Annotated in this window: 51 protein-coding genes and 13 tRNA genes (1 of these 64 cut by a window edge); 54 read left to right on the forward strand and 10 right to left on the reverse strand. The window is 69.3% G+C overall.

The features are described 5' to 3' along the window. From FJ694_RS10275 to FJ694_RS10365, 19 genes are all read left to right on the forward strand, one after another. Positions 1 to 597, forward strand: a 597-nt coding sequence (locus FJ694_RS10275) for an SPOR domain-containing protein (RefSeq protein ID WP_157266668.1), incomplete at its 5' end; no start/stop codon positions are given. Beyond that, complete coding sequence (locus FJ694_RS10280) at positions 597 to 1,109, forward strand: CvpA family protein (protein WP_232539975.1); 513 nt, start codon at positions 597 to 599, stop codon at positions 1,107 to 1,109. The genes FJ694_RS10275 and FJ694_RS10280, both read left to right, overlap by 1 nt. Positions 1,110 to 1,139: 30 nt before the next feature. After that, on the forward strand, positions 1,140 to 2,663 hold the full coding sequence (gene purF / locus FJ694_RS10285; RefSeq protein ID WP_157266670.1) for an amidophosphoribosyltransferase: 1,524 nt from the start codon (positions 1,140 to 1,142) through the stop codon (positions 2,661 to 2,663). 28 nt (positions 2,664 to 2,691) lie between these two features. Beyond that, positions 2,692 to 3,924, forward strand: coding sequence for an O-succinylhomoserine sulfhydrylase (locus FJ694_RS10290; RefSeq protein ID WP_157266672.1), 1,233 nt, complete (start codon positions 2,692 to 2,694; stop codon positions 3,922 to 3,924). A gap of 16 nt (positions 3,925 to 3,940) precedes the next feature. Then, positions 3,941 to 5,359 (forward strand): glutamate--tRNA ligase, encoded by a 1,419-nt coding sequence (gene gltX, locus FJ694_RS10295; RefSeq protein ID WP_157266674.1) that lies wholly within the window; start codon positions 3,941 to 3,943, stop codon positions 5,357 to 5,359. A gap of 95 nt (positions 5,360 to 5,454) precedes the next feature. Beyond that, positions 5,455 to 5,530, forward strand: a tRNA-Ala gene (locus FJ694_RS10300). A gap of 53 nt (positions 5,531 to 5,583) precedes the next feature. Next, positions 5,584 to 5,659 (forward strand) — tRNA-Glu (locus tag FJ694_RS10305). Positions 5,660 to 5,706: 47 nt separating this feature from the next. Beyond that, positions 5,707 to 5,783: transfer RNA gene (locus FJ694_RS10310), tRNA-Asp, on the forward strand. Positions 5,784 to 5,867: 84 nt separating this feature from the next. Then, positions 5,868 to 5,943 (forward strand) — tRNA-Glu (locus FJ694_RS10315). A gap of 57 nt (positions 5,944 to 6,000) precedes the next feature. Continuing rightward, positions 6,001 to 6,077, forward strand: a tRNA-Asp gene (locus FJ694_RS10320). Positions 6,078 to 6,113: 36 nt separating this feature from the next. After that, positions 6,114 to 6,189: transfer RNA gene (locus tag FJ694_RS10325), tRNA-Ala, on the forward strand. Between the two features lie 48 nt (positions 6,190 to 6,237). After that, positions 6,238 to 6,313: transfer RNA gene (locus FJ694_RS10330), tRNA-Glu, on the forward strand. A gap of 57 nt (positions 6,314 to 6,370) precedes the next feature. Further along, positions 6,371 to 6,447: transfer RNA gene (locus FJ694_RS10335), tRNA-Asp, on the forward strand. 43 nt (positions 6,448 to 6,490) lie between these two features. Beyond that, positions 6,491 to 6,566 (forward strand) — tRNA-Ala (locus tag FJ694_RS10340). Positions 6,567 to 7,406: 840 nt separating this feature from the next. Continuing rightward, the gene (locus FJ694_RS10345; protein WP_157266676.1) at positions 7,407 to 8,180 is read left to right on the forward strand and encodes an N-acyl amino acid synthase FeeM domain-containing protein; all 774 of its coding nucleotides are present in this window, start codon (positions 7,407 to 7,409) and stop codon (positions 8,178 to 8,180) included. Between the two features lie 184 nt (positions 8,181 to 8,364). Beyond that, positions 8,365 to 8,958, forward strand: coding sequence for a polyhydroxyalkanoate synthesis repressor PhaR (gene phaR, locus FJ694_RS10350; RefSeq protein WP_157266678.1), 594 nt, complete (start codon positions 8,365 to 8,367; stop codon positions 8,956 to 8,958). A 21-nt stretch (positions 8,959 to 8,979) separates the two neighbouring features. Next, positions 8,980 to 10,383: a 30S ribosomal protein S12 methylthiotransferase RimO gene (gene rimO / locus FJ694_RS10355; RefSeq protein WP_157266680.1), complete on the forward strand. Its 1,404-nt coding sequence runs from the start codon at positions 8,980 to 8,982 to the stop codon at positions 10,381 to 10,383. Beyond that, the gene (locus FJ694_RS10360; RefSeq protein ID WP_157266682.1) at positions 10,380 to 11,561 is read left to right on the forward strand and encodes a PLP-dependent transferase; all 1,182 of its coding nucleotides are present in this window, start codon (positions 10,380 to 10,382) and stop codon (positions 11,559 to 11,561) included. The genes rimO and FJ694_RS10360 overlap by 4 nt, the downstream gene beginning before the upstream one ends. Further along, positions 11,558 to 12,667: an acyltransferase family protein gene (locus tag FJ694_RS10365; protein WP_157266684.1), complete on the forward strand. Its 1,110-nt coding sequence runs from the start codon at positions 11,558 to 11,560 to the stop codon at positions 12,665 to 12,667. Before FJ694_RS10360 ends, FJ694_RS10365 begins: the two co-directional genes overlap by 4 nt. A gap of 43 nt (positions 12,668 to 12,710) precedes the next feature. On the opposite strand, the gene smpB is transcribed toward FJ694_RS10365, so the two are convergent. Continuing rightward, positions 12,711 to 13,187 (reverse strand): SsrA-binding protein SmpB, encoded by a 477-nt coding sequence (smpB, locus tag FJ694_RS10370; RefSeq protein WP_157266686.1) that lies wholly within the window; start codon positions 13,185 to 13,187, stop codon positions 12,711 to 12,713. A 52-nt stretch (positions 13,188 to 13,239) separates the two neighbouring features. On the opposite strand from smpB, the gene FJ694_RS10375 reads away from it, so the two are divergent. The 7 genes from FJ694_RS10375 to FJ694_RS10405 all read left to right on the forward strand — a co-directional run bounded on the left by FJ694_RS10375 (position 13,240) and on the right by FJ694_RS10405 (position 19,578). Beyond that, the gene (locus tag FJ694_RS10375) at positions 13,240 to 13,692 is read left to right on the forward strand and encodes a type II toxin-antitoxin system RatA family toxin (protein ID WP_157266688.1); all 453 of its coding nucleotides are present in this window, start codon (positions 13,240 to 13,242) and stop codon (positions 13,690 to 13,692) included. 12 nt (positions 13,693 to 13,704) lie between these two features. Further along, entirely contained in the window at positions 13,705 to 14,001 is a 297-nt protein-coding gene (locus tag FJ694_RS10380) for an RnfH family protein (RefSeq protein ID WP_157266690.1), read from the forward strand. An 87-nt stretch (positions 14,002 to 14,088) separates the two neighbouring features. Beyond that, positions 14,089 to 15,561, forward strand: a complete 1,473-nt coding sequence (guaB, locus tag FJ694_RS10385) for an IMP dehydrogenase (RefSeq protein WP_157266692.1) — start codon at positions 14,089 to 14,091, stop codon at positions 15,559 to 15,561. 11 nt (positions 15,562 to 15,572) lie between these two features. After that, positions 15,573 to 16,862 (forward strand): MFS transporter, encoded by a 1,290-nt coding sequence (locus tag FJ694_RS10390; protein ID WP_232539976.1) that lies wholly within the window; start codon positions 15,573 to 15,575, stop codon positions 16,860 to 16,862. A gap of 10 nt (positions 16,863 to 16,872) precedes the next feature. Next, a complete protein-coding gene (guaA, locus tag FJ694_RS10395; protein WP_157266694.1) occupies positions 16,873 to 18,456 on the forward strand; it encodes a glutamine-hydrolyzing GMP synthase in 1,584 nt (527 codons plus the stop codon). A gap of 517 nt (positions 18,457 to 18,973) precedes the next feature. Further along, positions 18,974 to 19,186, forward strand: coding sequence for an AbrB/MazE/SpoVT family DNA-binding domain-containing protein (locus FJ694_RS10400; protein WP_157266696.1), 213 nt, complete (start codon positions 18,974 to 18,976; stop codon positions 19,184 to 19,186). Between the two features lie 14 nt (positions 19,187 to 19,200). Beyond that, positions 19,201 to 19,578, forward strand: a complete 378-nt coding sequence (locus tag FJ694_RS10405; RefSeq protein WP_232539977.1) for a type II toxin-antitoxin system VapC family toxin — start codon at positions 19,201 to 19,203, stop codon at positions 19,576 to 19,578. Positions 19,579 to 20,323: 745 nt separating this feature from the next. Here the strand turns inward: FJ694_RS10405 and FJ694_RS10410 are convergent. Further along, a complete protein-coding gene (locus tag FJ694_RS10410) occupies positions 20,324 to 20,938 on the reverse strand; it encodes a discoidin domain-containing protein (protein ID WP_157266700.1) in 615 nt (204 codons plus the stop codon). Positions 20,939 to 21,174: 236 nt separating this feature from the next. Here FJ694_RS10410 and tadA point away from each other — a divergent pair, with 236 nt between their 5' ends. From tadA to FJ694_RS10450, 8 genes are all read left to right on the forward strand, one after another. After that, complete coding sequence (gene tadA, locus FJ694_RS10415; RefSeq protein ID WP_157266702.1) at positions 21,175 to 21,717, forward strand: tRNA adenosine(34) deaminase TadA; 543 nt, start codon at positions 21,175 to 21,177, stop codon at positions 21,715 to 21,717. 226 nt (positions 21,718 to 21,943) lie between these two features. Then, positions 21,944 to 22,594: a nucleotidyltransferase domain-containing protein gene (locus FJ694_RS10420; RefSeq protein ID WP_157266704.1), complete on the forward strand. Its 651-nt coding sequence runs from the start codon at positions 21,944 to 21,946 to the stop codon at positions 22,592 to 22,594. Next, complete coding sequence (locus FJ694_RS10425; protein ID WP_157266706.1) at positions 22,591 to 22,998, forward strand: hypothetical protein; 408 nt, start codon at positions 22,591 to 22,593, stop codon at positions 22,996 to 22,998. Before FJ694_RS10420 ends, FJ694_RS10425 begins: the two co-directional genes overlap by 4 nt. Positions 22,999 to 23,046: 48 nt before the next feature. Further along, entirely contained in the window at positions 23,047 to 23,976 is a 930-nt protein-coding gene (locus FJ694_RS10430) for an LD-carboxypeptidase (protein ID WP_157266708.1), read from the forward strand. After that, on the forward strand, positions 23,943 to 26,273 hold the full coding sequence (locus tag FJ694_RS10435; RefSeq protein WP_157266710.1) for an ABC transporter substrate-binding protein: 2,331 nt from the start codon (positions 23,943 to 23,945) through the stop codon (positions 26,271 to 26,273). The genes FJ694_RS10430 and FJ694_RS10435 overlap by 34 nt, the downstream gene beginning before the upstream one ends. After that, entirely contained in the window at positions 26,270 to 27,253 is a 984-nt protein-coding gene (locus FJ694_RS10440; RefSeq protein ID WP_157266712.1) for an ABC transporter permease, read from the forward strand. Before FJ694_RS10435 ends, FJ694_RS10440 begins: the two co-directional genes overlap by 4 nt. 19 nt (positions 27,254 to 27,272) lie before the next feature. Continuing rightward, the gene (locus FJ694_RS10445; protein ID WP_157266894.1) at positions 27,273 to 28,703 is read left to right on the forward strand and encodes an ABC transporter permease; all 1,431 of its coding nucleotides are present in this window, start codon (positions 27,273 to 27,275) and stop codon (positions 28,701 to 28,703) included. 301 nt (positions 28,704 to 29,004) lie between these two features. Then, positions 29,005 to 30,924: an ABC transporter ATP-binding protein gene (locus FJ694_RS10450; RefSeq protein ID WP_157266714.1), complete on the forward strand. Its 1,920-nt coding sequence runs from the start codon at positions 29,005 to 29,007 to the stop codon at positions 30,922 to 30,924. 517 nt (positions 30,925 to 31,441) lie between these two features. On the opposite strand, the gene adk is transcribed toward FJ694_RS10450, so the two are convergent. The 6 genes from adk to FJ694_RS10480 all read right to left on the reverse strand — a co-directional run bounded on the left by adk (position 31,442) and on the right by FJ694_RS10480 (position 35,586). Beyond that, complete coding sequence (gene adk / locus FJ694_RS10455) at positions 31,442 to 32,095, reverse strand: adenylate kinase (protein WP_157266716.1); 654 nt, start codon at positions 32,093 to 32,095, stop codon at positions 31,442 to 31,444. Between the two features lie 240 nt (positions 32,096 to 32,335). Then, the gene (gene kdsB / locus FJ694_RS10460) at positions 32,336 to 33,115 is read right to left on the reverse strand and encodes a 3-deoxy-manno-octulosonate cytidylyltransferase (RefSeq protein ID WP_157266718.1); all 780 of its coding nucleotides are present in this window, start codon (positions 33,113 to 33,115) and stop codon (positions 32,336 to 32,338) included. Positions 33,116 to 33,191: 76 nt separating this feature from the next. Beyond that, the gene (locus FJ694_RS10465) at positions 33,192 to 33,419 is read right to left on the reverse strand and encodes a Trm112 family protein (protein ID WP_157266720.1); all 228 of its coding nucleotides are present in this window, start codon (positions 33,417 to 33,419) and stop codon (positions 33,192 to 33,194) included. Next, a complete protein-coding gene (gene lpxK / locus FJ694_RS10470; protein ID WP_232539978.1) occupies positions 33,416 to 34,495 on the reverse strand; it encodes a tetraacyldisaccharide 4'-kinase in 1,080 nt (359 codons plus the stop codon). Before lpxK ends, FJ694_RS10465 begins: the two co-directional genes overlap by 4 nt. After that, positions 34,482 to 34,901, reverse strand: coding sequence for an ExbD/TolR family protein (locus tag FJ694_RS10475; protein WP_157266722.1), 420 nt, complete (start codon positions 34,899 to 34,901; stop codon positions 34,482 to 34,484). The genes lpxK and FJ694_RS10475 overlap by 14 nt, the downstream gene beginning before the upstream one ends. Before the next feature lie 40 nt (positions 34,902 to 34,941). Then, positions 34,942 to 35,586 (reverse strand): MotA/TolQ/ExbB proton channel family protein, encoded by a 645-nt coding sequence (locus tag FJ694_RS10480; RefSeq protein WP_157266724.1) that lies wholly within the window; start codon positions 35,584 to 35,586, stop codon positions 34,942 to 34,944. A 286-nt stretch (positions 35,587 to 35,872) separates the two neighbouring features. Between FJ694_RS10480 and xseA the strand changes: the two genes are divergently transcribed. After that, positions 35,873 to 37,234 carry an exodeoxyribonuclease VII large subunit gene (gene xseA, locus FJ694_RS10485; protein ID WP_157266726.1) on the forward strand — a complete coding sequence of 454 codons (1,362 nt, stop codon included), beginning with the start codon at positions 35,873 to 35,875 and terminating at the stop codon, positions 37,232 to 37,234. Between the two features lie 144 nt (positions 37,235 to 37,378). After that, entirely contained in the window at positions 37,379 to 37,963 is a 585-nt protein-coding gene (locus FJ694_RS10490) for a superoxide dismutase (protein ID WP_157266728.1), read from the forward strand. 81 nt (positions 37,964 to 38,044) lie between these two features. Here the strand turns inward: FJ694_RS10490 and FJ694_RS10495 are convergent, their stop codons facing one another. Beyond that, positions 38,045 to 38,512 (reverse strand): DUF192 domain-containing protein, encoded by a 468-nt coding sequence (locus FJ694_RS10495; RefSeq protein ID WP_157266730.1) that lies wholly within the window; start codon positions 38,510 to 38,512, stop codon positions 38,045 to 38,047. Positions 38,513 to 38,584: 72 nt separating this feature from the next. Between FJ694_RS10495 and FJ694_RS10500 the strand changes: the two genes are divergently transcribed. The 8 genes from FJ694_RS10500 (at position 38,585) to FJ694_RS10535 (ending at position 45,211) form a co-directional block, all read left to right on the forward strand. Beyond that, positions 38,585 to 40,921, forward strand: coding sequence for a heavy metal translocating P-type ATPase (locus tag FJ694_RS10500; protein WP_157266732.1), 2,337 nt, complete (start codon positions 38,585 to 38,587; stop codon positions 40,919 to 40,921). A 6-nt stretch (positions 40,922 to 40,927) separates the two neighbouring features. Then, the gene (ccoS, locus tag FJ694_RS10505) at positions 40,928 to 41,137 is read left to right on the forward strand and encodes a cbb3-type cytochrome oxidase assembly protein CcoS (protein ID WP_157266734.1); all 210 of its coding nucleotides are present in this window, start codon (positions 40,928 to 40,930) and stop codon (positions 41,135 to 41,137) included. Between the two features lie 14 nt (positions 41,138 to 41,151). Next, positions 41,152 to 42,594: a cytochrome-c oxidase, cbb3-type subunit I gene (gene ccoN / locus FJ694_RS10510; protein ID WP_157266736.1), complete on the forward strand. Its 1,443-nt coding sequence runs from the start codon at positions 41,152 to 41,154 to the stop codon at positions 42,592 to 42,594. Positions 42,595 to 42,616: 22 nt separating this feature from the next. Continuing rightward, on the forward strand, positions 42,617 to 43,234 hold the full coding sequence (ccoO, locus tag FJ694_RS10515; RefSeq protein ID WP_157266738.1) for a cytochrome-c oxidase, cbb3-type subunit II: 618 nt from the start codon (positions 42,617 to 42,619) through the stop codon (positions 43,232 to 43,234). Positions 43,235 to 43,258: 24 nt separating this feature from the next. Beyond that, complete coding sequence (locus tag FJ694_RS10520; RefSeq protein ID WP_232539979.1) at positions 43,259 to 43,456, forward strand: cbb3-type cytochrome oxidase subunit 3; 198 nt, start codon at positions 43,259 to 43,261, stop codon at positions 43,454 to 43,456. Next, positions 43,453 to 44,370, forward strand: coding sequence for a cytochrome-c oxidase, cbb3-type subunit III (gene ccoP / locus FJ694_RS10525; protein ID WP_157266740.1), 918 nt, complete (start codon positions 43,453 to 43,455; stop codon positions 44,368 to 44,370). Before FJ694_RS10520 ends, ccoP begins: the two co-directional genes overlap by 4 nt. A 225-nt stretch (positions 44,371 to 44,595) precedes the next feature. Continuing rightward, the gene (locus FJ694_RS10530; protein ID WP_157266742.1) at positions 44,596 to 44,895 is read left to right on the forward strand and encodes a nitrogen fixation protein FixH; all 300 of its coding nucleotides are present in this window, start codon (positions 44,596 to 44,598) and stop codon (positions 44,893 to 44,895) included. 52 nt (positions 44,896 to 44,947) lie between these two features. Continuing rightward, positions 44,948 to 45,211, forward strand: coding sequence for a hypothetical protein (locus FJ694_RS10535; protein ID WP_157266744.1), 264 nt, complete (start codon positions 44,948 to 44,950; stop codon positions 45,209 to 45,211). Between the two features lie 76 nt (positions 45,212 to 45,287). Here FJ694_RS10535 and fnr read toward each other — a convergent pair whose 3' ends face one another. Further along, positions 45,288 to 46,025: a fumarate/nitrate reduction transcriptional regulator Fnr gene (gene fnr / locus FJ694_RS10540; protein ID WP_157266746.1), complete on the reverse strand. Its 738-nt coding sequence runs from the start codon at positions 46,023 to 46,025 to the stop codon at positions 45,288 to 45,290. Between the two features lie 179 nt (positions 46,026 to 46,204). On the opposite strand from fnr, the gene hemN reads away from it, so the two are divergent. The 10 genes from hemN to FJ694_RS10590 form a co-directional block, all read left to right on the forward strand. Next, positions 46,205 to 47,614: an oxygen-independent coproporphyrinogen III oxidase gene (gene hemN / locus FJ694_RS10545; RefSeq protein WP_157266748.1), complete on the forward strand. Its 1,410-nt coding sequence runs from the start codon at positions 46,205 to 46,207 to the stop codon at positions 47,612 to 47,614. 50 nt (positions 47,615 to 47,664) lie between these two features. Further along, the gene (locus tag FJ694_RS10550) at positions 47,665 to 48,390 is read left to right on the forward strand and encodes a sulfite exporter TauE/SafE family protein (protein WP_157266750.1); all 726 of its coding nucleotides are present in this window, start codon (positions 47,665 to 47,667) and stop codon (positions 48,388 to 48,390) included. Between the two features lie 203 nt (positions 48,391 to 48,593). Then, on the forward strand, positions 48,594 to 49,847 hold the full coding sequence (icd, locus tag FJ694_RS10555) for an NADP-dependent isocitrate dehydrogenase (RefSeq protein WP_157266752.1): 1,254 nt from the start codon (positions 48,594 to 48,596) through the stop codon (positions 49,845 to 49,847). Positions 49,848 to 50,002: 155 nt separating this feature from the next. Then, positions 50,003 to 50,078 (forward strand) — tRNA-Asn (locus tag FJ694_RS10560). 87 nt (positions 50,079 to 50,165) lie between these two features. Then, positions 50,166 to 50,241 (forward strand) — tRNA-Asn (locus FJ694_RS10565). Positions 50,242 to 50,400: 159 nt separating this feature from the next. Then, positions 50,401 to 50,476: transfer RNA gene (locus FJ694_RS10570), tRNA-Val, on the forward strand. A 132-nt stretch (positions 50,477 to 50,608) separates the two neighbouring features. Next, on the forward strand, positions 50,609 to 52,537 hold the full coding sequence (locus FJ694_RS10575; RefSeq protein WP_157266754.1) for a SurA N-terminal domain-containing protein: 1,929 nt from the start codon (positions 50,609 to 50,611) through the stop codon (positions 52,535 to 52,537). Positions 52,538 to 52,596: 59 nt separating this feature from the next. Then, positions 52,597 to 52,672: transfer RNA gene (locus tag FJ694_RS10580), tRNA-His, on the forward strand. Positions 52,673 to 52,905: 233 nt separating this feature from the next. Beyond that, complete coding sequence (locus FJ694_RS10585; RefSeq protein ID WP_157266756.1) at positions 52,906 to 54,885, forward strand: hypothetical protein; 1,980 nt, start codon at positions 52,906 to 52,908, stop codon at positions 54,883 to 54,885. A 2-nt stretch (positions 54,886 to 54,887) separates the two neighbouring features. Next, positions 54,888 to 55,090: the 5' end (the start) of a DUF8741 domain-containing protein gene (locus FJ694_RS10590; protein ID WP_198320788.1), read on the forward strand. 2,698 nt of this gene lie beyond the right edge of the window; the window shows 203 of its 2,901 coding nt (coding positions 1-203); the start codon lies at positions 54,888 to 54,890; the stop codon falls past the right edge of the window.

A 55,090-nucleotide genomic window follows, 5' to 3' on the forward strand; every position in this document is an offset into this window, starting at 1 on the left:
TCGCAGGCCGCCGACGCCGCCGCCCCCGCGCGGCTGCCGCCGCCGATCAAGGTCCTGCCCGACCCGGCCGCGGCCGAGCGCCGTCCCGCCGCCACCGTGGCCCGGGAGACGCCACCGCCCGTTCGGGAGCCGCAGCGCGAGGCGCCGCGCGACAAGCCGCCGGCCAGGGAAGCGACGAAGGAGGCAACCAGGGAGTCGCCCCGGGAAACGAGCCGGGAAACGGGCCGGGACAAGGAGCCCGCGCGCGAAGTCGCCAAGGACAAGCCTGCGGTCAAGGAAGCGGCCAAGGAGCCCGCGCGGGACAAGGACCCGATCCGCGAACTGGTCAAGGACAAGGAAAAGGAGCGCGCCGAGCCGGCGGCGGAGAAGCGCTACATCGTGCAGGTGGGGGCCTTCGCCGATACCGCGTCGGCCAGCGAGGCCCAGGCGCGCGTGGAAAAGCTCGGCATCCGCAGCTACACGCAGGAGATCCAGACCGACGCCGGGCGCCGCATCCGGGTGCGCGTGGGGCCATTTTCCAGCCGCGAGGAAGCCGACAAGGCGCTTGGCAAACTCCGCGCTGCCGGGCTGGCCACGGCGCTGCTGCCGCAGCCGTGATGTCCGGTGCGGTGGCCGGGCTGGGCTGGGTCGATGTAGCGATGCTGGGCCTGCTGCTGCTGTCCCTGCTGGCGGGACTGTGGCGCGGGCTGGTGTTCGAGCTGCTGTCGCTGGCCGGCTACGTGGCGGCCTGGTTCGCGGCGCAGCGGTGGGCGCCGGCGGTGGCGGAGTGGCTGCCGTGGCAGGGCGCGCTGCCGGCCTGGCGCACGGCGGCGGCTTACGTGCTGGTGTTCATGGGCGCGCTGCTGGGCTGCGGGCTGGCGGCGCGGCTGCTGCGCTTCCTGGTGCAGGCCTCGCCGCTGGGGCCGCTGGACCGGCTGCTGGGCGGCGGCTTCGGGCTGCTGCGCGGGCTGCTGGCGCTGCTGGTGGTGAGCACGCTGGTGGCGCTGACGCCGCTCGTGCACGCGCCGGCGTGGCAGCAGTCGGGCGGGGCGGCCTGGCTGCAGATGCTGCGACAAGAGATTCAACCCGTGCTGCCGTCCGCGGTGGCACGGCACCTGCCGGCCCGTTGAGGGCGCGGCATCACTGAAGGACGCAAGACCATGTGTGGGATCGTCGGTGTCATTTCCCAGACGCCCGTCAACCAGCTGATCTACGACGCGCTGCTGCTGCTGCAGCACCGCGGCCAGGATGCCGCGGGCATCGTCACCATGCAGGGCACCAAGTGCTTCATGCACAAGGCGCGCGGCATGGTGCGCGACGTGTTCCGCACCCGCAACATGCGCGCGCTCCCCGGGCAGGTCGGCCTGGGCCAGGTGCGCTACCCGACCGCGGGCAACGCCTACAGCGAGGAAGAGGCGCAGCCCTTCTACGTCAACGCGCCCTTCGGCATCGTGCTGGTGCACAACGGCAACCTGACCAACGCCTACGCGCTGAAGAAGGAGCTGTTCGACATCGACCGCCGCCACATCAACACCGAGAGCGACACCGAGGTGCTGATCAACGTGCTGGCGCACGAGCTCGAGCGCACCGCGCGCGACCTGCCGCTCACCCCTGACAAGGTCTTCGACGCCGTCGCCGCCGTGCACAAGCGCATCAAGGGCTCCTACGCCGTGATCGCGCTCATCGCCGGACACGGGCTGCTGGCCTTCCGCGACCCCTACGGCATCCGGCCGCTGGTGTTCGGCGAGGCCGACCTGCCCGAAGGCAAGGAAGTCATCGTCGCCAGCGAGAGCGTGGTGCTCGAAGGCACCAGCCACCGCGTGGTGCGCGACGTGGCGCCGGGCGAGGCGATCTTCATCGACCTGGCCGGCGAGGTGCACGCGCGCCAGTGCGCGGAGAGCCCGTCGCTGCAGCCGTGCATGTTCGAGTACGTGTACCTGGCGCGGCCGGACTCGGTGATGGACGGCGTGTCGGTGTACCAGGCACGGCTGAACATGGGCGAGACGCTGGCGCAGCGCGTGATCTCGACCATGCCGCCCAGCGAGATCGACGTGGTGATCCCGATTCCCGAGTCGAGCCGGCCGTCGGCCATGCAGCTGGCGCAGAAGCTGGGCAAGCCCTACCGCGAGGGCTTCGTCAAGAACCGCTACGTGGGCCGCACCTTCATCATGCCGGGGCAGGGCCAGCGCAAGAAGTCGGTGCGCCAGAAGCTCAACGCCATCGCCAGCGAGTTCCGCGGCCGCAACGTGCTGCTGGTGGACGACTCCATCGTGCGCGGCACGACCAGCAAGGAGATCGTGCAGATGGCGCGCGAGGCCGGGGCGCGCAAGGTGTACATGGCCTCGGCGGCGCCGCCGGTGCGCTTCCCCAACGTCTACGGCATCGACATGCCGACCAAGGAGGAGCTCATCGCCCATGGCCGCAGCATCGAGGAGGTGCGCGAGTTCATCGGCGCCGACGCGCTGATCTACCAGGACGTCGAGGCGATGAAGCGGGTGGTGGCGGCGCTGAACCCGGCGCTGCAGGGCTTCGAGGCCTCGTGCTTCGACGGCCGCTACATCACCGGCGACGTCTCGGCCGAGGACTTCGAGACGCTGCGCGAGCAGCGCAAGAAGCAGCCCGAGGAAGAGGAGGGCGCGGGGCGCTCGCGCCTGGCGCTGCAGAACGCGGCCGAGCAGGCCTGACCGTCACGTCCACACCCATCGCCACGCCATGAGTGACAACAACAAGAAGCTGCCCCGCGTCGAGCTGCCCGCCGATGCCCGCATCGACACCATCGCCGTGCGCGAGGGGCTGCCCGCCACGCCCTGGGGCGAGCACAGCGAGGCGCTGTTCCTGACCAGCAGCTTCGTGCACCCGGATGCCGCCACCGCCGCGCGGCGCTTCGCCAACGAGGAGGAGGCCTTCGTCTACAGCCGCTTCTCGAACCCGACCGTCACGATGATGGAACGGCGCCTGGCGGCGATGGAGGGCACCGAGGCGTGCATCGGCACCTCCAGCGGCATGGCGGCGATCATGCTGCTGTTCATGGGGCTGCTGAAGGCCGGCGACCACGTGGTGTGCTCGCAGAGCGTGTTCGGCTCGACCATCAAGCTGCTGCAGGGCGAGTTCGGCAAGTTCGGCGTGGAGAGCAGCTTCGTGTCGCAGACCGACGTGGCGGCCTGGCGCGCGGCCATGAAGCCCAACACCCGGCTGCTGCTCGCCGAGACGCCCAGCAACCCGCTGACCGAGGTCTGCGACATCGCGGCGCTGGCGGAAGTGGCGCACGGCGGCGGCGCGCTGCTGGCGGTGGACAACTGCTTCTGCTCGCCGGCGCTGCAGCGGCCGGCGAAGCTCGGGGCGGACCTGATCATCCACTCCGGCACCAAGTACCTCGACGGCCAGGGCCGCGTCATCGCCGGCGCGCTGTGCGCGAGCGAGAAGCTGGTCAACGACAAGTTCGTGCCGGTGATGCGCAGCGCCGGCATGAGCCTGTCGCCCTTCAACGCCTGGGTGGTGCTCAAGGGGCTGGAGACGCTGTCCATCCGCATGCGCGCGCAAAGCGAGAAGGCGCTGGCGCTGGCGCGCTGGCTCGAAGCCCAGCCGCAGGTCGCGACGCTGTACTACCCCGGCCTGCCGTCGCATCCGCAGCACGCGCTGGCCATGCGCCAGCAGTCCGGGCTGGGCGGCGCGGTGGTGAGCTTCATCGTGAAGGGCGACACGCCGGAAGAGGCGCGCGCCAACGCCTTTGCCGTGATCGACGCCACGCGCGTCTGCTCCATCACCACCAACGTGGGCGACACCAAGACCACCATCACGCACCCGGCCAGCACCTCGCACGGCCGGCTGACCGAGGCGCAGCGCCTGGCCGCGGGCATCACGCAGGGCATGATCCGCGTGGCCGTGGGCCTGGAAGACGTCGAGGACCTCCAGGCCGACCTCGCGCGCGGCCTGCATTCCCTGTGATCCCTCGTGTGACCGCATGACCACCGACCGCACTCCCGTCCGCACCCGCTTTGCCCCGTCGCCCACGGGCTTCATCCACCTGGGCAACATCCGCTCGGCGCTCTATCCCTGGGCCTTCGCGCGCGCGAACCAGGGCACCTTCATCCTGCGCATCGAGGACACCGACCTGGAGCGCAGCTCGCAGGCCGCGGTGGACGTGATCCTCGAAGGCATGAAGTGGCTGGGGCTGGACCACGACGAGGGCCCGTACTACCAGATGCAGCGCATGGAGCGCTACAAGGAAGTGCTGGCACAGATGCTGGAGCAGGGCCTGGCCTACCGCTGCTACATGAGCAGCGCCGAGCTCGACGCGCTGCGCGAGCGGCAGATGGCGGCCAAGCAAAAGCCCCGCTACGACGGCACCTGGCGGCCCGAGCCCGGCAAGACGCTGCCGCCGGTGCCCGAAGGCGTGCAGCCGGTGATCCGCTTCAAGGGCCCCGTGGGCGGCAGCGTCGCCTGGGACGACAAGGTCAAGGGCCGCATCGAGTTCAGCAACGACGAGCTCGACGACCTCGTCATCGCCCGCCCCGACGGCACGCCGACCTACAACTTCTGCGTGGTGGTGGACGACATCGACATGGGCATCACCCACGTCATCCGCGGTGACGACCACGTCAACAACACGCCGCGCCAGATCCACATCTTCCGCGCCCTGGGCCAGGAGCCGCCGGTGTACGCGCACCTGCCCACCGTGCTCAACGAGCAGGGCGAGAAGATGAGCAAGCGCAACGGCGCCAAGCCGGTGACGCAGTACCGCGACGAGGGCTTCCTAGCCGAGGCGATGGTGAACTACCTGGCGCGCCTGGGCTGGAGCCACGGCGACGAGGAGATCTTCACGCGCGAGCAGTTCCTGCAGTGGTTCAACCTGGACCACCTGGGCAAGAGCGCGGGCCAGTACGACGAAGTCAAGCTGCGCTGGGTCAACGCGCAGCACCTCAAGCGCACGGCCGACGCGGCGCTGGCGCCGCTGGTGCGCGAGCAGCTCGCCAAGCGCGGCATCGAGGTTCCGGCCGGCTTCGCGCTGGAGGCGGCGGTCGGCCTGTTCAAGGACCGCTGCGCCACCACGGTGGAGCTGACCGACTGGCTGTCCATGTACTTCGTGGAGGCCGCGCCGGCGGCCGAGGAGCTGGCGCAGCACCTCACGCCTGCGGTGCAGCCGGCGCTGGCCACGCTGCGCGAGCGGTTGCTGGCGCTGGAAGGCTGGGACAAGGCCGGCATTGCCGGTGCGCTCAAGGCCACGCTGGCCGAGCACGGCCTGAAGATGCCGCAACTGGCCGTGCCGGTGCGGCTTCTGGTGTGCGGCCGTGCCCAGACGCCGTCGGTGGACGCGGTGCTCGAACTTTTTTCCAAAGAAAAAGTTGCGAAGCGCTTGCAATCCCCCCAAGGAGTGATCTAGAATCTCATTCTCGCTTGATGAACAGCGCGAAACACAAAAGCAGCGGCGAAAGCCGGGGCCGATGTGACCCGAAGGGAAACCGAAAGGGAACTCGAGGGGGTATAGCTCAGCTGGGAGAGCGCTTGCATGGCATGCAAGAGGTCAGCGGTTCGATCCCGCTTACCTCCACCACCCAGGCCAAAAGCTCGGGTGAGGGCGCGAGGTTCGTCAGGGAAGAAGGATCAGTCCCCTTCGTCTAGAGGCCTAGGACACGACCCTTTCACGGTTGTAACAGGGGTTCGAATCCCCTAGGGGACGCCAAGTTTGACGGCGCTTGCAGGGCAACCTGGCAAAGTCGTTACCGACGCGGAGTGGTAGTTCAGTTGGTTAGAATACCGGCCTGTCACGCCGGGGGTCGCGGGTTCGAGTCCCGTCCACTCCGCCAAAGTTTTTGAGAAGTTTTTGGTATTTTCCGAAAACGCCCACCCAAACAGTGGGCGTTTTTCGTGAGATAATGAGTTTGAGTTTGGTCCCCTTCGTCTAGAGGCCTAGGACACGACCCTTTCACGGTTGTAACAGGGGTTCGAATCCCCTAGGGGACGCCAAGTTTGGCCGCGCTTGCGGAGAGTCGCTTGATTCTTCGATAATGCGGCTACCGACGCGGAGTGGTAGTTCAGTCGGTTAGAATACCGGCCTGTCACGCCGGGGGTCGCGGGTTCGAGTCCCGTCCACTCCGCCAAAGTATTTGAGTTGTTTTCGGGCAGCGTGTTTCCTCGGGGGTATAGCTCAGCTGGGAGAGCGCTTGCATGGCATGCAAGAGGTCAGCGGTTCGATCCCGCTTACCTCCACCACCATCGGTTTCGATGCGGGGCGCGCGGTCCGGGAATATGAAAGGTTTGGTCCCCTTCGTCTAGAGGCCTAGGACACGACCCTTTCACGGTTGTAACAGGGGTTCGAATCCCCTAGGGGACGCCAAGTTTGGCTGCGCTTGTGGAGTATGGCAACATATTCCGGTAAAGCAGCTACCGACGCGGAGTGGTAGTTCAGTCGGTTAGAATACCGGCCTGTCACGCCGGGGGTCGCGGGTTCGAGTCCCGTCCACTCCGCCAAAGTATCTTGTAGTTTGTGCTGAACGGCGCGCGAATATCCGATGGGGGTATAGCTCAGCTGGGAGAGCGCTTGCATGGCATGCAAGAGGTCAGCGGTTCGATCCCGCTTACCTCCACCACCGGCACACCGCGGTGGATGGCGCGACCGTTCGGTGCCGATATGACGTTCCTGCCGCGCCGCCCTGGCCCGGCAGCCTTGCGCAAGACGCAACCTGAAGGCCCCTCCTGGAGCGGCCTTTTCGTCGTTGGGCTTCGCCTGCCCGGGGTTCGGGCTACCTCGGTCTGGCCTGGCCCGTCTTTCTGCCGCCGGCGGCCGCTGTCTTGCATGCCGGGGCCTGCCGCCCTGGCAGGCACTGCCTTGGCTGCGGCTGCAGGCGCCGTCCCGGCAGGGCCGCGCCGTCACCGCCCGGTGCCGGGTTCGTGCCTCTTCTTGCGCGTCCATTTCTGTCATCCCGCAATTGCGGGGTTTCCGCGCCGTGCGGTATATATTCTGTACCCGCAATTGCGTGGTTTTTCTCCGATTCAGTCCTGCGGCAGGGCCTGGCCTGCTGGAAATCCCGGGCGCCCGTCGTGCGATCTCGCACAATGACGCCCCGGCAAATCTCTGCGCATGGGCACCTCCATCTGTCGCCCAAAAGCCCCCTCGGCAACTTGTCCGCAGGAGAATTGTCCCGGTTCAGGACCCTTTTCAGGGGGGAACCGGGCAACCTTGCGCGTAGTACCAAACTCCCGGTCCATCGAGACAAAACACTGCTTCCCCAGACGCCGGTGCGGCCCGTATCCTGCACCTGGGAGCAGATATATTCAGCGCGCAGGACAGGGGAAAAAGGAGGGCAGGCCGGAAGCGACCGGACCATCTGGACTGAAATCGGGAAAACATGCGACGCCCTTGAATCCATTCATGAACGCGGCGCGCGGAATTCCTATGAATTCGGAAATGATTTGGAGGGAGATTCCATATGTCGGAACAAATGCTGATGACCTTGCCCGCCGAGGCCAGGTCGGTTGCCCCCGCGGCCCTGTTGCATGGCCTGGACGGCCTGGTGTCGCGTCGGTTGACGGGGCTGCCCTGTGACGGGGAAGCCATCCATCCGTACAGGGTGCAACTGGCGCAGTCGGCGGCGCAGCACCGCACGGCCAGCCTGTTGGTTCAGCGCATGTACGCGTGGCGCGGATACCAGGGCGTCGGTGGTCCGCTGCAGGACAGCCCGCAGCGAACGCTGGTGGTGAGCGAGGGCGACAGCATTTTGGGAACCCTTTCCGTTGCCGCCGACAAACCCGGCTACAGCTTGTCGGTGGAGCAGTCATTTCCGCAGCAGGTGGCTGAATTGCGCCGCGCCGGCCACCGGTTGTGCGAATTCACCAAGCTGGCCGTCGATGGCGAAGCGCGCTCGAAGGAACTGCTGGGATCGCTGTTCCACGCGGCCTATCGCTATGCCGACAACGTGCATCGCGCCGAGACGGTCCTGGTGGAAGTCAACCCGCGGCACGTGCGTTTCTACGCCCGGCTCCTGGGTTTCGAGGTGGTGTCCGGCGTGCAGCAGAACGACCGGGTCAATGCGCCGGCGGTACTGTTGACGCTGAACCTGGCCTATGGCTTGAGCGAGATTGCGCGCCTGGGCGGCAAGCCGCACCTGGCGGCGGTCGAGAAATCGTTTTATCCCTATTTCCTGGCACCGGAGGGGGAGGTGCAGGTCTTCATCGGGAACTGGGCCCGAAGCCGCAGCGCCTGAGCGGGTGGGGGCCGGGTCCGGCGGGCCGGCGCGGCCGCGGGGCGGGGGGTGGCGCCGTGGCGCTGTCGCGGTCCCGCGCCGGTGGCCGGGCGCGACCGTGGCGCGACTGTGCTTTCCCCGACGCGCTGCGGCGGGGCCCGTGACGTAGCGCCTAGAATTGCCCGATTGTTACGGGAGTCTGTTTATGCCCTTGAAGCGACCTGGTGGTGCCGCGAGCGATGAGGCCACCGCCCAGGACGGCGGTCCGCGCATCCTCAAGAAGTACCCCAACCGTCGCCTCTACGACACCCAGACCAGCGCGTACATCACGCTGGCCGACGTGAAGACGATGGTGCTCGATGGCCAGGATTTCGAGGTGCGCGATGCCAAGACCGGCGAGGACCTCACGCGCAGCATCCTGCTGCAGATCATCCTGGAAGAGGAAACCGGCGGCGTGCCGATGTTCTCCACGCAGATGCTGGCGCACCTGATCCGTTTCTACGGGCATGCCATGCAGGGCCTCATGGGCTCGTACCTGGAGAAGAACCTGCAGACCTTCGTGGAGCTGCAGTCGCGGCTGGCCGAGCAGGGCCGCGAGCTCTACGGCGTGCAGAAGTTCACGCCCGAGATGTGGACGCAGTTCCTCAGCGGCCAGGCGCCGCTGATGCAGAGCCTGGTCGGCAATTACATGGAGCAGTCCAAGAAGCTGTTCACGCAGATGCAGGAGCAGATGCAGAAGCAGGCCGAAACGCTGTTCCCGAACATCCCCGGCTTTCCCGGTTCGAAACGCCAGCCTTGAGGAATGCGGGAAAATACCCGCATGACCGACCGCATTACCCCCGCCGCGCCGTCAGGCGCGGCGCCCACCATCGGCTTCGTCTCGCTGGGCTGCCCCAAGGCGCTGACCGATTCCGAGCTGATCCTCACCCAGCTGCGCGCTGAAGGGTACGAGACCAGCAAGACCTACGCCGGCGCCGACCTCGTCATCGTCAACACCTGCGGCTTCATTGACGACGCCGTCAAGGAAAGCCTGGACACCATCGGCGAGGCGCTGGCCGAGAACGGCAAGGTCATCGTCACCGGCTGCCTGGGCGCGCGCGCGGGGCAGGGCAGCGACAACCTCGTGCGCGAGGTGCACCCCAAGGTGCTGGCCGTCACCGGCCCGCACGCCACGCAGGAGGTCATGGAGGCGGTCCACCTGCACGTGCCCAAGCCGCACGATCCCTTCATCGACCTGGTGCCCGAAGCGCGCGGCGCCGCCGGCATCAAGCTCACCCCGAAGCACTACGCCTACCTGAAGATCAGCGAGGGCTGCAACCACCGCTGCAGCTTCTGCATCATCCCGTCGATGCGCGGCGACCTGGTGTCGCGCCCCATCGGCGACGTGCTGGGCGAGGCCCGCGCGCTGTTCGAATCCGGCGTCAAGGAGCTGCTGGTCGTTTCCCAGGACACCAGCGCCTACGGCGTGGACGTGAAGTACCGCACCGGCTTCTGGGATGGCAAGCCCGTGCGCACGCGCATGTTCGAGCTCTGCGAGCAGCTCGGGAACCTGGCCGAGCAGCACGGCGCCTGGGTGCGGCTGCACTACGTCTACCCGTACCCGCACGTCGACGAGGTCCTGCCGCTGATGGCCTCCGGGCGCATCCTGCCGTACCTGGATATCCCGCTGCAGCACGCGCACCCCGACGTGCTCAAGCGCATGAAGCGCCCGGCCAGCGGCGAGCGCCACCTGGAGCGCATCGCCCAGTGGCGCCAGGCCTGCCCCGAGATCGTCATCCGCAGCACCTTCATCGCCGGCTTCCCCGGCGAGACCGAGGCCGAGTTCGACTACCTGCTGCAGTTCCTGCGCGAGGCGCAGATCGACCGCGCCGGCTGCTTCGCCTACTCGCCCGTGGCCGGCGCCACCGCCAACGATCTGCCCGGCGCACTGCCGGACGCGCTGCGCGAGGAGCGCCGCGCGCGCTTCATGGCCGAGGCCGAGCGCATCTCCGTGGACAAGCTGCGCCGGCGCGTCGGCGCCACCATGCAGGTGCTGGTGGACAGCGCCCCGGCGCTGGGCCGCAAGGGCGGCGTGGGCCGCAGCTATGCCGACGCGCCCGAGATCGACGGCACCGTGCGCATCCTGCCGCCGGAGAAGGCCTCGCGCACGCTGAAGGTGGGCGAGTTCACGCGCGTGCGCATCGTCGCCGCCGAAGGGCATGACCTGGTGGGCATGCCGGTATGACGCGAGAGCGCAGCACCTCCCTGATCCACCACGACTACGTTCCCCCGGCCGGCTTCGAGTCGCCGGTGGTCGCCGTGCACAAGGCCTCCACCGTGTTCTTCCCGAACACGGCGGCGCTGCGCACGCACAGCTGGCTCGACAAGTCGGCCTACACCTACGGCCTGCACGGCACGCCCACCACCTTCACGCTGGAGGCGCGCATCGCCTCGCTCGAAGGCGGCCGGCACGCGCTGCTGGCCCCGAGCGGCCTGGCGGCCATTGCGCTGGTGGACATGGCGCTGCTGGCGCAGGGCGACGAGGTGCTGCTGCCCGACAACGCCTATGGCCCCGGCAAGACCTTCGCGCGGCACGAGCTGAAGTCGTGGGGCGTCGCGCACCGCGTCTATGACGCGATGGACGCGGCCTCGCTGGCCGGGTCGTTGAGCGCGCAAACGAAGCTGGTGTGGCTGGAGGCCGCGGGCTCGGTGACCATGGAGTTCCCGGACCTGCGCGCGCTCATCACGACGGTGCGCGAGCGCGCGCCGCAGGCCGTGATCGCGCTGGACAACACCTGGGGCGCGGGCATCGCCTTCGACGCCTTCGCCCTCGGCGTGGACCTGACGGTGCATGCGCTGACCAAGTACCCCTCCGGCGGCGGCGACGTGCTCATGGGCTCGGTCGTCACGGCCGACGAGGGGCTGTACCGGCGCCTGGCGCTGGCGCACAGCCGGCTCGGGCTGGGCGTGGGCCTCAACGACGTGGAGGCGGTGCTGCGCGCGCTGCCCTCGCTGGAGCTGCGCTACGCGGCGCAGGACGCCGCCGGGCGCGAGCTGGCGCGCTGGTGCGCGCGGCGGCCGGAGTTCGTGCGCGTGCTGCATCCGGCGCTGCCAGGCTCGCCCGGCCACGCGCACTGGGCCGACACCTGCTCGGCCGCCGCCGGGCTGTTCACGGTCGAGTTGGATGCGCGCTACACCCCGGCGCAGGCCGACGCGGTGGTGGACGCGCTGAAGCTGTTTCGCATCGGCTGGTCCTGGGGCGGGCCGGTGAGCCTGGCCGTGCCCTACGACGCGGCCAGCCTGCGCAGCCGCCCGGTGCCGTACCGCGGCACGCTGATCCGCTTCAGCCTGGGGCTGGAGGCGGTGTCGGACCTGCAGGCCGACATCGAGCAGGCGCTGCGCGTCCTGGCCGACGCCGCATGACGGCCGCGGCCTCGCGCTGGGCGCATGTGGATGCGCTCAAGGCGGTCGCGTGCCAGTTGATCGTGCTGCACCACCTGGCCTTCTACGGGCCGATGTCGGACGTGGTCGAGCCCTGGGTGCCGGCGCTGGAGCAATGGCTGTCGCAGCACGCGCGCGTGGCGGTGCAGGTGTTCCTGGTGCTGGGCGGCTTCCTGGCCGCGCGCAGCCTGGCGCCGCAGGCGCGGCTGAAGCCCGGCCGCGCCGCCTGGGACCTGATTGGCGAGCGCTACGCGCGCCTGGTGCTGCCCTTCGCGGCGATGCTGCTGATCTCGATCGCGGCCTCGGCGCTGGCGCGCGAGTGGATGGACCACGACAGCATCTCCGGCCCGCCAAGCGTGGGCCAGTTGCTTGCGCATCTTCTACTGCTGCACGACCTGCTGGGCGTGGAGGCGCTCTCGGCCGGCGTCTGGTACGTGGCCATCGACTTCCAGCTCTACGCGCTGCTGGTGGCGCTGCTGGTGCTGGCCGGGTGCGTGGAAAGCGCCGTGGGCTGGCGCGGCGGCAGCGTGGCGCCGCTGCTGGCGCTGCTGGGCGTGGCCGCCTCGCTGCTGTGGTTCAACCTGCAGCCAGGCTGGGACGTGGCGGCGCCGTACTTCTTCGGTGCCTACGGCCTGGGCGTGCTGGCGGCGTGGTGGAGCGGCCCGAAGCCGCGCCGGGCGGCGCTGGCGCTGCTGGCCGTGCTGGTGACGGTGGCGCTGGTGCTGGAGTGGCGCACGCGCATCGCGGTGGCGGCGCTGGTGGCGGCCTTCCTGGCGCTGGCGCAGTGGCGTCCGCAATGGGTGCCGGCGGCGCGCGGCCGCGTCGGGCGCTGGACGGCGGCGGTCTCGCGCAGCAGCTACGGCGTGTTCCTGGTGCACTTCCCGGTGTGCCTGGTGGTGAATGCCTTCTTCACGCGCTTCGTGCCGCTGGAGCCGGCACCGCAGGCGCTGGGACTGCTGCTGGCCTGGGCCGGCAGCCTGTGGGCGGGCGCGCTGTTCCACCGGCACGTCGAGCAGCGGGCGATGGCCTACATCGCCGCACGGCGGGCGCGGCAGCCGGGGCACAGCGGCAGCTTCGGGCTGCGCTGAAGGCAAAACGCCGCGGAGGGCGACTTCCGCGGCGTTCGTCGTTTCAGGCCTTGGTGGACACCTTGTGCCGCATCAGCCGCCCCTTCTCGCGTTCCCAGTCGCGCGCCTTTTCGGTTTCGCGCTTGTCGTGCTGGGCCTTGCCCTTGGCCAGGGCGATCTGGGCCTTCACCAGGCCGTTCTTGTAGTGAAGGTTGAGCGGCACGAGCGTGAAGCCGCGCTGCTCGACCTTGCCGATGAGGCGGCGGATCTCCTCCTTCTTCATCAGCAGCTTCTTGGTCCGGTCCGCCTCGGGCACGACATGCGTGGAGGCGCTGCGCAGCGCGTTGATGCGGCAGCCGATGAGGAACAGCTCGCCGTCGCGGATGACGACGTAGCCGTCGGTGAGCTGGATCTGGCCGGCGCGGATGGCTTTCACCTCCCAGCCGGCGAGCACCATGCCGGCCTCGAACTGCTCCTCGATGTGGTACTCGAAGCGGGCGCGGCGGTTTTCGGCAATGAGGGCAGGGGCTGATGGCGGCATGGGTTGCGAAAAAAAGAGGGCCGAACGCCGGCCCCTACAATCCCCCCATTGTATGAAGCACGTGAAGAAGTCGGTCCTGCTGTGGTACACGCCGCGCGAGATCTATGACCTGGTGACGGCAGTCGAGGACTACCCCTCCTTCCTGCCGTGGTGCGACCGCGCCGAGGTGCTGGAACGCACCGAGGACGCCATGACCGCCCGGCTGCACCTGCACTACGCGGGCGTGAAGCACAGCTTCACCACCCGCAACGTCAACGTCCCCGGGCGCGAGGTGCGCATGGAGCTGGTCGATGGCCCGTTCTCCATGCTCGACGGCACCTGGATCTTCCACCCCCTGGGCGCCCCGGGCTCCGAGCCCAAGGCCTGCCGCATCGAGTTCGACCTGCGCTACGCCTTCTCCAGCCGCGCGCTGGAGCTGGTCGTCAGCCCCGTCTTCGACCGCATCGCCAACACCTTCGTCGATGCCTTCGTGAAGCGCGCCGAGCAGGTGCACGGGCCGCGCTGAAGGGCTGCACGCATGCGCATCGAGGTCGTGTTCAGCGCCGCGCCGCGGCAGGTGGAGGTCGTGCCGCTGGAGCTGCCCGACGGCGCCACGCTGCGCGACGCGGTCGAGGCGTCGGGGCTGCTGTCGAGGCATCCGCACTTCGGGCCGCAGTCGCTTTCCTTGAGCGTCTGGGGCCGGCCGCAGCCGGCGGAGCACCCGCTGCGCGAGGGCGACCGCGTCGAGCTGTGCCGCGGGCTGCTGGTCGATCCGAAGGAAGCGCGGCGGCTGCGCTACAAGGGCCAGGGCGGCGCGAAGAAGAAGCGCGCCTGACATCGCGCGCCATGCGGCGGCTACCCCTTTGCGGGTGGCCCACCTGGGGGCTTCCTTATAATCGCTTTTTGCGTCTGGAGCCTTCGTATGCGCCTACTTGGCAAAGCCCTCACCTTCGACGACGTGTTGTTGGTGCCCGCTTTCTCCCAGGTCCTGCCCCGCGACACCAGCCTTGCCACCAAGCTGTCGCGCAACATCTCGCTGAACCTGCCGCTCGTGTCCGCCGCCATGGACACCGTCACCGAGGCGCGGCTGGCCATCACGATCGCGCAGGAAGGCGGCATCGGCATCGTCCACAAGAACCTCAGCCCGCAGCAGCAGGCCGCCGAGGTCGCCCGCGTCAAGCGCTACGAATCCGGCCTCCTGCGCGACCCGCTCACCGTCACCCCCGCCACCACCGTGCGCCAGGTCAAGGCGCTGTCGGACCAGCACGGCTTCTCCGGCTTCCCGGTGCTCGAAGGCACCAAGGTGGTCGGCATCGTCACCGGGCGCGACCTGCGCTTCGAGACCCGCATGGACGTGCCGGTGCGCGAGATCATGACCCCGCGCGAGCGGCTCATCACGGTCCAGGAAGGCGCCTCGCTCGAAGAGGGCAAGGCCCTCATGCACAAGCACAAGCTCGAACGCGTGCTGGTCGTCAACGAGGCCTTCGAGCTGCGCGGCCTGATGACCGTCAAGGACATCACCAAGCAGACCAACTTCCCCAACGCCGCGCGCGACTCGCACGGCAAGCTGCGCGTGGGCGCGGCCGTCGGCGTGGGCGAGGGCACCGAGGAGCGCGTCGAGCTGCTGGTCAAGGCCGGCGTGGACGTGCTGGTGGTGGACACCGCCCACGGCCACAGCCTGGGCGTGCTGGAGCGCGTGCGCTGGGTCAAGCAGAACTTTCCTGGCGTGGACGTCATCGGCGGCAACATCGCCACCGGCGCGGCGGCGCTGGCGCTGGTCGAAGCCGGCGCCGACGGCGTCAAGGTCGGCATCGGCCCCGGCTCGATCTGCACCACCCGCATCGTCGCGGGCGTGGGCGTGCCGCAGATCACGGCCATCGACAACGTCGCGACCGCGCTGCAAGGCACGGGCGTGCCGCTGATCGCCGACGGCGGCATCCGCTACTCGGGCGACATCGCCAAGGCCATCGCCGCCGGTGCCAGCACCGTGATGATGGGCGGCATGTTCGCCGGCACCGAGGAGTCGCCGGGCGAGGTGTTCCTGTTCCAGGGCCGCTCCTACAAGGGCTACCGCGGCATGGGCTCCATCGGCGCCATGAAGGCCGGCTCGGCCGACCGCTACTTCCAGGAAAACGACGAGACCACCAACCCCAACGCCGACAAGCTCGTGCCCGAAGGCATCGAGGGGCGCGTGCCCTACAAGGGCTCGATGGTGTCGATCGTGTTCCAGATGGCGGGCGGCCTGCGCGCCTCCATGGGCTACTGCGGCTGCGCCACGATCGCGCAGATGCACGAGCGCGCCGAGTTCGTCGAGATCACCAGCGCCGGCGTGCGCGAGAGCCACGTCCACGACGTGCAGATCACGAAGGAAGCGCCGAACTACCGCATGGAATGACGGCACGCGCCGTGGCTGCTGACCCTTCGACCGAGCCGCGCGGCGACGCGGCGGCCCCGGCCGTGCCGGGCGGCCGCCGCGCCGCGATGCGCTTCATCCTGATCGCGGTGCTGATCGACATGATGTCGATCGGCCTGATCATCCCCGTGCTGCCCGCGCTGGTGGGCGGCTTCACCGGCAACGCCACCGACGCCGCCTTCTGGTTCGGCGTGGTCAGTTTTACTTTTGGCGTCGCCAACTTCTTCGGCTCGCCCATCCTGGGCGCACTGTCCGACCGCTTCGGGCGCCGGCCGGTGCTGCTGCTGGGCTTCTGCGGGCTGGCCTTCAGCTTCTTCGCCACCGCGCTGGCGCCGGCGCTGTGGGTGCTGGTGGCGGTGCGATTGGTGAGCGGCGCGCTGCAGGCCAACGCGGCGGTGGCGCAGAGCTACGTCGCCGACATCAGCACGGCGCAGGAGCGCGCCAAGCGCTTCGGCCTGCTGGGCGCGACCTTCGGCGTCGGCTTCATCCTGGGCCCGGTGACGGGCGGTTTGCTGGGCGACATCGACCTGCGGCTGCCGTTCTACGCGGCCGGCACGCTGGCGCTGCTCAACACGCTCTACGGCATCTTCGTGCTGCCGGAGTCGCTGCCCCGGGCGCAGCGCCGGCGCTTCGAGTGGCGCCGCGCCAACCCGGTGACGGCGCTGCGCGAGCTCACCGCACTGCGCGGCGTCGGCCCGCTGGTGGTGGTGCTGGGCCTCGGCAGCCTGGCGCAATTCACGCTGCATTCGACCTGGGTGCTCTATACCGGCCTGAAGTTCGGCTGGGGCCCGAAGGAGAACGGCTGGAGCCTGTTCGCCGTGGGCCTGATGTCGGCGCTGGTGCAGGGCGGGCTGATGCGCCAGCTGCTGAAACGCACCACGCCGCAGCGGCTGGTGCAGCTGGGCCTGGTGTCCTCGGCCGTGAGCTACCTGTGCTGGGGCCTGTCCACCGAGGGCTGGATGATGATCGCCGTCATCTTCCTCAACATCCTGGGCTTCACCGTGACGGCCTCGCTGCAGAGCCTGGTCTCCAACGCCGCGGACGCCACGCGCCAGGGCACGACCATGGGCTCGGTGGCGTCGCTCAGCAGCCTGATGGCCGTGCTGGCGCCGCTGACCGGCGCGGGGCTGCTGACGCTGGTGTCGCACCGCCCGCAGGGCGACTTCTGGATGGGGCTGCCCTTCTACTTCTGCGCGCTGCTGCAGGCGATTGCCGCGGTGGTGGCCTACAAACATTTCCGGCGCCAGCGCGGCGCCGCCCATGCCGCCCACGAGGCGGCCTGAGAGCAACCTCATGCACGACAAGATCCTCATCCTCGACTTCGGCTCGCAGGTCACGCAGCTCATCGCGCGCCGGGTGCGCGAGGCGCACGTCTATTGCGAGATCCATCCCAACGACGTGTCGGACGACTTCATCAAGTCCTTCGCGCCCAAGGGGATCATCCTGTCCGGCAGCCACGCCAGCACCTACGAGGACCACGAGCTGCGCGCGCCGCAGGCCGTCTGGACTTCGGGCGTGCCCGTGCTGGGCATCTGCTACGGCATGCAGACCATGGCCGTGCAGCTCGGCGGCAAGGTGGAGTGGAGCGACCACCGCGAGTTCGGCTATGCCGAGGTGCGCGCCCACGGCCACACGCAGCTGCTGCAGGGCATCGAGGACTTCACCACCGCCGAAGGGCACGGGATGCTCAAGGTGTGGATGAGCCACGGCGACAAGGTCACCGGCCTGCCGCCCGGCTTCAAGCGCATGGCCTCGACGCCGTCCTGCGAGATCGCCGGCATGGCCGACGAGGACCGCCGCTACTACGCCGTGCAGTTCCACCCCGAGGTGACGCACACGCTGCAGGGCACGGCGATGCTCAACCGCTTCGTGCTCGACATTGCCGGCTGCAAGCCCGACTGGGTGATGAACGACTACATCGAGGAGGCGGTGGCGAAGATCCGCGCGCAGGTGGGCGACGAGGAGGTGATCCTGGGCCTGTCCGGCGGCGTCGATTCGAGCGTGGCCGCGGCGCTGATCCACCGCGCCATCGGCGACCAGCTGACCTGCGTGTTCGTGGACCACGGCCTGCTGCGCCTGCACGAGGGCCGCATGGTGATGGAGATGTTCGCCGGCAAGCTGCACGCGAAGGTGGTGCACGTGGACGCCGCCGACCAGTTCATGGGCCACCTGGCCGGTGTCACGGACCCGGAAGCCAAGCGCAAGATCATCGGCCGCGAGTTCGTCGAAGTCTTCCAGGCCGAGGCGAAGAAGCTGAGCAACGCCAAGTGGCTGGCGCAGGGCACGATCTACCCGGACGTGGTCGAGTCCGGCGGCACCAAGACCAAGAAGGCGACCACGATCAAGAGCCACCACAACGTCGGCGGGTTGCCCGAGACGCTGGGGCTGAAGCTGCTGGAGCCGCTGCGCGAGCTGTTCAAGGACGAGGTGCGCGAGCTGGGCGTGGCGCTGGGCCTGCCGCCGGAGATGGTCTATCGGCATCCGTTCCCCGGCCCGGGCCTGGGCGTGCGCATCCTGGGCGAGGTGAAGAAGGAATACGCCGACCTGCTGCGCCGGGCCGACGCCATCTTCATCGAGGAATTGCGCGCCACGCGCGACACGCACAGCAACAAGAGCTGGTACGACCTCACCAGCCAGGCCTTCGCCGTGTTCCTGCCGGTCAAGAGCGTGGGCGTGATGGGCGACGGGCGCACGTATGACTACGTGGTGGCGCTGCGTGCCGTGCAGACTTCGGATTTCATGACCGCCGACTGGGCGGAACTGCCTTATTCGCTGCTGAAGAAGGTTTCCGGAAGGATCATCAATGAGGTGCGGGGGATCAATCGGGTGACTTATGACGTTTCGTCTAAGCCGCCGGCGACGATTGAGTGGGAGTGAGCCAGAGAGCTAGGTAAACGAAGAAGTAAATTGGTCCGCACACGGCCGTCGATGCTAAGCGTTAAAGCTCAGTGTTGACGGCTTTTGTTTTGTCAGCGACAAGATCGTCTGCCGATATATATATATATATATTCTTGGAGTGCACTGAGTGTATTGAAGCTATGTAAACTCCATAATCAATCACTTACCTATTCAGTTTATCTGTTAAATTTTGGGAGGGGCGACACTTAACGAAAGATTAGAGATTGAGGCCGTCGTCGAGAGAATTGGCGTCAAGGTGTTCTAATGTTTGATTTTCATTGCACAAAAAACAGGTCAGGATCCCCGGATTGTCAACCTCCCTCGTGTTTTTCCTCCCTCCTTCTCTGCGTCGTCCTGTCAAATGGGTCGTTCACTGACTTTTGATTTCGGTCGGCACGGCCCAGCTGCAACGAAATAATGGTCAACATGGAACTGGATTTGCGAAGGCAAGTGGTGTACTCTTACCGAACCGCGATCGTTGAATGAGGGCATAGCCATGGCAGCCACTGCAACTCTGTCCAGCAAGTTCCAGATTTCCATTCCCAAGGCTGTTCGGGACGAACAGCAGTGGAAGCCAGGGCAGGAATTCGTCTTCATTCCCAAAGGCAAAGGTGTGCTGGTCATGCCGGTGCCTGAACTGGAGGACTTGGCCGGTATTGCGAAGGGGGCCCGCATGGACGGCTACCGTGACCGCGAGGACCGGTTTTGAATCCTGGGCCGTGCGTGGTAGATACGTCAGCCTGGATTGAATGGCTGACCGGGAGCGCACTGGGTCAGGAACTGGGAAAGCATTTTCCAGAGAAAACGCTGTGCATCGTACCCACCATCGTGCAGCTTGAATTGTCAAAATGGCTGGTTCGCGAGGCAGGCGAAGACAAGGCGGATCAGGTTATTGCATATACGCAAAAATGCGTGATTATTTCTTTGGATACTGCAATTGCCTTGCGAGCAGCGGACCTGCATCGTGAGTACAAATTGGCTACTGCTGATGCCATCGTCTATGCGACGGCAAGACAGTTGAATGCCAATTTACTGACTTGTGATGCTCATTTTCAGGGTCTGCCGCACGTCACGCTGTTTCCAAAAACCAAGTCGTCTTGAGATAAAGACCAAAAAAATCTGGACGCAACTCCCGGTCTATCAAACTCTCTTGTGTTTCTCCTGTCTCTCTGAGTCGTCCTGATAGGCCAATATTCGACACGCATGTGATGGCGCAGGCCGTAAGGAAAAACGTCGTCATGCCCGCGCACGCGGGCATCTAAGTTTGGCCGTTCGACAGGACGGCGGGTTTGCCAAGAGCGCTGCGGCACGTCCATTCCCGAAGAGGCCGGCTTGGCGGCCGGCAGAAAAATGGATGCCCGCGTACGCGGGCATGACGATGTTTTTTCTTCGATCTGCTTGACGGTAGGCGCTGGGTCAGGCGAGTTGGTTTTCTGAAGGGCAGCAGGTTTTGATCGAATGACGGAATACTAGCTGGCGCTTTTCGTCGTAGCGACAAATGAAATGCTGATTTGGAATACGCCTGGTTCTTGCTGCCTGCCGCCGCTGCGCGGCGGCCGTTCATCCTTCGACACGCCTGCAGGGCGTGCCCTGTGCTGAGGTATCGAAGCATCAGGACGAACGGGGAAGGGCGGCCTTACAGGAATGCAAGATTGAAATGAGCGTCGAAAGAGTTAGCGGTTAGACGTGGAGCAGTCAGGTTGCGAAGCGCCCAAAAAAACGGGCCGGAATCCCCGGCCCATCAACCTCCCTCGGGTTTTTCCTCCCTCCCGGCCTTGATCGTGCTCCCTGAGCCTTCCTGTTGTATGGGTTGATTACTGGTTTGCCTGTTGGCCGGCTTGTTTGATTATTCCTGCCCGCGCCGGCGGCGCTGCACGGCGAGCATGCCTAATCCGGCCAGCACCAGCGCGGCGCTGGCGGGCTCGGGCACCGCGGCCGGGCCGGGGGTGAATCTCACCTCGTCCAGGAAGGTCCACGGGCCGTTGCTTTGCAACGCCAGCCGCAGGTAGCGCCCCTGGAAATTCAGGCCGGCCAGCTCGTAGAAATCGTGGTCCGAGGGGTCCTTGTTGGAGCGGTTGTTGGCCGCGTCAGCGGGAATGTCCAGCGAGCCCAGCAGCGTCCAGTTGACGCCGTTGCCGGCATACACGCTGAAGGAGGGCAGCACCACGTCGTTGAGCGCGTTCTGCGTCGAGCCGATGGAGACGCCGGCAATGGAGGTGATGGCGCCGAAATCGAAGTCGATGTTCACCACCGGCTTGTCCAGCCATCCGACCCATTCCACCCCGTTGTTCACCGCCCAGCCGGCCTTGCCCAGCACGCCGTCGGTCAATTCCGTGCCGGTGGAGTCCGGATAGCAGAACGCGCCGCAGCCTGTGGGTTGGTCGAAGGTGTAGCTTGGCGCGGCCTGTGCGGTGGTCGCCGCGCAGGCCGCGATGAATATGCCGGCCAAATACTTCTTCATGATCCTCTCCTGTGATGGCGTGCCCGTCCGCGACGAGCCCGCATCGAGGAATCGAGCACCACGGCAGGTTAGGAAAATCGTTTTCAGCGCGACAGGGATGAATCGACTGTCGGCTGGCCGTTTTGTCCCGGGATCATTTGGCCCCTTGACAAGGGGAGTGACACGGCCGCAGGCGGGACAATCCAGGCTGCCGCGCGCGCCATGCCCGCGCTTCAAGCCCTTGCGCCGAGCCTTCCATGACCGTTCCAACTTCCGACGAACACGCGATGCGCCTGGCGCTCGCCCAGGCCGAGCGCGCCCACGCCGCCGGCGAGGTGCCCGTGGGCGCCGTGATCCTCCTGAACGGCGAGCCCATCGCCACCGGCTTCAACCAGCCCATCGGCACGCACGACCCGACGGCGCATGCCGAAATCGTGGCGCTGCGCGCGGCGGCGCGGCACGTGTCGAACTACCGGCTGCCGGACTGCGAGCTGTTCGTCACGCTGGAGCCCTGCGCCATGTGCGCCATGGCGCTGATGCACGCGCGCTTCAAGCGCATCGTCTTCGGCGCGCGCGACCCGAAGACCGGCGTGGCCGGCTCGGTGCTGGACCTGTTCGGCTACCGCGAGCTGAACCACCACACCGTCATCGAGGGCGGGCTGCTGGGCGAGGAGTGCGGGGAGGTGCTGCGGCGCTTCTTCCGCGAGCGCCGGGCGCAGCAGAAGGCGCTGCGGGCGGCGGCGCTGGACGCGGCGGGGAGCGTCGGCTCCGACGGGCTGCCGCCGGCCGGCACGGCTTGAAGGCGCAGGCAAAAAAAGGGGCCGGTCGAACCGGCCCCAATTCCCCTTGAGATTTCCTCCCCGACTGCATGGCTGCAGGTTAAGGGCCGCCGCGGCGGGGCGACAGGGAGGAAGCGCCTGTGGGAGATGGGTGGTTTGTCCTGGGACAGTCGGCCGCACTGCATAGATACTCTAGTATCCGTAGAGCAACTAGATCGCCTTTGTCGGCAGTCTTGTACCTGACCTCATGCCCAAGCAATCTCAGGCTCAGAGCCACCTGCGTTACCCGTTGACGAGCCTGCTGGGCAGCGCAGGGAGCGTGCGCATGCTGCGCGCCCTGGTGGCGGACCGCGCGCCGCAGTCGGTACCCCAACTGGCACGCCAGGCGGGCCTGTCGCCCAGAGGCGCGCGGCAGGTGCTGGACGGCCTCGTGGGTCAGCGGCTGGTCCAGGCGCACGGCATCGGGCGGGCGCAGGTGTACCTGCTCAACGAGTCTCACCCTTTCGCGCATCCCATCGCGGCGCTCTTCCGGGAAGAAGCACAGCGCTGGGAGCGGCTGCTTGCCACGGTGCGCGACGTGCTATCAGTGCGCGGCGCCGGCGTGGAGGCCGCCTGGCTGTACGGCAGCGTCGCGCGCGGCGAGGACACGCCGCAGAGCGACCTGGACATCGCGCTGCTGGTGGCGTCCCGCGAGGTCACGGACCAGGTGCGTGAGGCGTTGATGCCCGTCGAGGACGAGCACCATGTCCATGTCTCGCTGACCGGACTGACGGCCGAAGAGCTGGCCGGATTGCCGGAGGATGACCCGTGGTGGCGCGATGTCATGCGTGATGGACGTGTCCTGAAGGGATCGGCGCCGGGGGCTGCAAGGCAGCGCCTGATGAGGGCCGCGGCATGACGAACCAGGGTGCACGCAGGGCCGCCGCGGACGGCGAATGGTCGGGCCGCCTGACGCAGGCGCGTGAGTTCCACGAGTCGGCGCGCATGCTCGTGACGCTGGCCGGGAACAGCAGCTACAACGGGGCCATTACGTTGATGGTCACGGCGGCGATTGGCTATGCCGATGCCATCACGGCGAACCGCAAGGGCGTCGTGAACCGCAAGGACCACCAGGCCGCGCCGCGCCTGCTGCGCGAAGTGCTGGGCAACGCGCTGCCTGAGAAGCAGGAGAAGTTCTTTCGGCGGATGCTGGGCCGCAAGGACGAGGTCAACTACGGCGCGCGCAGCACCACGCACGAGGAAGCGCAAAGGTTGCTCGCGGAACTCGACGACTTCGCAGCCTGGGCCGAGGGCGTGCTTTGAGTTGAAGGAGGGCGGATCGGCACATTTGCTGCGCCACAATCCCCCTCAATGACGATTTCCCTGACCCTGTTCTCCCCCTCCGGCGTGGTGGCCAGCGCCGCGCCGCTGAAACGGGCCGTCAAGCGGCTCAAGAGCTTCGGTTTCGACGTGAGCGTGGACGAGTCCGCGCTGGCGCGCTTCCAGCGCTTCGCCGGCGACGACGACACCCGGCTCGCCGCGCTGCACCGCATCGCCCAGGCCGCGCCCTCCGTTGCCCTGGCCACGCGGGGCGGCTACGGCCTGACCCGGCTGCTGGACCGCATCGACTGGAAGCTCCTGGCCCGCAGCGTCGAGCACGGCACGCGCTGGGTCGGCTACAGCGACGTCACCGCCCTGCAGCTCGGCCTGCTGGCCCACACCAAGGCCGAGAGCTGGGCCGGGCCACTGGCGCTGGACGACTTCGGCAAGGAGGACGCCGCCGGCGGGCTCGACGAGGTCACGCCCGAGGTGTTCTGCGAGGCCATGAACGGCGAGCTGGAGGCGGTGGGTTTCAGGACCGAGGCCGGCTTCGACGGGCTCGACGCCAAGGGCACGCTCTGGGGCGGCAACCTCACCGTGCTGAGCTCGCTGCTGGGCACGCCGCACTGGCCCAGGGTGCGCGGCGGCATCCTGTTCCTGGAGGACGTCAACGAGCACCCGTACCGCGTCGAGCGGCTGCTGCTGCAGCTGCAGCAGGCCGGGGTGCTGCAGGCGCAAAAGGCCATCCTGCTGGGCCACTTCAGCGACTGGAAGAAGTCGCCGCTGGACCGCGGCTACGGGCTCAAGCAGATGGTCGAGGCGCTGCGCGCGGTGTGCAGCGTGCCCATCCTCACCGGGCTGCCCTTCGGGCACGTGCCCACCAAGCTGTGCCTGCCGGTGGGGCGCAAGGTGCAGCTCATCGTTGACAAGCGCGACGTGTTCATCGGATGGGAACACAGCCACCACCACCACGAGCACTAGGCCGCGGCTTCGGCCCGGCCCCACGGCACCGGCACCGGCCGGCGCCGTGGCTGCTGCTGGTGTTGCCGGCGCTGGCGCTGCTGCTGGCCCTGTCCGGCTGCGACAACAGCCCCTATCCCCGAGGCACCGCCGAGAGCAACACGCTGCTCAACGCCTTCCAGGAGCGCAGCCCGCGCACGCTGGACCCGACCAGCTCCTACAACACCAACGAGACGCCCTACACCTACCAGGTCTACGAGCCGCTCTACGGCTACCCGTACCTGGCCACCGACGACTACAGCCGCCTGGAGCCGCGCTCGGCGGCCGCCGTGGTCGAGCCGCGCTACCTCGACGCGCAGCGCAACCCGCTGCCCGCCGACGCCGACCCGGCGCGCATCGCCTTCAGCGTCTACGACATCCCCATCCGCCAAGGCGTCCACTTCGCGCCGCATCCGGCCTTCGCGCGCGACGAGGCCGGCCGGTACCGCTACCACGCGCTCCAGGCCGGCGACGTGGGCGACCGGCGCAGCCCGCTGGAGTTCGAGCACCGCGACACGCGCGAGCTCACCGCCGAGGACTTCGTCTATGCCCTGAAGCGCCACGCCAGCCCGCGCGTGGAGGCGCCCGTGTTCGGCGTGTTTTCCGAGCACGTGCTGGGCTTGAAGGAGCTGGGCGCGACGCTGCGCCAGGCCGATGCCGAGCTGCGCCGCGGCCTGCCGGCGTCGGCGCTGGACAGGCCCTTCCTGGACCTGCGGCGCTGGAACATCGAGGGCGCGCAGGCGGTCGAGCCGCACCTGCTGCGCATCACGCTGCGAGGGAAGTACCCGCAGTGGAAGTACTGGCTGGCCATGACCTTCATGGCGCCGATCCCGTGGGAAGCCGAGGCCTTCTACGCCCAGCCCGGCATGGTGGCCGCGGGCCTGAGCCTGGCGACCTGGCCGGTGGGCACGGGGCCGTACATGATGACCCAGCGCATCACCGACCGGCTGCACGTCATGGAGCGCAACCCGCGCTACCGCGGCGAGCCCTATCCGTGCGAGGGCACCGAGGCGCACCGCCGCGCCGGGCTGCTGGACGATTGCGGCAAGACCATGCCCTTCATCGACCGCATCGTCTCCATCAACGAGCGCGAGAAGCTGCCGCACAAGGCCAAGTTCGTGCAGGGCTACCTGGACCTGCCGGCCATCGAGAACCAGACCTGGGGCATCGAGTTCCTGAGCGACATGCAGGACTCGGCCGACACCGCGAAGCTCTACCAGGAGCGCGGCTTCCAGTTCCCGAAGACGGTCGATCTGACCATCAGCTACCTCGGCTTCAACTGGCTGGACCCGGTGGTGGGCCGCGGCGACACCCCCGAGCAGCAGGCACGCAACCGCAAGCTGCGCCAGGCCATCGCCATCGCCATCGACTACGAGGAGTACAGCCGCATCTTCCCGAACCGCGCCGGCGAGGCCGCGCACGCGCCGCTGCCCAAGGGCCTGTTCGGCTCGCGCCACGGCACGGTCGAAGGGCACAACCCCGTCACGCACCGGGTGGTGGACGGGCGCGTGCTGCGGCGGCCGATCGAGGACGCGCGCCGGCTGCTGGCCGAGGCCGGCTATCCGGGCGGGCGCGACGCGAAGAGCGGCCGGCCGCTGACGCTCTACTACGACTTCCAGCGCGTGCCCACGCCGGAGATCCGCTCCGAGCTGGACTGGTTCACGCGCCAGATCGGCAAGCTAGGCATCCAGCTTGAGATCCGCGCCACCGACTACAACCAGTTCCAGGAAAAGATGCGCAACGGCCGCGCCCAGCTCTTTACCTGGGCCTGGCATGCCGACTATCCCGACCCCGAGAATTTCCTGTTCCTGCTCTACGGGCCCAACGCCAAGGTGGGCCATGACGGCGAGAACGCCGCCAACTACGCCAACGCGAAGTTCGACGCGCTCTACAAGCGCATGCAGTCGCTGGATGACGGGGCCGAGCGCCAGCGGGTCATCGACGAGATGGTGGCGATCCTGCGCGAGGACGTGCCCTGGGCCTTCGGCGTGTTTCCCTATGCCGCGGCCGCCTTCCAGCCCTGGGTGCGCAACGGCCAGCCCAGCGTGCTGGCCTTCGACCGCGCCAAGTACTACCGGCTCGACACGCAGATGCGCGCGCAACGCTGGGCCGAGTGGAACCGGCCCGTGTGGTGGCCGCTGCTGCTGCTGCCCGTGGGTTTGGCGCTGCTGGCGTGGCGGCTGCGCGCGCTGTGGCGCGCGCGCGAGGCTGCGGCCGGGCGCAGCGGCGAGCCGGCGGGCGCCGGTGCCGCCAAGGCGCCGGGGAGGGCCGCCGCATGATCAACGCCATCCTGCGGCGCACGGGCTACGCGGTGCTGGTGCTGGTGGGCGTGAACCTGCTGACCTTCCTGCTCTTCTTCACCGTCAACACGCCCGACGACATGGCGCGCATGAACATCGGCGGGCGCCGCGTCAGCGCGGAGCAGGTGGAGAAGTGGAAGGCCGAGCGCGGCTACGACCAGCCGCTGCTGTGGAACGAGCAGGCCCAAGGCACGGACAAGCTCACCCGCACCGTGTTCTGGCAGCGCTCGGTGTCGCTGCTGTGGCTGGAGTTCGGCCGCTCCGACGCGCAGAACGCCGTGGACATCGGCCGCGAGATACGCACCCGCATGCTCGTGAGCCTGCAACTGGCCATCCCGATCTTCATCCTGCAGCTCATCGCCTCGGTCGGCTTCGCGCTGGTGCTGGTGTTCTTCCGGCACTCGCGCATCGACTTCTGGGGCGTGGTGCTGTGCGTGCTGATGCTCTCGATCAGCAGCCTGTTCTACATCATCGTCGGGCAGCTGCTGTTCTCCCGCATCTTGAAGCTGGTGCCCATCTCCGGCTTCGCGCCAGGGCTGGATGCCGTGAAGTTCCTGATCCTGCCGGTGGCCCTGAGCCTGCTGGCACGCCTGGGCGGCGAGGCGCGGCTGTACCGCGCGATGCTGCTGGAGGAAGTCAACAAGGACCACGTCCGCACGGCGCGCGCCAAGGGCCTCGCCGAGCCCGCCGTGCTGCTGCGCCACGTGCTGCCCAACGCGATGATCCCGATCCTCACCAGCGCCGGCTCCTATCTTCCCTACGTGTTCCTGGGCAGCCTGCTGTTCGAGAGTTTTTTTGGCATCCCGGGGCTGGGCGCGTACGTGGTGGACGCCATCGCGTCGCAGGACTTCGCCGTGGTGCGCGCCATGGTGTTCCTGGGCTCGCTGCTCTATGTCGCCGCGTTCCTGTTGATCGACATCGCCTACACCTGGGTCGATCCCCGGGTGCGGCTGGAGTGAGGCGCTGATGCTCGCGTCCCTGCCCAGGCCCGTGCTGCTGTGGACCGACGCCGTGCTGTGGCTGCTGGTAGCCGCGCTCGCGTTCTACGGCTGGCGGCTGCGGCGCATCCCGCCGCTGCGCGCACCGTGGCGGCGGCTGCTGCACGACGCGCCGGCGCTGTGCGCGCTGATCGTCTTCACGCTGTTCGCGGTGGTCGCGCTGCTGGACAGCGTGCATTTCCGGCGCGCGTTGCCGGCCTCGAACGCGGCCACGGCGCAGGGCGAAGTCTTCTACGCCACGAACACCGAGAGCCTGCTCGACCTGGTGCTGGCGCGCCCCATTCAAATGCGCGAGGCCAGCTACTCCGCGCCGCTGGCCGCCTTCGGCTTCAACCGCCAGAGCGTGGAGCAGGGCGGCGAGGTGGTGCGCGCTTTCCCGCGGCTGCAGCACGGCGGCGCGCACCTGGCCGACCCGGTGCGGGACCGCGCCGGCGACATCGCGGCGCGCTCCGCCGCAGGCGCCGCGGGCGGGCTGGCGGTTGCGGCCGCACTCCTGGCGCTGGCGGTGCGCTGGCGCTCGCGGCGCAAGGGCATTCCGTGGCGCTGGGCGCTCAAGGACATCGTGCGCGACCGCACCCGCGTGCCGCTGCGCGCCGCCCTGCTGTGCTCCGCCGTGCTGTGCGTGCTGGTGGGCATCGTCGCCGCGCTGGCCGGCCATTACCACGTGCTGGGCACGGACCGCACCGGCAACGACGTGCTGGTGCAGGCCCTCAAGAGCGTGCGCACCGCCTTCGTCATCGGCAGCCTGGCCACGGTCGCCACGCTGCCGCTGGCGCTGGTGCTGGGCATCGTCGCGGGCTACCTGCGCGGCTGGGCCGATACGCTGATCCAGTACCTCTACACGGTGCTGTCGGCCGTGCCCAACGTGCTGCTGATCGCCGCATGCGTGCTGATGGTGCAGGTCTTCATCGACCAGAACCCGGATCTGTTCGCCACCGGCGCGGAGCGCAGCGACCTGCGCCTGTTCCTGCTGTGCGTGATCCTGGGCCTGACCGGCTGGGCCACGCTGTGCCGGCTGCTGCGCGCGGAGACGCTGAAGCTGCGCGAGATGGAGTACGTGCAGGCCGCGGCGGCCTTCGGGCTGCCGGCGGGGCGCATCATGCTGCGCCACATCCTGCCCAACACGCTGCACCTGGTGCTGATCACGACCGTGCTCGACTTCTCCGCGCTGGTGCTCTACGAGGCGGTGCTGAGCTACGTGGGCGTGGGCGTGGACCCGTCGCTCAACAGCTTCGGCGGCATGATCAACCTGGCCCGCAGCGAGATGAGCCGCGACCCGCTGGTGTGGTGGAGTTTTACTTCCGCCTTCTTCTTCATGCTGGCGCTGGTGCTGTCGGCGAACCTGCTGGCGGATGGGGTGCGCGATGCCTTCGACCCGCGGGCGCGGGCGCTGCGGGTGAGGCAGGCGTGAGGGGTATGAAGGACATGGGCGCCATCAGCAGCGCAGGCGGCATGAGCGGCATGAGTGTTCATCCAGCGCATCCCGGAGCCGAAATGCCCCGCCCACTACTTCGTCATTCCCGCGAAGGCGGGAATCCAGGCGGCCCCCAAGTCGGCCGTGGGCTGAGGAGGTGGCGCGCCGAGGCCCGGACACCGGCACGCCTGCATGGCCTCTACGCTCTGGCGTGGGACCGCCTGGATCCCCGCCTGCGCGGGGATGACGAAGTAGGAAGCGTGGTGCCCCAGCTTCCGGCCAACGACAGGCATCTACCATGAACGACACGTCGCGCCAGCACGTTGCTCCTTCCGCATCGGCCCGCCTCGACGTCCAGGACCTCGACGTGCGCATCGACGCCGAAGGCGGCACGCTGCCGGTGGTGGACGCGCTGACGCTGGCGCTGCAGCAGGGCCAGACCGTGGCGCTGGTGGGCGAGAGCGGCTGTGGCAAGAGCATCACGGCGCTGGCGCTGATGCGGCTGCTGCCCGAAGCCGGGCGCATCACCGGCGGGCGCGTGATGCTCGACGGGCAGGACCTGCTCGCGCTGCCCGAAGCCGGCATGCGGCCGTTGCGCGGGAAACGGATCGGCATGATCTTTCAGGAGCCCGCCACCAGCCTGGACCCGGTCATGACCGTGGGCGACCAGCTCGTCGAGGCCATCGAGCGCCACCTGCCGCTGCGCGGGCACGAGGCGCGCGAGCGGGCGCGGCAATGGCTGGCGCGCGTGGGGCTGCCGGAGCGCGCCTTCGACAGCTATCCCTTCACGCTCAGCGGCGGGCAGAAGCAGCGCGTGATGATCGCCATGGTGCTGGCCACCGAGCCCGACTACCTGCTTGCCGACGAGCCCACCACGGCGCTGGACGTGACGGTGCAGGCGCAGGTGATGGAGCTACTCAAGACGCTGCAGCGCGAGCAGGGCCTGGGCCTCCTGCTGATCACGCACGACCTGGCGCTGGTCTCGGGCTTTGCGCAGCAGGTGGCGCTGATGTATGCCGGGCAGCTCGTGGAGATGGCGCCCGCCGGGGCCTTCTTCCGCGCGCCGGCGCACCCCTACGCGCAGGCGCTGCTGCGCGCGCTGCCCGATGCCCACGCGCGCGGCGAGCCGCTGGCGGCCATCGCGGGCAGCGTGCCGGGGCTGTCGGAGCGGCTGTCGGGCTGCCGCTTCAAGCTGCGCTGTCCGCATGCCATGCCGGTGTGCAGCGCGCCGGTGCCGCTGTTCCGGCCGGGCGAGGCGCGGCAGGTGCGCTGCGTGTTGTATGCGCCCGGCGCCGTGCCGCCGTCGCCACGCGAGACGGCGGCGGCGCTGCAGGCACCGGCCACCGCCGCGGCACCCGAGGCCGCGGCGGTGCCGCGGGACGAGGCATGGTCTCAGGCGGCCGGCGCGCCGGCGCTGCTGGGGGTTGAAAACCTGGCGGTGGGCTATCCCATCCGCAAGGGCCTGTTCCGCCGCGTGGTGGGCCACGTGGAGGCGGTGCGGGGCGTGAGCTTCGAGATGCGCGCCGGCCGCACGCTGGCGCTGGTGGGCGAGAGCGGCAGCGGCAAGACCACCGTCGGCAAGGCCATCGTGCAGCTGCTGCGCCGCCAGGCGCGGGTGACGGGCCAGGCGCTGCTCGACGGGCGCGACCTGTTCGCGCTGCAGGGCGACGAGCTGCGCGCCGCGCGCGCGCAGGCGCAGATCGTGTTCCAGGATCCGTTCGGCTCGCTCAATCCGCGGCTGCGCGTGGCCGAACTGCTGGAGGAGGGTCTGCAGGCCCTGCTGCCGCAGCTGGGCCCGGCCGAGCGCCGTGCGCGGGTGGAGGCGCTGGCGCGCCAGGTGGGCCTGCCGCGCGACGCGCTGCAGCGCTGGCCGCACGAGTTCTCCGGGGGGCAGCGCCAGCGCATCGCCATCGCGCGCGCGCTGGCGGTGAAGCCGCGGCTGCTGGTGTGCGACGAGCCGACCTCGGCGCTGGACGTGTCGGTGCAGGCGCAGATCCTGAACCTGCTGCGCGAGCTGCAGCAGCGCCTGGGGCTGGCCTACCTCTTCATCACGCACAACATCGGCGTGGTCGGCTACCTGGCGCACGACGTGGCGGTGATGCAGGGCGGGCGGCTGGTGGAGATTGGGCCGTCGGAGCAGGTGCTCAACGCGCCGCGGCACGAGTACACGAAAGCGCTGCTGGCGGCGGTGCCGCGGCTCAAGGTGCCGGCAGCGTGATGCCGGGGCGCCCCCAGCCGATGAAACCACGGGCAGCTGGCCGCAGCCGGTAGGAGTCGTTCACCGCGCGCTGCGCGTCCCCAACGCGTGGAAGCACGGCTCATACGCATCGCATTTGGTCGTCGAACACCACCCCGTTCGCCCTGACCCTTCGATACCTCAGGACAGGGTGCGCCTGCGGCGCATCGAAGGGTGAAGCCGTCAGGCTGGTAGGGAGGCCAGAAGCTGTGGGCTCCATGAACCGTTCGGACTGATGCTTCGATACCTCAGCACAGGGTGCGCTACGCGCATCGAAGGCCGAATCTGACAGGCTCGGATGCCCGCACCACGGTGCGGGCCGTCCACCCTTCGATACCTCAGGGCGAACGGAAAGGGGTTGTCCGGCGGATAAGTCCGTTCCGTATCAGTGGCCGGTCAGCCGGTCGCGAGCTTCTTCATAGGCCACTGGCTGCAGACGCGAAAAAGCCGCCCGCAGGCGGCTCCTTCATCGTGGCGGCGGCGCGGTTCGCGCCCCGGTTCAGCCCAGCGCCTGCAGCGCGCGGGCGGTGATCTCTTCGACCGTGCCCAGGCCGCTGATCTTGGCGTAGCGCGGCGCGGCGGCGTCGCCGGTTTCGGCCCAGCTGGCGTAGTAGTCGACCAGCGGACGCGTCTGGCTCTGGTAGACCTGCAGGCGCTTGCGCACGGTCTCTTCCTTGTCGTCGTCGCGCTGGATCAGCGCCTCGCCGGTGGCGTCGTCCACGCCTTCGGCCTTGGGCGGGTTGAACTTGACGTGGTAGGTGCGGCCCGAGGCCACGTGCACGCGGCGGCCGGCCATGCGCTCGATGATGGCCTCGTCGGGCACGTCGATCTCCAGCACCAGGTCCAGCTTCACGCCAGCGTCGCGCATGGCTTGCGCCTGCGGGATGGTGCGCGGGAAGCCGTCGAACAGGAAGCCCTTGGCGCAGTCGGGCTGCGCGATGCGGTCCTTCACGAGGCCGATGATGATGTCGTCGCCGACCAAGCCGCCGGCGTCCATCACCTTCTTGGCTTCCAGGCCCAGCGGGGTGCCGGCCTTGACGGCGGCGCGCAGCATGTCGCCCGTGGAGATCTGCGGAATGCCGTACTTCTCGCAAATGAAGGCGGCTTGCGTGCCCTTGCCGGCGCCCGGTGCGCCCAGAAGAATCAGTCTCATTGTCTTCCTTGAATGATGGAATGCGCCCGTGGGCCAGGCACTTCGCCAGCCAGGGCGGCCAGCGTTGTCTGCGTGAAATTTAACACGCGGGTCTTTTCGCCAAGCTGACGCGGCGCAACCGTCACGCCCCGTGCCGGCCTGGCCCGGCGTGACCGCCGTCACGCCATCGGCACGGCCGCAAAGGGGTCGTCAGGGTTGCGTCAGCATCGATCTGGCCGGCCCGCGGGGCCGGCCTGGACCTCAGCCCGGCGCCGCCCCCAGCAGCGCGCGCACGCGCTCCAGGTCCTCGGCCGTGTCCACGCCGGGGCCGGGCGCCTGCGCCGCGACGTGCACGGCGATGCGCTCGCCGTGCCAGAGCACGCGCAGCTGCTCCAGCGACTCGATGCGCTCCAGCGGCGAGGGCTCCAGCATCGGGTAGCGGCGCAGGAAGCCGGCGCGGTAGGCGTAGATGCCGACGTGGCGCAGCGGCGCCGGCGTGGGCAGCGCGAGCGGCGGCACGGCGTCGCGCCAGCAGGGCACCGGCGCGCGGGTGAAATACAGGGCCCGCCCGGCGGCGTCGAGCACCACCTTGACCACGTTCGGGTTGCGCCAGTCGCCCTCGGCCTCGATGGCGTGCGCGGCCGTGCCCATCACGCAGTCCTCGCGCGCGTCGAGCAGCGCGGCGCAGGCGTCGATGAGCGCCGGGTCGATCAGCGGCTCGTCGCCCTGCACGTTGACCACGATGTCCTCGCCGTCCAGGCCCAGCAGCGCGCAGGCCTGCGCCAGGCGGTCGCTGCCGGTGGCATGGTCCTTGGCGGTCAGCACCGCCTCGACGCCGTGCGCGCGGCAGGCCTCGGCGATGCGGTCGTCGTCGGCCGCCACCACCACGCGGCGCGCGCCGGAGAGCGCCGCGCGCTGCGCCACGCGCACCACCATCGGCAGCCCGCCGATGTCGGCCAGCGGCTTGTCGGGCAGCCGCGTGGAGGCGAGACGCGCCGGGATCAGGACGGTGAACTCGGTGGCCGGAACCGTGGCGCTCATTGGAGCCCCCTCGCGCTGCGCGCGGTCCCCCCGTGGGGGACGGATCGCCGCCTTCGGAGCGGCCGTGCGGCGGCGCTCATACCGCCGCCGCGTCGCCGGGCAGGGGGTTCAGCGGCGCGGGCGCGTCCAGCGCGCGGGCCTCGCTCTCCAGCATCACGGGCAGGCCGTCGCGGATGGGATAGGCCAGCCGGTCGGCCGGGCACAGCAGCTCGCGCGGCTGCAGCTGCGTGTCGCGCAGCATCTCCAGCGGGCCCTTGCACACCGGGCATACCAGCAGTTCGATCAGTCGGTGGTCAAGGCTCATGGGTCGGCAACGGAAGCAGGAGGAAAGGCGGGAAAGGCGGGAGGCGGGGGCGGCGCCGGGAGCAGCTGCGAGAGCGCCGAAACGAAGCCGCCGGGGAGGGCGAAGTCTAGCGCCACGACCCACACGCGCGTCCCGGCGCAGCGCCGCGCGTCGAGCTTGATCGCGTCCTTCTCGGTCAGCACCACGTCGGTCGTGCCCGGCGGCCAGGGCAGCGTGGCGTAGTCGTGGTGGTCGGGCACCGGGCAGGGCGACAGGCTCAGGCCCTGAGCCCGCAGCATCGAGAAGAAGCGCTCCGGCGAGCCGATGCCGGCCACGGCGACGACGGGCCGGCCCTTGAGGGCAGCGAGCGCCTCCAGGCTCGGCGGCTGGCCGGCCCACCAGTCGCCCAGCTCCACCGCGCCAGCCAGCCGCCGCTGCGCGCACCAGCCCGGCAGCGGCGTGCTGGGCGCGCCCGCGTTGTAGAGCACCACGCTGCGCCGCGGGACGTTGTCAGGCAGCCGCTGCCGCATCGGGCCGGCAGGCAAGGTCAAACCGTTGCCGGCGCCGCGGTCGTCGAAGACGATGACCTGCGCGTCGCGCGCCAGGCGCCAGTGCTGCAGCCCGTCGTCGGCCAGCAGCAGGTTCACCTGCGGATGCGCCGCGCACAGCGCCCGCGCCGCGGCGATGCGATCCCGCCCCACCACCACCGGCGCGCCGCTGCGCAGGTGGATCAGCAGCGGCTCGTCGCCCACCGCGCGCGCGCGGCTGTCGCGCCGCACCTCGGCCACGCCGCCCTCGGCGCGGCCGTGGCCGCGCGAGATCACGCCCGGCGTCCAGCCCAGCGCGCGCAGCGCCTGCACCAGCGCGATGACGGTGGGCGTCTTGCCCGCGCCGCCGACGATCAGGTTGCCGACCACCACCACGGGCAGCCCGGCGCTTTCGGCAGGGGTACTGCGGCGCCGGCGCTCGGCCAGCGTCTCGTACAGCGCCGACAGCGGGCGCAGCAGCCGCGTCGCCGCCGTGGGCCGTGCCTGCCACCAGCGCCGCTGCAGCGCCCGGCTCAGGCGCGCGAGCAGGCCGGGCTCAATACTGCTCACCGCCGCGCGTGGCGAAGGTCAGCCGCGCCAGGCCCACGCGGCGCGCCGCGTCCATGACGTTGACCACCGACTGGTGCGCGGCGGTGGCGTCGGCGTTGACGATCACCATGGGCTGCTGCAGTCCCTGCGCCGCGGCGCGCAGCTCGGCGGCGAGCAGCTCGACGCTGCGGCCCTCGACCAGGCGCTGGTTGACGGCGTAACGGCCATCGGCCGCGACCGACACCACGACCTCCTGCGGCTTCTGCTCCAGCGGCCGGGTGTGGGCCGTGGGCAGCGTCAGCTCCAGCGCGGTGAGCCGGGTGAAGGTGGTGGACAGCATCAGGAAGATGATGACCACCAGCAGCACGTCGATGAACGGGATCAGGTTGATCTCCGGCTCGTCGCGCCGCGGCTTGCGGAAGTTCATGGCTGCTCTCGTGCGGTGGGCGTGCGCGGTGGCGGGAGACTCAGGCCGCGCGCGCCGCCGCGGTGGCCGCGGACTGGCGCAGCAGCAGCGGCAGCAGCCGCTCGGCGGCCTGCTCCAGCCTGAGCGCGTACTCGTCCACGCGGGCGCGGAAGTAGCGGTAGAACAGCAGCGCGGGGATGGCGATGGCCAGGCCGAAGGCGGTGTTGTAGAGCGCCACCGAGATGCCGTGCGCCACCTGCTGCGGGCTGCCCGCGGTGCCGGGCGCCTGCGCGCCGAAGATCTCGATCATGCCCACCACGGTGCCGAACAGGCCCAGCAGCGGCGCGGCGGTGGCGATGGAGCCCAGCGCGGTGAGGTAGCGCTCGAGCTGGTGCACCGCGGCGCGCCCGGCGCTCTCGAAAGCCTGGCGCAGCCCCGCCTCGCCGATGCGCGGCTGCTGCGCCGCGCTGCGCAAGCCCGCGGCCAGCACCTGGCCCAGCACCGAGTGCTGCTCCAGCTTGCTGACCACGTCGGGCCCGGGCAGCGGGCCGCGCGCGAGCTGCAGCACCTCGTCGAGCAGCCTGGGCGGCACGATGCGCGCGGCGCGCAGGCTCACCAGCCGCTCGATGATCAGCGCCAGGGCCAGCACCGAGCACAACAGCAGCGGCCAGATCGGCCAGCCGGCGGCTTGTATGATCGAAAACAACGGCGTCCCCGAGGAAAAAGTCTTTGGACCAGAGAGCCGGGACGGCCGCCCGGGCGAACCGGGAATTATGCCGAAGGCTTTTTCCAGGTCCGACCGGTACGACCGGTACGACAAGCCGGGCACCCGCGGCCGGTTCGCCGCTTGCCCTGTCCACCGCCGCTGTGGACAAGCTTGTGATCAGCGCCGGGACAGCGCGCGTAACTGCTTGCCGCCCGGGCGCTGCCGCTGGATTGCCTCCTTTTCGAGCACAACAACTTCTTCTGCATTCCACATGGAGTACGAGCGCATGGCCGAGCCGAGCACGATGGCGCGCCAGGTCTGGGGCGTGTCGGCCCTGCTGCTGGCCCTGGGCGATGCGCTGGCCGCGCGCTTCGGCGCCTGCGCCGTGCGCGGCGAGCTCTCGGGCTTCACGCGCGCGGCCAGCGGCCATTGCTACTTCACGCTCAAGGACGCCGACGGCCAGGCCGCGGCGCTGCGCTGCGCCATGTTCCGCCGCGCCGCCTCGCTGCTGGACTTCAATCCGCGCGACGGCCAGCAGGTCGAGATGCGCGGGCGCGTGGCGGTGTACGAGCCGCGCGGCGAGCTGCAGTTCGTGGTCGAGGGCATGCAGCTCGTGGGCACCGGGTCGCTCTACGAGCAGTTCCTGCGGCTGAAGGAGCGGCTGCAGGCGCAGGGGCTGTTCGACGCGTCGCGCAAGCGGCCGCTGCCGCGCTTTCCGGCGCGCGTGGGCGTGGTCACGTCGCTGGCCGCGGCGGCGCTGCGCGACGTGCTCACCACGCTGGCGCGGCGCGCGCCGCATGTCGAGGTCGTCGTCTATCCCAGCCCGGTGCAGGGCGCCGAGGCGCCGGCGGCACTCGTCGCCGCGCTGCGCCAGGCGAACCAGCGCCGCGAAGTGGACGTGCTGATCCTGTGTCGCGGTGGCGGCTCGCTGGAAGATTTGTGGGCCTTCAACGACGAGCGCGTGGTGCACGCGGTGGCCGAGAGCGAGATCCCGCTGGTGTGCGGCGTCGGCCACGAGACCGACGTGAGCCTGGCCGACTTCGCCGCCGACCTGCGCGCGCCCACGCCCACGGCCGCGGCCGAGTTGATCGCGCCGTCGCAGGCCGAGTCGATGGAGCAGCTCGCCACGCTGGCGCGGCGCATGCGCCGCCAGGTGCAGCGCCAGCTGGAGCGCCAGGCGCAGGACCTGGACCAGCGCGCGCTGCAGCTCGCGCGCCCGGGCGCCGTGCTGGCGCGCCATGGCCAGCAGCTGACTCGGCTGGAGGAGCGCGCGCGCCACGCGCTGCGCCACGCGCTGCAGCGCGCGGCCGAGGCGCCGCAGCGGCTGGCCGACCGCCTGGAGCGCGCGCAGGGCGTGCAGCGCGAGCGCGCCGCGCTGCGGCTGCAGGGGCTGGCGCAGCGTCTGGAGCGGGCCCAGGGCGTGGAGCGCGAACGCGCCGCGCATCGCCTGCAGGCGCTGGCGCTGCGGCTGCAGTCGCTCGACCCGAAGCGGGTGCTGTCCCGGGGCTATGCCTGGGTCACGGACGAGGCCGGGCAGCCCATCGTCTCGGCGCGCGCGCTGCAGCCTGGGCAGCGCGTGCAGGCGGTGTGGAGCGACGGCCGCGCGCAGGCGCAGGTGCTGCAGGTGCATCCCGACGCCGACGGCTGAGTCCTGGGTCGAGGCGAACGTGGCCCGGCGCACGTGCGCCAAGCCCCCGGCACCGTCCGTGAACTACTGCGCACACTCCTACAATCCCCGAGGCTTTGCCACCTGCGCGACCTTTGACGCGCGTCAATGAAACCTGGAGAGAAGATGGAACACGTCCTGCCCCCGCTGCCCTACGGCTACGACGACCTGGCCCCGCACTACAGCCGCGAGACCCTGGAGTACCACCACGACAAGCACCACAACGCCTACGTCGTGAACCTCAACAACCTCCAGAAGGGCACCGAGTTCGAGAACCTGCCCCTCGAGGACATCATCAAGAAGTCCTCCGGCGGCATCTACAACAACGCCGCGCAGATCTGGAACCACACCTTCTTCTGGAGCTGCATGAAGCCCAACGGCGGCGGCGAGCCCGGCGGCGCGCTGGCCCAGGCCATCAACGCCAAGTTCGGCTCCTACGCCGCGTTCCGCGAGGCCTTCGTCAAGAGCGCCGTGGGCAACTTCGGCTCGGGCTGGACCTGGCTGGTGGGCAAGGCCGACGGCACGGTGGACATCGTCAACATGGGCGCCGCCGGCACCCCGCTGACCACCGGCGACAAGCCGCTGCTGACCGTGGACGTGTGGGAACACGCCTACTACATCGACTACCGCAACCTGCGCCCGAAGTTCGTCGAGACCTTCCTCGACAAGCTGGTGAACTGGGAGTTCGCGGAGAACAACTTCGCCGCCTGACGCGTCAGGACTGCGGCGCCCGGCAGCGGGCGTCGCTTGAGCGATGTCAAGAGGCCGGTCGTTGCGATCGGCCTTTTCGCTTCAGCGCGGCGCGCTGAAGGGCGCGCCGCTAAGCTTCGCGCCGGCCTGGATGCCGCGCTTGGCAAACCAGCCCTGGTTCATCTCCAGCGCATAGCGCACCGGCTTGGCCGAGCAGTGGGAGTCCAGCGCCTTCGGCTTCATGTCGGCGATGTTCACCACCGTCCCGTCATCGGCCAGGAAGGCGATGGACAGCGGCAGCAGCGTGTTCTTCATCCAGAAGCACTGCTGCGCCGGCTGCTCGAACACGAACAGCATGCCCTCATGAGCGGCCATCTCGCGCCTGTGCATCAGGCCGGTGGCGCGCTGCTCGGGCGTGAGCGCCACCTCGGCGCGGATGTTGTGCATGCCCGCGTGCAGCGTGATGGTTTCGAGCCGCTGGGGCTGGGCTTGCTGTGCCAGCGCGGCAGGGGTGGTGAGTGCCAGGGCCAGCAACGCCGCCAGGGATACGCGTGTCTTGATCTTGATCATGCCGTGTCCGGGGGGTGAACCCTAGATTATCCGTGTCGTCGGGCCCCTGGCCGGCGCTCGCCCGAAGTGCCGATGAACGCTCCCACCGCTCCCCTGGACAACGCCCTGGACACCCCCACGCAAACGCCCACGCCGCAGCCTCAGTCGCAGCCGACGGAACTCGCCGTCCTCGACGACCCGCAGGAACAGCAGCGCTTCACGCGCTGGCGCGTGGACCGCGACGGGCACCGCACGGGCGAGTCGGTGCTGCGCCTCTCCGGCATGTGGTGTGCCGCCTGTGCCGACACCATCGAGCAGGCGCTCATGGGCGTGCCGGGCGTGGCCTCGGCGCGCGTGAGCGCCTCGGCCGAGCGCGCCCGCATCGAATGGGACCCGGCACGCACCCGCGTGGCCGACATGGTCCAGGCCATCCGCCGCGCCGGCTACGACGCCGTGCCCGACGCCGCCGCCCCGGCACGCGCGCTGCGCCAGGCCGAGAGCCGGCAGGCCGTGTGGCGGCTGTTCGTGGCCTGGTTCTGCATGATGCAGGTGATGATGCTGGCCTGGCCGATCTACGTGGCCCGGCCCGGCGAGATGGCGCCCGACCTGTGGCAGCTGCTCAACTGGGGCTCCTGGGTGCTGAGCGTGCCGGTGGTGTGGTGGTCGGCCGCACCGTTCTTCAAGGGCGCCTGGCGCAGCCTGCGCACCCGGCGCATCGGCATGGACGTGCCCGTGGCGCTGGGCGTGGCCGTCACCTTCGTGGCCAGCAGCGGCGCCACCTTCGACCCGGGCGGCATCTTCGGCCACGAGGTCTATTTCGACTCCCTCACGATGTTCGTGGCCTTCCTGCTGGCCGGGCGCTACCTGGAGATGCGCGCGCGGCACCGTGTGGCCGCGACGCTGGAGGAGGCGCTGGCGCGCATGCCGCAGACCGCCGTGCGCGTGCGCGAGGACGGCACGCTGGAGATGGTGAGCGTGAACGCGCTGCGCCCGGGCGACCTGGTGCAGGTGGCGCTGGGCGAGAGCTTCCCGGCCGACGGCGCGCTGGAGGACGGGAGCACCCAGGCCGACGAGGCGCTGCTTAGCGGCGAGTCGCGCCCGGTGGACAAGCAGCCCGGCGACGCGCTGGTGGGCGGCGCCGTCAACGTCGGCGCGCCGGTGCGCATGCGCGTGCAGCGCGTGGGCGCCGACACGCGCTACGAGCACATCGTGGCGCTGATGCAGCAGGCGCTGACCGAGCGCCCGGCGCTGGCGCGCTCGGCCGACCGCTGGGCGCGGCCCTTCCTGTGGGTGGTGCTCGTGCTGGCCTTCGGCGCCGCGGCGGTGTGGAGCGTGGTGGACCCGTCGCGCGCGGTGTGGGTGGCCGTGTCGGTGCTGATCGTGACCTGCCCCTGCGCGCTGTCGCTGGCCGCGCCGTCGGCGCTGGTGGCCGCGGCCGGCGGGCTGGCGCGCCGCGGCGTGCTGCTGCAGCGCCTGGACGCGCTGGAGGCGCTGGCGCGCGTGCGCCGGCTCTTCATCGACAAGACCGGCACGCTGACCGAGGACCGGTTCACGCTGCGTGACGTCCATCACGATCCCGCCTTGGCGCAGGCCGGGCTCGACGCGCTCAAGGCTCGCGCCGCGGCGCTGGCGCGCTGGTCCACGCACCCGCTGTCGCGTGCGCTGGTACAGGCCATGGAGCCTGCGCCGCCCCAGGCGCCAAGTGCACCGGCGGACGGCGAGGGCGGCTGGCAATCGGTGCGCGAGCAACCAGGGCAGGGCCTGGCCGCGCTCGACGCGCAGGGCGTGGAGTGGCGCCTGGGCCGCGCGTCGTGGGTGGCGGACGCGCCCGCGCAGGACGGCGGCGACGCGCTGCAGGTGGTGTTCGGCCCGCGTGGCCAGGCGCTGCTGACATTTGGTTTCGAGGAGCGGCTGCGCGAGGACGCGGTCGCGGCGATGGCCGCGCTGCGCGCCGCGGGCATCGAGCCCGCGCTGCTGTCGGGCGACGCCGAGGCGCGCGTGCAGCGCGTGGCTCAGCGCCTGAGCCTGCCGGTGGCGCAGGCCGGGGCCACGCCCGAGGCCAAGCTGGAGGCCGTGCGCCGCGCGCAGGCCGCGGGCGAGGTGGTGGCCATGGTCGGTGACGGTGTCAACGATGCGCCGGTGCTGGCGCAGGCCGACGTGTCCTTCGCCATGGGCGAGGGCGCGCTGGTGGCGCGCGTGCATGCCGACGCCATATTGCCCTCGCAAAGGCTGCAGGCCCTGGCCGAGGCGCGAACTATTGCCGCCAGGAGCATGCGCATCGTGCGGCAAAATATCGTGTGGGCCGCCTCCTACAACGCGGCCTGTATCCCGCTGGCGCTCGCAGGCTGGCTCCCTCCCTGGGCCGCCGGCCTGGGCATGGCAGCGAGCTCACTGCTCGTCGTGGGCAACTCGCTGCGCCTCTCGCGCTGACGGACGATGGAAATCCTGTACCTGCTCATTCCGCTGTCGGCGCTGCTGGTGCTGATGATCATCGGCGTCTTCGGCTGGGCGCTGCATGGCGGGCAATTCGATGAACTCGACCGCGAAGGCGAGCGCATCTTGAATGCGGATGGGGAAGCGTTGACGGTGATCAAGCTTGGCGAAAGCCCTGCGCCGAACAATGCGCCCCGGGTGGATTCTCACTAAGAAGGAGGCCAGTGATGGCTCAAGCGGCGCAACCGGGCAGTCCGGTTTTCAGCGACGGCCCAGTGCGATTGTTCGCACTGGCGTCGGTGCTTTGGGGTGTGGTGGGCATGTTGGTCGGCGTCTTCATCGCCGCGCAACTTGCCTTCCCTGATCTGACGTTCGGCATTCCCTGGTTGAGCTACGGACGCTTGCGCCCGCTGCATACCAACGCGGTCATCTTCGCCTTCGGCGGCTGCGCGCTGTTTGCCACGTCCTACCACGTGGTGCAGCGCACCTGCCAGACGCGCCTGTTCGCGCCGGGCCTGGCCATGTTCACGTTCTGGGCCTGGCAGCTCGTCATCGTGGCGGCCGCCGTCACGCTGCCGCTGGGCTACACCTCCGGCAAGGAATACGCCGAGCTGGAGTGGCCGATCGACATCCTGATCGCCGTGACCTGGGTGTCCTACGCGATCGTGTTCTTCGGCACGGTGGGCATCCGCAAGGTTCGCCACATCTACGTGGCCAACTGGTTCTTCGGCGCCTTCATCATCGCCGTGGCCCTGCTGCACATCGTCAACAGCGCCGCCGTTCCCGTGAGCCTGTTCAAGTCCTACTCGGCCTACGCCGGCGTGCAGGACGCGATGATCCAGTGGTGGTACGGCCATAACGCCGTGGGCTTCTTCCTGACCGCGGGCTTCCTGGGGATGATGTACTACTACATCCCCAAGCAGGCCGAGCGCCCGGTGTACTCGTATCGCCTGTCGATCGTGCACTTCTGGGCCCTGATCTTCACGTACATGTGGGCGGGTCCGCACCACCTGCACTACACCGCGCTGCCCGACTGGACGCAGAGCGTGGGCATGATCTTCTCGCTGGTGCTGCTGGCGCCGAGCTGGGGCGGCATGATCAACGGCATCATGACCCTCTCGGGTGCGTGGCACAAGCTGCGTGACGACGCGATCCTGAAGTTCCTGATCGTGGCGCTGTCGTTCTACGGCATGTCGACCTTCGAAGGTCCGATGATGTCGATCAAGACCGTCAACGCGCTGTCGCACTACACCGACTGGACCGTGGGCCACGTGCACTCCGGCGCCCTGGGCTGGGTGGGCATGATCTCGATCGGCTCGCTGTACTTCCTGATCCCGCGCATGTTCGGCCGCAAGACGATGTACAGCACCCGCGCTATCGAGCTGCACTTCTGGGTGGCCACCATCGGCATCGTGCTGTACATCGCCGCGATGTGGATCGCCGGCGTGATGCAGGGCCTGATGTGGCGCGCCGTGAACCCCGACGGCACGCTGGTCTACAGCTTCGTCGAGAGCGTCAAGGCGACCTACCCGTTCTACATCATTCGCCTGCTCGGCGGCCTGCTGTACCTGTCCGGCATGGTGATCATGCTGTGGAACACCGTCATGACGGTGCGCAGCGGCAAGGCCGTGACGACCCCGGTGCCCCTGGCCGCGGCTCACGCTGCCTGACCTGGATTGAGGAAAGACCGACATGGCACACGCAAAACCGACTGGTCACGAGAAGATCGAGACCAGCAACTTCCTGATGATCGTGCTGATCCTGGTCACGGTCGCCTTCGGCGGCCTGGTCGAGATCGTCCCGCTGTTCAACCAGCACAGCACGACCAAGCCGGTGGAAAACCTCAAGCCGTACACGGCGCTGCAGCTCGCAGGCCGGGACGTCTACATCCGCGAGGGCTGCTACAACTGCCACTCGCAGATGATCCGTCCCTTCCGCGCCGAGACGCTGCGCTACGGCCATTACTCCATGGCCGGCGAGTTCGTCTATGACCATCCCTTCCAGTGGGGCTCCAAGCGCACCGGTCCGGACCTGCACCGCGTGGGCGGCAAGTTCAGCGACGAGTGGCACCGCATCCACCTGATCAACCCGCGTGACGTGGTGCCCGAGTCCAACATGCCGGCCTACCCGTGGCTGGACAAGGCCGCGCTGAACCCGGCCGACGTGGCTCCGAAGATGGCTGCGCTGCGCAAGGTGGGCGTGCCCTACACCGACGACGAGATCGCCAAGGCGGCCGACGACGTCAAGGGCAAGACCGAGCTCGACGCGGTCGTGGCCTACCTGCAGGTGCTCGGCACCGCGCTGAAGTAAACCGGCAAGCGGGAGCACACAGCGATGGACATGGACATCAATGCCCTGCGCAGCGTCGTGACGGTGGCCAGCTTCGTGCTGTTCCTCGGCATCGCGCTGTGGACCTGGAGCAGCAAGCGTCAGCATTCCCAACATGAAGCGGCAGCCCAGCTGCCCTTCCTCGACGAGGATGGCGAGTCCGTCGCTGCGGCAGCGGCCCGCTTCCAAGGGAGCAACAAATGAGTGATTTCATCAACAGTGGCTGGTCCTGGTACGTGATCAGCATCGTGGTCGGCGGGCTTGCGTTCTGCTTGTTCGTGCTGATGGTGGCCAGCAAGCGCAAGGTGATGGCCGACGACAACACGACGGGCCATATCTGGGACGAGGACCTGAAGGAGCTCAACAACCCGCTGCCGCGCTGGTGGCTGTGGCTGTTCGTGATCACGGTCATCTTCGCGGCCATCTACCTGTCGCTGTACCCGGGCCTGGGCGCCAGCAAGGGCGCCTTCGGCTGGACCTCGGTGGGCCAGTATCAGGCCGAGCAGGAGAAGGCCCGCGCCGCCATGGCGCCCGTGTACGCCAAGTTCGTCGCCATGCCGGCTGAAGAGCTGGCCAAGGACACGGCGGCCATGGGCATCGGCGAGCGCCTGTTCGTGAACAACTGCGCCGGTTGCCACGGCTCGGATGCGCGCGGCGGCAAGGGCTTCCCGAACCTGACCGACAACGACTGGCTCTACGGCAGCGGGCACGACAAGATCAAGGAGACGATCGCCAACGGTCGCCAGGGCATGATGCCCCCGATGGCCGCGGCCATCGGCGGCGGCGAGAACGTGCGCAACGTCGCCCACTACGTGCTGAGCCTCTCGGGCAGCCCGCACAACGCGGTCTACGCGCAGCTGGGCAAGGAGAAGTTCGCGGTCTGCGCCGGCTGCCACGGTGCCGACGGCAAGGGCATGCAGGCCGTGGGCGCGCCCAACCTCACCGACAAGGTGTGGCTGCACGGCTGGGGCGAGCAGGCGATCATGAACATCGTCAACAACGGCAAGACCAACGTCATGCCGCAGCACGCCAGCCGCCTCAACCCTGAGCAGATCCACGTGCTCGGCGCCTACGTCTGGAGCCTGTCCCGCAAGGACGGCGCCCCGACGGCGCAGTAAGCGATCCAGCGCTCCTGCGGGCGCTGCCGCAGGGCTCACGCTGTGAGCCCCGCGCCAACCGCAAGGCGAACACTGCGCGCCAGGCCGAAGTCTTCGGCTCTGGCGCGCGGCTTTTTCCGGGTTGCATCCCGGATCGCCCACACTTCCTGTTTGCAACCCCTGCCGGGCCTGCCGTGACGACGCGGCGCGCGTGCGCAGCCCAATGCTACGGAGCAGTATTCCCTCATGAGTTCCAAGACCGACAAGCAGCCCGAGAACGGCCAGCAGCGCGTGCCCTGGTGGCGCGTGCGCATGATGTGGCTGGTGGTGGGTGGCCCGCTGGCCGTGGTGGTGGCGGGCATCATCACGGCCGTGATCGCTGTCCGCGGCGCCGATGAGGTGGTAGGTTCCGGCGCGGCGCCGCAGGCGCAGCGGCCTGCCGAGGACGCGGGCGACACGCGCCCGGCGCTTGAAGCACGCAACAAGGCCTCGGCGGAGGCCGCAAAGGCGGCCGCAGCGGCAGCGGCGTCTTCGGGTCAACGCTAGGCGACGCGCGCGCCACCCCGGCGCAAGAATGCACGCCAGGAGGTGAACGCACATGACGACGACCCCTCGCGTGCAAGCCGTGATGATGGTGGCCTGGCCCTCGTTCCTGATGGCCGCGGTGCTGGAGATGCTGGTGTTCGCGCTGGTGGATCCACGCGACCTGTTGGACTCGGGCGCGCTTGCGCTGGACCTCTCGGCCATGGGCGTGTACTCGCTGGCCTTCTTCCTGTTCTGGGCCGCGATCGCCGCGGCCGGCGCCCTGGAGCGCTCGCTGGCCACGCCGTCGGGCAGTTGGCACGGCATCCAGGGCCACTGAGCGGCCCGTCCTTCCAGAAACGAAATGGCGCCCTGCGGGGCGCCATTTTCATTGGGGCGAGGGCGCTGCCGCCGAGTCAGCAGGCGGCGCCGTTGACCAGCTTCTGCAGCCCGTCCTGGTCGATGATGCGGATCTGGCGCTGCTTGACTTCCAGCAGCCCTTCGTCCTGGAACTTGGAGAAGGTGCGGCTCACCGTCTCCAGCTTCAGGCCCAGGTAGCTGCCGATCTCCTCGCGCGTCATGCGCAGGATCAGCGAGGACGGGGAGAAGCCGCGCGCCTGCAGCCGCTGCGTCAGGTTGAGCAGGAAGGCCGCCAGCCGTTCCTCCGCGCGCATGCTGCCCAGCAACAGCATCACGCCATGGTCGCGCACGATCTCGCGGCTCATGATCTTGTGCAGCTGGCGCTGCAGGTCGGAGAACTCGCGCGAGAGCTCCTCGAGCTGGCTGAAGGGGATCACGCAGACCTGCGAGTCCTCCAGCGCCACGGCGTCCACGGTATGGCGGTCGGCGCCGATGCCGTCCAGGCCCAGCAGTTCGCCGGCCATCTGGAAGCCCGTGACCTGGTCGCGGCCGTCCTCGGCCGAGACGCAGGTCTTGAAGAAGCCCGTGCGCACCGCGTAGAGCGACTGGAACGCGTCGCCGGCACGGAAGAGGGTATCGCCGCGCACGACCGCGCGCCGCGTGGCCACCATCGTGTCGAGGTGCTCCAGGTCGTTGCGCGACAGCCCCACGGGCAGGCACAGCTCACGCAGGTTGCAGCTCGAGCAGGCGACCTTGAAAGGCTCGGTGCGAATGGGCGGCAGGGTGCTGTTCATGTTGCTTCGCGTGGGAGAGCCGGGGCAGCCCTGGGACTGCGCGCAGGCGGCATCGGGATGGTCGGCGGATTTCAACATGAATGATATGCCTCAAAACTTGCGCCATTCTTGTGGCGGACACGCCGGAACACCTTGAGCCGCGTCAAGTTCTCACGCGCGAGCTTTGGCAAAGTGTCGCCATGCTCAGCGAAACCTCAGCCTCCGCGCCCGTCCTGACGGAAAGCCTGCTCCAGCGCCTGGATGTGCCGGGGCCCCGCTACACGTCGTACCCGACCGCCGACCGCTTCGTCGAGGCCTTCGGGCCGGCCGAGTACCGGCAAGCCCTGGAACAGCGTGCACAGGGCGCCACCGTCGGCGGCACTCCGCCATTGTCGCTGTACGTGCACATCCCTTTTTGCGAGGCGGTCTGCTACTTCTGCGCCTGCAACAAGGTCGTGACCCGGCACCACGACCGTGCCGGCGAATACCTGGACGCGCTGGAGGCCGAGATCGCGCTGCACGTGGCGGTGCTGGGCACGGGCAAGGCGGTGTCGCAGCTGCACCTGGGCGGCGGTTCGCCCACCTTCCTGTCCGACGCCGAGATCGAGCGCCTGATGGCCGCGCTGCGCCGCGGCTTCCGCATCGCGCCAGGCGCGGAGCTGTCCATCGAGGTCGATCCGCGCACCGTCACCGGGCAGCGGTTGGCTCACCTGGCGAGCCTGGGCTTCAACCGGCTGAGCTTCGGCGTGCAGGACTTCGATCCCGCGGTGCAGCACGCCGTGCACCGCGTGCAGTCGTTCGAGAGCGTGCGCGACCTAGTGCTGGGCGCGCGCTCGCTGGGCTTCGAGTCGCTCAACGTGGACCTGATCTACGGGCTGCCGCTGCAGCGCCCCGAGACCTTCGCGCGCACGGTGGAGCGCGTGGGCGAGTTGCGCCCGGACCGCATCGCGCTCTATGCCTACGCGCACCTGCCACAGCGTTTCAAACCGCAGCGGCGCATCGACCCGGCCGAGCTGCCGGCACCCGCCGACCGGGTGCGCATGCTCGGCGGCGCGATCCAGGGCTTCCTGGGCTTCGGCTACACCTACATCGGCATGGACCACTTCGCGCTGCCCGGCGACAGCCTGGCCGCAGCCAAGCGCCAGGGCCGGCTGCACCGCAATTTCCAGGGTTACAGCACGCAGCCCGACTGCGACCTCATCGGCCTGGGCGTCTCGGCCATCGGCCGCATGGGCGCCACCTACAGCCAGAACGCCAAGACGCTGCCCGAGTACTACGACGCCGTGCGCCAGGGCCACTTCGCCGTGGCGCGCGGGATCGCGCTCACGCGCGACGACCTGGTGCGCCGCGCCGTGATCATGGCGCTGATGTGCCAGGGCCGCGTCGAGTTCGAGTCCATCGAGCTGGCGCACCTGGTCAGCATGCGCGATTACTTCGCGGCGGAACTCGCGGCGCTGCAGCCGCTGGTGGACATGGGCCTGGTGGAGATCGATCCCGACGGCATCCAGGTCACGCCGCGTGGCTGGTACTTCGTGCGCGGCGTGGCCATGGTGTTCGACAGGCATTTGCAAGCCGACCGGACGCGCGAACGCTTTTCGCGGATCATCTGAGGCTTCGCCCGAAAGCCTCCCGCAGTTCCTTTCCCCGCAGTTGACCGGCCATGGATGTCGCCCTCGTCTTGAGCGCCCTGCTGATGGGCTTGGCCGGATCGCCGCACTGCGTGGCCATGTGCGGCGCGGCCTGCACCGCGTTGGCCGGGCGCTGCGGTGGCGGTGCGCGGCCGCAGCAGGCGCTGGCGGGCTTTCACCTCGGACGGCTGCTGGGCTACGCCGCGGCGGGCGCGGTGGCCGCGGGCAGCGTGTCGCTGCTGGCGCAGTTCTCCCAGCTCACGCCCGCGCTGCGGCCGCTGTGGACCCTGGTGCACGCCGCGGCGCTCGGCCTTGGCGTGTGGCTGCTGTTCAAGGGGCGGCAGCCGGCGTGGGTCGAGAACCTGGGCCGCGGCACGCGGCTGGCGCCGGCAGCCACTGCCGCTGGCACCGCGGCAGGTGGCGGCTGGCAGCCGATGCTGGGTCCGCTTAAGGCCGGGTTGGCCGGCACGGCGTGGGTGGCCTGGCCCTGCGGGCTGCTGCAGTCGGCGCTGGTGGTGGCGGCACTGGGCCGGCATCCCGCTTCGGGCGCCTCGATCATGGCCGCCTTCGCGCTGGGGTCCTCGCTGGGCCTGTGGCTGGGCCCGGCGCTGTGGCTGCGGCTGGGTTCGCCCGGAGCAGCGCGCCTGGTCGCGGGCGGCTGGGCGGTGCGGCTGGCCGGCCTGGGCCTGGCCTCGGCCTCGGCCTGGGCGCTGGGCCATGGCCTGTGGCAGCGCATCGCCGACTGGTGCCTGCGCTGAGTCAAGGCTTGTCCAGCCCCGGCCTGCCACGATGCTTCGGGCCGTCAACTCCGCGTCAAGCTGCGCTGCAATGCTGCCCACCCCGGGCCGCCGGCCACGAGCCGCAGCCCGCCGCGCGGTCTTGTGCAAGGCGCAATGCCGCGTGCCGCGGCCACTAAGATCACGGCCTCTCCTTCCATAACCCCAAAGCGGAGCGAGCATTCATGTACCAGCACATCAAGGTGCCCGAGGGCGGGCAGAAGATCACCGTCAACGCCGACTTCTCGCTCAACGTCCCGAACAACCCGATCATTCCGTACATCGAGGGCGATGGCACCGGCTTCGACATCACGCCGGTGATGCTCAAGGTGGTGGACGCGGCGGTGCAGAAGGCCTATGGCGGCGAACGCAAGATCCACTGGATGGAGGTCTACGCCGGCGAGAAGTCCACGAAGGTCTATGGCCCCGACGTGTGGCTGCCCGCCGAGACGCTGGACGTGCTCAGGGAGTACGTGGTCTCGATCAAGGGCCCGTTGACCACGCCGGTGGGCGGCGGCATCCGCTCGCTCAACGTGGCGCTGCGCCAGGAACTCGACCTGTACGTGTGCCTGCGCCCGGTGCAGTACTTCAAGGGCGTGCCCAGCCCGCTCAAGGAGCCGGAAAAGACCAACATGGTCATCTTCCGCGAGAACTCCGAGGACATCTACGCCGGCATCGAGTACGAAGCCAAGAGCGAGAAGGCGCAGAAGCTCATCAGGTTCCTGGTCGAGGAAATGGGCGTGCGCAAGATCCGCTTCCCCGAGACCTCGGGCATCGGCGTCAAGCCCGTGTCGATCGAGGGCACCGAGCGCCTGGTGCGCAAGGCCATCCAGTACGCCATCGACAACGACAAGCCCAGCGTGACGATCGTGCACAAGGGCAACATCATGAAGTTCACCGAAGGGGGCTTCCGCGACTGGGCCTACGCGCTGGCGCAGCGCGAGTTCGGCGCGCAGCTCATCGACGGCGGCCCGTGGTGCAAGTTCAAGAACCCCAAGACGGGCCGCGACATCGTCATCAAGGACTCGATCGCCGATGCCTTCCTGCAGCAGATCCTGCTGCGCCCGGCCGAGTATTCCGTGATCGCCACGCTCAACCTCAACGGCGACTACATCTCCGACGCGCTGGCCGCGCAGGTCGGCGGCATCGGCATCGCCCCGGGCGCGAACATGTCCGACTCGGTGGCCTGCTTCGAGGCCACGCACGGCACGGCGCCGAAGTACGCCGGCAAGGACTACGTCAACCCCGGCTCGGAGATCCTGTCGGCCGAGATGATGCTGCGCCACATGGGCTGGACCGAGGCCGCGGACCTGATCATCAGCGCCATGGAAAAGTCGATCCAGTCCAAGAAGGTCACCTATGACTTCGCCCGGCTGATGGAGGGCGCCACGCAGGTGTCGTGCTCGGGCTTCGGCCAGGTCATGATCGACAACATGTGACGTGAAGCGCAGTCGCACCCGACGTGCCGGGTGCGACTGCGCGATGGTTGCGGGCTCAAACCTGGAGCCCGCGCGGCCTTCAAGGAGCCGCCAGACAAAAAAGTGATGAAAACGCTTGCCAGGTCTGAAATCCTTGCTAGAATCTCTTTCTCTGTTCCCCGATAGCTCAGTCGGTAGAGCGACGGACTGTTAATCCGCAGGTCCCTGGTTCGAGCCCAGGTCGGGGAGCCAAACAGAGTTGGAGTCGCAAGGCTTCAAGGCAGTAGGGAAGTAGTACCGAGAAATGCCGCAGGCGCGTTGCGCCGGTGGCCTTTCAAATCCCCGATAGCTCAGTCGGTAGAGCGACGGACTGTTAATCCGCAGGTCCCTGGTTCGAGCCCAGGTCGGGGAGCCAGATTCAGAAAAATGCCCGCGCCAGCGGGCATTTTTCTTGGGGACTGTTGCAGCGCCCGCCAGGGCGTTGGCGCAGTCCGTGCGGGTGTACCGCGCAGCGGTCGTGGCGTTGCCGGAAGGCGCTTTGCGGCCGGGTACACTAGCGGTTTCGGTCCGACGCGGGTGCTTAGCTCAGTTGGTAGAGCGGCGCCCTTACAAGGCGTAGGTCGGGGGTTCGAACCCCTCAGCACCCACCACCGCGGCGGCGGCGCACAGGCCGGCACAGCAGATGGCTTCAAAGGCGAACCGTGGTTCGCCTTTGTTGCGTCAGGGCGGTGCGTTTCGTTCGCTCCCCGTCGTGCGGCCCCAGGACCCTGGTCGAGGAACCCATGTTCGATTTCGTTCGCACCCATACCCGGCTGCTGCAGCTGCTGCTCTTGCTGCTGATCTTTCCTTCCTTCGTGTTCTTCGGCGTGCAGGGCTACAGCCGCTTCACCGAGGGCGGCAACGCCAAGGTGGCGGAGGTGGATGGCCATGCCATCACGCAACAGGAGTGGGACACGGCGAACCAGCAGCAGGGAGAGCGGCTGCGCCGCCAGATGCCCGACGTCGATGCCAGGCTGCTGGACTCGCCGCAGTTCAAGCGCGAGACGTTGGACCAGCTCGTGCGCGAGCGCGTGCTCGCGGCCGCGGCCGACAAGCAGCACCTGAGCATCAGCGACGACCGGCTGCAGCGCCTGTTCGTGAGCGACCCGCAGTACGCCTTCCTGCGCAAGCCCGACGGCAGCGTCAACGCCGAGATGCTGGCCGCGCAGGGCATGACTTCGGCGCAGTTCGCCGAGCGCCTGCGCCGCGACCTGACGCTGCGCCAGGTGTTCGAAGGCATCACGCAGACCGCGCCGGCCATGCCCGCGGCGCGCAGCCTGGCCTTCGACGCGCTGCTGCAGCAGCGCCAGGTGCAGCTGCAGCGCTTCAACGCCGCCGACTACGCCGCGCGCGTGAACCCGACCGAGGCCGAGCTCAAGGCCTACTACGACGGCCACCAGGCCGCCTTCCGCGCGCCCGAGCAGGCCGTCATCGAGTACGTGGTGCTGAGTCTGGAATCGCTGCAGCAGGACCAGAGCGTGAGCGAGGACGACCTGCGCAAGTACTACGAGGAAAACGCCGCGCGCTACACCACGGCCGAGCAGCGCCGCGCCAGCCACATCCTGATCGCCTCCGACAAGGACCAGCCCGCTGCCGAGCGCGCCAAGGCCAAGGCCCGCGCCGAGGCGCTGCTGGCCGAGCTGCGCAAGAACCCGGCAAGCTTCGCCGACGTGGCGAAGAAGGAGTCGCAGGACCCGGGCTCCGCCGCACAAGGCGGCGACCTGGACTTCTTCGCCCGCGGCGCGATGGTCAAGCCCTTCGAGGACGCGGCCTACGCCATGAAGCCCGGCGAGATCAGCAACGTGGTGGAGAGCGATTTCGGCTACCACATCATCCGTCTCGACGCGGTGCGCGGCGGCGAGAAGCGGCCCTTCGAGGCGGTGCGTCCGGAAATCGAGGCCGAGGTCAGGAAGCAGCTGGCGCAGAGCCGCTATGCCGAGGCCGCCGAACAGTTCACCAACACGGTGTACGAGCAGTCGGACTCGCTGCAGCCGGCCATCGACAAGTTCAAGATCAGGAAGCAGACCGCCACCGTGCAACGCACGCCGGCGCCCGGCGCCAGCGGCGCGCTGGCATCACCCAAGCTGCTGGAGGCGGTGTTCTCCAACGACGTGCTGCGCAACAAGCGCAACACCGAGGCGGTGGAAGTTGGCGCCAGCCAGCTCGCCTCGGCGCGCGTGGTGGAGCACCGGCCCGAGCGCACGCGGCCGTTCGAGGAGGTGCAGCTGCAGGTGCGCGAGCGCGTGATACAGGAGCAGGCCCTGGCGCTGGCGCGCCAGGACGGCGAGAAGCGCCTTGCGCAGCTCAAGGACGGCGGCGACGCTGCCGCCGCTTCGCTGCCGGCGGCCGTGACGGTGTCGCGCGCCGAGCGCGGCGACCTCGTGCCCGCGGCGCTGGACGCGGTGCTGGGCGCCGACGCTTCAAAGCTGCCGGCGCTGCTGGGCATCAACACGCCGCAGGGCTATGTGGTGGTGCGACTGCTCAAGGTCGAGCCGCCCAGGGCTGACTCGCCGGCGCTGGCCGCGCTGCAGGACCAGTACGCGCAGGCCTGGTCCGCCGCGGAAGGCCGCGCCTACTACGAGGCGCTGAAGAAGCGCTTCAACGTCAAGGTCAACGCGCCGGCCGTGGTGACAGTGTCGCCCGAAGCCGCCGCTTCGGGCGCGGCGCGTTAAATTTCGCGCAGACCCTTGCGCAGGCGCGGAATTTCGTACTACAATCTTTTTCTTCGACGGTGGCTGTAGCTCAGTTGGTAGAGTCCCAGATTGTGATTCTGGTCGTCGTGGGTTCGAGTCCCATCAGCCACCCCAAATAAATGCAGCAAACGGGCGCCTCTGGCGCCCGTTTCGCTTTTCGGGCCTGACTTTCCTTTCAGCCTCCCCGCGTGCGCAGCGCCGGGAGGCTTTCGTTTGCCTGTTTGCCTGTTTTCCGCTTGCTTGCCCTTCGACGGGCGCGGCCCGGGTGAGGGCATGCCCTGATCGCGGGTGCGACCCCTCTTGTAATAAAAAGATACAAAAGTTGGCTCGTCGAGGAGGGAACAGTGATGGACGTCCGGCTGACCTGTCAGCGGGCGGTGGTCGAGGCGCTCTCGCAGCTCATCAGCAGTTCCCCGGGTCGCTTCGCACCGCCATCCGCCGCTTCCGTTGAGCCCGCACCGGCTGCGGAACCGGGATCGACATCGGCCCACGCACCGGCGCAACGCCCTTCGCTGCGCGTGCAACTGCAGGCCCGGGCGCTGCTGGAGGCCGGGCTGGCGCAGCGGCTGCGCGAGGGCGGGCTGCAGCGGCTGGTCCAGGAAGAGCAGCGCGGGCTGCCGCTGCAACCCGAGGTCCTCGCCCGCCTGGCGCTGGCGGCCGAAGCCCGTGCCCGCATCCACCTGGCCTGGCCGCGGCTGCTGCGGGCGCTTGGGCGCCGCGCCGACGAGCGGTCCGACGCGGCCTGGGTCGAGCGCACGCTGGATGCGATGCCGCAAAGCCTGGAACAGGCGCTCGACCCCTGGCGCGCGCTGGTGCGTGGCGCCCGCGGCCGGCTGGAGCAGGCCACGCAGTGCCTCGACGACGGGCTGCTGCGCCCGGCCAGCGCGGCCTGGCAGCAGGCGCAGCGCAGCCGCGAGGAGGCCTTGCACCAGCTCGCGCTGCTGCGCAACGAGACGCCGGTTGCGGGCGCATCCGGCTTCGAGCCGCGGCGCTACCTGCGCGCCGAAGGCCTGTTGCCCGGCGCCGCGCGGGGCCGGCATCCGCTGCGGGTGTTCCTGGCCTCGGAGCGCAGCGGCGGCGGCAGCTTCATCGCCCGGCCGCGCGCCGCCGCGCTGCGCGAGATCGGCCCGCTGGCGCTGCTGCGCCACGCCGGCCGCCGCTACCGGGTGACGGGGCTGCTGGCGCCGGACGCCACGGCACCGCTGGCCCAGGCCACGCTGAGCCGCCGCGCCGGCTGCCTGCTGCTGGGCGCGCAACGCTGGCGCGAGCTGTGCCCGCTGTCCGGCGCGGACCTGGCCGACCCGGCCGCCCGCGAGCGCCTGCATGACCTGCTGGATGCGCAGGCCTACCGGGCCGAGGAGGTCGCGGCCGGAGTGGCGGCCGACGACCGGGGCTTTGCCGTCGCGACGGCCCTGGGGCTGGACGACGGCGACCTGGAGCGCGCCACCCACGCGGCCGTGCAGTGCGGCGCGGACACGCTGCTGCGCCTGTGCTTCGTGCCCGATGCGCAGGTGGTGCAGCTCGGCCGCGGCTGGCGCGGCGCGGCCGAGGAGGGCTTCAGCCTGGGTCTGCCCGGGGGCGAATGGAGCGTCGGCACGCCGCAGGGCGGGCAGCCGTCGCGGCGGGTGCGGCTGTGGACCCGGCAGCGCGCCGACGCGCTGCACCTGCAGCCGCAGGCGGCCCTGGGGCTGGACCGCGACGCGGCCCTGGCGCTGGTGCAGGCGCTGCGCGCCGCCGTCGAGCGCCGCTACCGGCTGGAGCGCGGCACGGTGGCCGCCGCCGCCCTTGGCGAGGGCGATGCCCCGGGCCTGCTGCTGTATGCGGCCTGCGGCGGCGGCCTCGATGCGCTGGCCCGCCTGGCGGCGAAGCCGCGTGCCTTCCAGGCCGTGGCGACGCAGGCGCTGGCGCTGTGCCCGGCCGAGGCGTCCGCCGCCTGCGACGCGCTGGCGCTGCTGGCGGCCGGCACGCCGCGGCGGCCGGAGCCGGTCGATGAAACAACATACTCGATTCACCTGGAGCACTTGCGGCGTGAACTGGGGGACGAGCCGGGCGCCGCCGGGCGTTTCATCGACTTCCTGCACGCCCAGGGCCTGCGGCTGCCCGACACGGCGCGGCAGCGCGTGCCGGGCCTGTACCTGCGGCCGGATTTCCACTTCGCGCCGCACACCTGGGTGTTCTGCGACGACGCGCACTCGGTGAGGGAGGGCGACGCCGCGCAGCGCGACGCGCTGTGGGCGCGCGGCGACGAGGTGTTCGCCTGGCACGACGGCGAGGACCTGGCGCGCAAGGTGGCCGAGCGGCCCGACCTGTTCGGCCTGCCGCGCTGACCGTGGCATTCCGCCCGGGCCAGCTCGTGGCCCTGCGCGGGCGCGACTGGGTCGTGCTGCCCTCGTCCGACCCGGAGCTGTTGCTGCTGCAACCGCTCGACGGCTCGGAAGAGGAGGTCACGGGCCTGTTCCTGCCGCTGGGCGGCGAGGTGCCGCGCGAGGCGCGCTTCGAGCCGCCCACGGCCGCGGACCTGGGCGACTTCGC

The sequence above is a fragment of the Azohydromonas aeria genome (genome assembly GCF_009760915.1).
GTDB lineage: Bacteria > Pseudomonadota > Gammaproteobacteria > Burkholderiales > Burkholderiaceae_C > Azohydromonas > Azohydromonas aeria.

Excerpts from the sequence above, each read along its gene's own strand:
- FJ694_RS10475 (WP_157266722.1), bottom strand. The coding sequence starts at position 34,901 with ATGAACTTCCGCAAGCCGCGGCGCGACGAGCCGGAGATCAACCTGATC.
- ccoO (WP_157266738.1), top strand. The coding sequence starts at position 42,617 with ATGGCACACGCAAAACCGACTGGTCACGAGAAGATCGAGACCAGCAAC.
- kdsB (WP_157266718.1), bottom strand. The coding sequence starts at position 33,115 with ATGAGCGCCACGGTTCCGGCCACCGAGTTCACCGTCCTGATCCCGGCG.
- FJ694_RS10535 (WP_157266744.1), top strand. The coding sequence starts at position 44,948 with ATGACGACGACCCCTCGCGTGCAAGCCGTGATGATGGTGGCCTGGCCC.
- guaB (WP_157266692.1), top strand. The coding sequence starts at position 14,089 with ATGCGCCTACTTGGCAAAGCCCTCACCTTCGACGACGTGTTGTTGGTG.
- FJ694_RS10430 (WP_157266708.1), top strand. The coding sequence starts at position 23,047 with ATGACGATTTCCCTGACCCTGTTCTCCCCCTCCGGCGTGGTGGCCAGC.
- icd (WP_157266752.1), top strand. The coding sequence starts at position 48,594 with ATGTACCAGCACATCAAGGTGCCCGAGGGCGGGCAGAAGATCACCGTC.
- FJ694_RS10500 (WP_157266732.1), top strand. The coding sequence starts at position 38,585 with ATGAACGCTCCCACCGCTCCCCTGGACAACGCCCTGGACACCCCCACG.
- fnr (WP_157266746.1), bottom strand. The coding sequence starts at position 46,025 with ATGAACAGCACCCTGCCGCCCATTCGCACCGAGCCTTTCAAGGTCGCC.
- FJ694_RS10400 (WP_157266696.1), top strand. The coding sequence starts at position 18,974 with ATGGCAGCCACTGCAACTCTGTCCAGCAAGTTCCAGATTTCCATTCCC.
- FJ694_RS10425 (WP_157266706.1), top strand. The coding sequence starts at position 22,591 with ATGACGAACCAGGGTGCACGCAGGGCCGCCGCGGACGGCGAATGGTCG.
- FJ694_RS10280 (WP_232539975.1), top strand. The coding sequence starts at position 597 with ATGTCCGGTGCGGTGGCCGGGCTGGGCTGGGTCGATGTAGCGATGCTG.
- FJ694_RS10465 (WP_157266720.1), bottom strand. The coding sequence starts at position 33,419 with ATGAGCCTTGACCACCGACTGATCGAACTGCTGGTATGCCCGGTGTGC.
- hemN (WP_157266748.1), top strand. The coding sequence starts at position 46,205 with ATGCTCAGCGAAACCTCAGCCTCCGCGCCCGTCCTGACGGAAAGCCTG.
- FJ694_RS10550 (WP_157266750.1), top strand. The coding sequence starts at position 47,665 with ATGGATGTCGCCCTCGTCTTGAGCGCCCTGCTGATGGGCTTGGCCGGA.
- FJ694_RS10520 (WP_232539979.1), top strand. The coding sequence starts at position 43,259 with ATGGACATGGACATCAATGCCCTGCGCAGCGTCGTGACGGTGGCCAGC.
- FJ694_RS10575 (WP_157266754.1), top strand. The coding sequence starts at position 50,609 with ATGTTCGATTTCGTTCGCACCCATACCCGGCTGCTGCAGCTGCTGCTC.
- purF (WP_157266670.1), top strand. The coding sequence starts at position 1,140 with ATGTGTGGGATCGTCGGTGTCATTTCCCAGACGCCCGTCAACCAGCTG.
- adk (WP_157266716.1), bottom strand. The coding sequence starts at position 32,095 with ATGAGACTGATTCTTCTGGGCGCACCGGGCGCCGGCAAGGGCACGCAA.
- FJ694_RS10360 (WP_157266682.1), top strand. The coding sequence starts at position 10,380 with ATGACGCGAGAGCGCAGCACCTCCCTGATCCACCACGACTACGTTCCC.
- FJ694_RS10380 (WP_157266690.1), top strand. The coding sequence starts at position 13,705 with ATGCGCATCGAGGTCGTGTTCAGCGCCGCGCCGCGGCAGGTGGAGGTC.
- FJ694_RS10490 (WP_157266728.1), top strand. The coding sequence starts at position 37,379 with ATGGAACACGTCCTGCCCCCGCTGCCCTACGGCTACGACGACCTGGCC.
- FJ694_RS10345 (WP_157266676.1), top strand. The coding sequence starts at position 7,407 with ATGTCGGAACAAATGCTGATGACCTTGCCCGCCGAGGCCAGGTCGGTT.
- xseA (WP_157266726.1), top strand. The coding sequence starts at position 35,873 with ATGGCCGAGCCGAGCACGATGGCGCGCCAGGTCTGGGGCGTGTCGGCC.
- smpB (WP_157266686.1), bottom strand. The coding sequence starts at position 13,187 with ATGCCGCCATCAGCCCCTGCCCTCATTGCCGAAAACCGCCGCGCCCGC.
- FJ694_RS10375 (WP_157266688.1), top strand. The coding sequence starts at position 13,240 with ATGAAGCACGTGAAGAAGTCGGTCCTGCTGTGGTACACGCCGCGCGAG.
- FJ694_RS10410 (WP_157266700.1), bottom strand. The coding sequence starts at position 20,938 with ATGAAGAAGTATTTGGCCGGCATATTCATCGCGGCCTGCGCGGCGACC.
- ccoP (WP_157266740.1), top strand. The coding sequence starts at position 43,453 with ATGAGTGATTTCATCAACAGTGGCTGGTCCTGGTACGTGATCAGCATC.
- FJ694_RS10585 (WP_157266756.1), top strand. The coding sequence starts at position 52,906 with ATGGACGTCCGGCTGACCTGTCAGCGGGCGGTGGTCGAGGCGCTCTCG.
- FJ694_RS10420 (WP_157266704.1), top strand. The coding sequence starts at position 21,944 with ATGCCCAAGCAATCTCAGGCTCAGAGCCACCTGCGTTACCCGTTGACG.
- FJ694_RS10530 (WP_157266742.1), top strand. The coding sequence starts at position 44,596 with ATGAGTTCCAAGACCGACAAGCAGCCCGAGAACGGCCAGCAGCGCGTG.
- phaR (WP_157266678.1), top strand. The coding sequence starts at position 8,365 with ATGCCCTTGAAGCGACCTGGTGGTGCCGCGAGCGATGAGGCCACCGCC.
- rimO (WP_157266680.1), top strand. The coding sequence starts at position 8,980 with ATGACCGACCGCATTACCCCCGCCGCGCCGTCAGGCGCGGCGCCCACC.
- ccoN (WP_157266736.1), top strand. The coding sequence starts at position 41,152 with ATGGCTCAAGCGGCGCAACCGGGCAGTCCGGTTTTCAGCGACGGCCCA.
- FJ694_RS10365 (WP_157266684.1), top strand. The coding sequence starts at position 11,558 with ATGACGGCCGCGGCCTCGCGCTGGGCGCATGTGGATGCGCTCAAGGCG.
- FJ694_RS10440 (WP_157266712.1), top strand. The coding sequence starts at position 26,270 with ATGATCAACGCCATCCTGCGGCGCACGGGCTACGCGGTGCTGGTGCTG.
- guaA (WP_157266694.1), top strand. The coding sequence starts at position 16,873 with ATGCACGACAAGATCCTCATCCTCGACTTCGGCTCGCAGGTCACGCAG.
- gltX (WP_157266674.1), top strand. The coding sequence starts at position 3,941 with ATGACCACCGACCGCACTCCCGTCCGCACCCGCTTTGCCCCGTCGCCC.
- FJ694_RS10495 (WP_157266730.1), bottom strand. The coding sequence starts at position 38,512 with ATGATCAAGATCAAGACACGCGTATCCCTGGCGGCGTTGCTGGCCCTG.
- FJ694_RS10450 (WP_157266714.1), top strand. The coding sequence starts at position 29,005 with ATGAACGACACGTCGCGCCAGCACGTTGCTCCTTCCGCATCGGCCCGC.
- tadA (WP_157266702.1), top strand. The coding sequence starts at position 21,175 with ATGACCGTTCCAACTTCCGACGAACACGCGATGCGCCTGGCGCTCGCC.
- FJ694_RS10435 (WP_157266710.1), top strand. The coding sequence starts at position 23,943 with ATGGGAACACAGCCACCACCACCACGAGCACTAGGCCGCGGCTTCGGC.
- ccoS (WP_157266734.1), top strand. The coding sequence starts at position 40,928 with ATGGAAATCCTGTACCTGCTCATTCCGCTGTCGGCGCTGCTGGTGCTG.
- FJ694_RS10290 (WP_157266672.1), top strand. The coding sequence starts at position 2,692 with ATGAGTGACAACAACAAGAAGCTGCCCCGCGTCGAGCTGCCCGCCGAT.